Consider the following 55352-nt stretch of genomic DNA (forward strand, 5'->3'; position numbering starts at 1 on the left):
ACCGGTTATGCGCGGATATGTTTTGAATGAACAGGAACAACTGGCTCGTGAGGTCATAACGACTTTCATGTGCAACAACCGCTTAAACTGGAAGGAGCTGTCGCTGCACATTGGAATGCCTGTAGATGAAATAATGGATAGATTGGCTTTTGATCGTCATAAACTAGAAGAAATGGCCGATGACGGTTTAATTACCTATTCGCCTGAGGAAATATCCATTACGGAGTCCGGCACTTTATTTATAAGGAATGTGGCGGCTGTGTTTGATCCGTTAATGCGTGGCGGATCTGAGAAATCATTTTCAAAACCTGTCTGATCTGATAAAGAATGTGTATGGATACAAATGTGGATGTGATTGTTATTGGAGCCGGTATAACGGGACTGGTTACTACTTTCTTGTTGAAGGAGAAAGGGGTAAACGTTTTGCTGATTGAAAAAAATACCAGAGCGGGCGGACAACTGTGTACGGTGAATGATGACGGTTTTCTTTTTGAATCGGGACCTAACACAGGCGTGGTGGCCAATAAAGATGTACTCGATCTTTTCAACCAATTAGGAGATGAGTGTACGTTGCAAACCGCCAGAAAAGAGTCAAAAGTGCGATTGATATGGAAAAACGGACGGTTTTGTCCGCTACCTTCCGGATTGGCTGACGCGGTGACAACCTCCTTGTTTTCATGGCATGATAAGATGCGCATCTTATTTGAACCTTTTCGTCCGAAGGGAAATGATCCTTTCGAGAGTATTGCCTCGTTGACCCGCCGCAGGCTTGGAAAATCCTTTTTAAACTACGCAGTCGATCCTTTTATTTCCGGTATTTATGCCGGTGATCCCGAGACATTGGTCACCCGTTTTGCCATGCCTAAGTTGTACAACCTGGAACATCATTACGGAAGTTTTATTCGTGGGGCTATCAAACGGCATCCGGTGCTTGCGGAAGAAAGAAAGCAAGGAATATCCAAAGAAATATTCTCAGTGAAAGGAGGTTTTAAGAATCTGGTATCAACGCTGGAAACCCGAATTACCCCGAAACACCTCCGCTTAGGTGCCGGAAAGATACAAATTGAACCGGTTGAGAATGGTTGGAAAGTCGTTTTACCGGCTACCGGCGAATCTTATTTTACTCCACGACTGATTAGTACGGTACCCGCTTATGCTTTGCCGGAACTATTTCCCTTCATGGAAGAAAAGGAATTGCATCCGATAACGTCGCTGGTTTATGCTCCCGTAGTTCAGGTTGGCGTTGGGATGTACAATGGTAGTTTAATACCGCAGGCTTTCGGCGGACTGGTGCCTTCTTGCGAACATGAAAAGATATTAGGTGTTTTATTCAACTCATCGTGCTATGACGACCGGGCGCCTCTTGGTGCAGCCTCTCTTTCTTTTTTCATCGGAGGAATGAGACATCCTGAATGGGTGAACTTACCCGAAGAAGAGATGGTTGCTATAGTTACAGATGCGTTGCATCGCATGCTGGGATATCCGTTAGGTACGGCACCCGATAAAATACATATATTTCCGCATCCCAGAGCTATTCCGCAATACCAGGCTGATACGGAGCAGCGACTGAATACTGTATGTCAGTTGGAAAAGAAGTATGCCGGATTGGTTTTAGCCGGCAGTCTGCGTGACGGCATCGGTTTGGCCGACCGCATCAAACAGGCAACGCAGCTAGCCTCGCTATAGTTCAATAGCCATGATGTAATCATTCATATAATAACCGTTGCCAATGTGGAAGTCGCCTTCGCGTGCAATTTTCATCCCCATTCGCTCATAAAAGCCAACCGCTTTGTTGTTACGGTTTACATTCAGTTCCATTCTGCATGGTGCCGGATGCACCTTCTTTATGTATTTAATCGCTTCGTGGAAAAGATAGTTACCTGCATGTGCTTTCTGAAAAGCAGGAAGAACATATATTTTTTGCAGATGAAACAGATTTTCCTCCTCTTGCTGTACGGACAGGTATCCACAGGGCTCACATTCTTCATAAGCAATGAAGTATACATGTCCTTCTTCCATTTGTTTGCGAATGTTTTGCGGAGCGTACATCCAATCAAACATATACTCCAACTGTTCCTGAGAAAGTATGTCTTTGTAAGTGGCAGGGAAAACTTTGGCTGCTAACTGATTGATTAACAGGCAGTCGTCCGCTTGTGCTTGTCGTATAGTAAACATATCGTTGAACTTTATTCTTTGATGCGAAAATAAGCATAATTCTTCGAATCGAGACCTTAAATGACTGTTTTATGGTTAATTAAAGTGAAATTATAGTACTTTGTAATACAAGGTACTAATGCAATACATATATTTGCATTGTTTTAAAGAAAGAAGTATGAATGTAGACAATGTGAAATCGCAAATGCGAAAGGGAATGCTGGAATATTGCATTATGTTGCTGCTGCACAAGGAACAGTCGTATGCCTCGGATATTATACAAAGATTAAAAGAAGCGAGGCTGATTGTTGTGGAAGGAACTCTTTATCCTTTGCTGACTCGTTTAAAGAATGATGATTTGTTGAGCTATGAGTGGGTAGAGTCTACACAAGGACCTCCCCGTAAATATTATCAGATAACTGAAAAAGGAGAAGCTTTTTTGAGTGAACTCGAGGCATCGTGGAAGGAGTTAAACGAAACGGTGAATCATTTGGCAAATATATAATCAGATAAAACCCATAAAACAATGAAAAAAACATTGACTGTTAATTTAGGTGGAACCGTTTTTCATATTGACGAAGATGCCTACAGGTTGCTTGACAATTATTTGATGAATTTAAAGCACCACTTTCGCAAACAGGAAGGTGCGGAAGAGATTGTAAACGATATTGAGAATAGAATTTCCGAATTGTTTTCTGAGAAAATAAGCAAGGGACAACAGGTGATAACCTTAATAGATGCCGAAGAAGTGATACATCGTATGGGAAAGCCGGAAGATCTTTCCGACGAGGAACCTTCTAAGCAGGAGGGTTCTTCGGAACATGGCGGTTATCATCATGAAACCTATTCGCAGGAGTCGGGCTCACCTCGCCGACGCTTGTTCCGTAACCCCGACGACAAAGTGGTAGGTGGTGTATTGGGAGGTATAGCTGCTTATTTAAAGGTGAACGTGAGTGCTCTTCGTTTAATCGTTATTTTGCTTTTGATTTTTGGGGTTGGCACCTTAATTCCGGTTTACATTGTGTGCTGGATTGTGATTCCCGAAGCAACTACTGCTGCCGAGAAACTAAGTATGCGGGGCGAAGAGGTTAACATGGAGAATATAGGAAAGACGGTAACCGATGGTTTTGAGAAGATGGCCGATGGAGTCAATTCATACATCAAATCAGAAAAGCCTAAAGACTTTATGACAAGGTTGGTTGACGGAATGGTGCATTTGTTTAGTTTACTTTCAAAAGTCTTTCTGGTTATACTTGCCTTGATATTTAGTCCGGTATTGCTGGTACTCTCATTTGTATTTGTGGGGCTTATCATTGGAGCCATTGCTACTTTAGCCGGTGGCAGTGCCATTATTTATGAATTGCTTCCTTCTCTGGACTGGAATATGATTTCAGCATCTCCGTTAATTGTCATTGTAGCCAGTATTGCCGGAATTATATTGGTTGGAATACCATTGGCCAGTTTGCTTTACGGCATTTTGAGAGTTATATTCAACTGGCAGCCCATGATTCCCGGACTTAAAATAACGTTGCTGATTCTTTGGGTAGTGAGCTTGCTGACAATTATTCTTTGCTTCTCGCAGTCCAACTGGGTGTTCCCTTATTACCATGACATCTGGTATCTTACAGGTCTTTAATTAGTGTGTCTATTATTATAGTGTTTTTACTAGAAGAGCCGCTCTCCGGTAAGGGGGAGCGGCTCTTGCCATATATGAGAAAGATCAGTCTTTAAATGATGTATTGTGAACTGATTGATTCGTTGTTGAGCACGCGGCGAATGGTTTCGGCAAACATATCAGCAATGCTTAACTGTTTTACTTTCGTACTATTTTTGCAGTATGGAATACTGTCGGTGAAAACCATTTCTGTCAGCGCTGAATCTTGTACACGAGTAGAAGCTGGGTCGGACATTACACAATGGCTGGCAATGGCTCTTACTGATTGGGCTCCGGCTTCGAGCATGATGTTAGCTGCCTTGGTAATGGTACCTGCCGTATCAACAATATCGTCAATCAAGACAACATTCTTACCTTCCACATCACCAATAATCTGCATCGTAGCAACCTCATTGGCTTTTACGCGTGACTTGTTGCAAAGAACCAATGGTACTCCCAAGTATTTGGAGAATGTACTTGCTCTTTTTGAACCACCCACATCAGGTGTTGCAATAACAAGATTTTCAAGATTAAGTGATTGAATGTAGGGAAGAAAAACGGCTGAAGCGTAAAGGTGATCAACCGGAATGTTGAAGAAGCCCTGAATTTGATCGGCGTGTAAGTCCATAGTGATCAGGCGGTCAATGCCTGCAACCGATAACAGATCGGCCACTAATTTGGCACCTATGGAAACGCGTGGTTTGTCTTTTCTGTCCTGACGGGCCCAACCGAAGTAGGGAATAACTGCGACTACGTTTTTGGCTGAAGCTCTTTTGGCTGCGTCAATCATCAGCAATAACTCCATCAGGTTATCAGAGTTAGGATAGGTTGATTGTACCAGGAAGACATTGGACCCACGGATTGATTCCTCGTATGAAACTGCAAATTCACCGTCAGCAAAGTGGGTGATGTTCATATTTCCAAGGGTGCAACCAAGGCTAGCGCAGATTTTCTCTGCCAGGTATCTCGAGTTGGTTCCCGAGAAAACCATAAAAGGTGATTTTTCGCTCATTATTGTAATAGTTGAACCTATTGATTAATTTGCACGCAAAGGTATGAATTCTCCGTTCAATCTAAAAGACTTATTGTAGAAAAAATATTTTTTATTTCCGATGCGCTTTATTCTTTCAATCTGTTAAGTTGATAATAAAACTATAAAAAAGAACTGCTTTCTATAGAAAAAATAGTAGATTTGCTTTCCTGAATACTCATTTATACAGAATGAAACATCGTTTACCTCTTATACTCTTATGTGTGATTAGCGTGTCGTGCTTTTTCTCTTGTATGGGAACCGCACCGACAAAGGAAATAAGGTTGGTTGATTCTTTGAACCGGCAAGCTTATTTTTATCACTACAGAAACCTCGATTCTTTGTATAATGTGGCACAAAAAGCTTATCAGTCTGCTCAACTTTATCATTTAGGAAAGGCCGAGGCGTGTAACAACCTAGCTTTCTACTCTTTCATGAAAATGGATTTTGATAAGGCGGAACACTTGAATCAGGAGGTTTACGATTTAACAAAGAATGAGCTCGAATTGCTGATTGCAGACATTGGCCTGATGAAGATTTATCAGCGCACAGCCATGAATAAAGAGTTTTATGACTATCGAAATAGTGCGTTGAAACGCATGAAGCGCATTGATGAAGATAAGAACTTGTTTGTTGACCGACACGAGATAGCGCGCCTGAGGTATGCTTATTCCGAATTCTACATAGTATCGGCTATCTACTATTATTACCTTCAGCAGCAGCAAGAAGCCTATTACGCCATTAACCAGATTGATCCGCTGACAGATTTAGCGGGTGATAACAACCAGCTTTTATACTATCATTATATAAAAGGAGCAGCTTCTTTGTGTGATGGTGAAACAGCAGAGGTAAAACGCTTGCATGAGTTCGATGAACTATATACTTCCTGGCGACTGGCCGTGAAGGAAAAGAGCATTTATTTTGAAGCGAACGGCATTCAGGGTATGGCTAACCTGATGGCTAATCCGGATAATTACGAATTCTTAAAGAACAGACGTTTCCATGCGCTCAAGCAGTTGGGGCTACCTGTCGATTCATTGTTACCGTTGAAAATGGCGCAGATTTCTCTCGATAAGTTCCGACGTTACAATGACCTTTACCAAACCGCAGCTGCTTACGTTACCATAGGCCGTTTCCTGAATACGCATAACCGTTATCAGGAAGCGATTGATACCTTGTCGAAAGCACTGGATTGTGTAAATAAGCACCACGAACTTTATTATAACCGGCACCATCAATCGAATCAGATTGATAAGCTGGAGCCTTTTGTTGACAAGGATACGCTTTACACCGAGTTAAGTTGGCTAAGCAAGAAAAAAGTGAAGACTGTACCCGAATGGATATCGCGAATCAGGGAACAGTTGAGTGTGAGTTATGCCGGACTGGGAATGAAGATTCCTTCGGATTACAACCGCAATGTGTACCTGGATATATTGGAGTACACGCGGCAGGACAAACAGTTTGAAAGTCGTTACGCTTCTCTTGAAAAGGAATCGGCGCAGCTCAATGTGATTATGTTGTTGGTACTGGCGGGATTGTTTCTGGTGGTGGGTTTGTTTGCCATCTTTAATAGCCGTTCGCGGAACAGGAACCTGATGCATCTGGCCCGACTGAAGCTGACACTGGATATTTGCCAAAAAATAACGGCCTCCATCCCTTCCGATGTGACGGATGAAGATGATATTGTTGAAACCATATCGGAAGCCATTCTGCCCGATTTGCAGGAACTTTTGGGAGCAACATCTATTAAAGTACAACTGAAGGGAGAGGAGGAATCGGCCGAAGAGGAGGCCCATGAAGACCAGTCTCTCATCTGTTCAGCGTTTCCTTTGTATGTCCCCGATAAGGAAGAACCTATTGGAACCGTTACTATTACTACAAAGCAGAAACTCAGCAAGGATGAACTCGCTTTGGTTAGCGTCATCACTCCTTATATTGCCTGGACGTTGGACAACGGAATTACGTTTATTTCTTTGGGAGAAGAGCAACGTCAGTTGGAAAAACAGCGGTATGTTTACGAGCAACACATTGCAACCAATAAACGGCAAAACATGATTAAAAAATCGTGTCTGGCCATTGTCAACGGTATAACACCATACATTGACCGCATCATAAACGAGGTGCATAAACTAACGGAGAAAGGTTTCATGCACGATGCTGAAATTAAAAGAAGAAAGTACGAGTATGTGGATGAGCTGGTGACAACCATCAATGAGTACAATGATATTCTGGCGCTTTGGATCAAACTGAAGCAAGGAAGCCTGAGCTTAAACATTGAGAACTTTGAGCTTGATGAACTTTTCTCCATCGTGGCGAAGGGGCGTAAAACCTTTGAGATGAAAAAGCAACATTTTGAGGTGCTTCCTGCCCGTGTTACCGTGAAGGCAGATAAGGCGCTTACGCTTTTCATGATTAACACACTTACAGAGAATGCCCGAAAATATACACCTCAGGAAGGTAGCATACAAGTGTTTGCCACCATTACCGGAGAGTATGTGGAAATCTCTATAAAGGATAACGGCCGTGGACTTACGGAGGCCGATGTTCAGCGTATATTGGGCGAAAAGGTGTATGACTCTAAAGCCATAGGGATTGATAATGCCTCTTCGGATGTGGAAGAGTTAAAACAAAATAAAGGCAGTGGCTTCGGCCTGATGAACTGCAAAGGCATTATTGAAAAATACCGTAAGACCAATGACGTCTTTAAAGTATGCCTGTTTAGCGTTGAGAGTGAGCCGGGCAAAGGTAGCCGATTCTTTTTCCGCCTACCGTTGGGCATCCGAAAAATAGTGGGTGTTTTACTGCTGTTCCTGTCATCGTTTGCCTTTGTGGCATGCAGTCCCGATAAAGCTCCCGTGAACAAAGTAACTTCCAGGTACCGATTGGAGAGAAAAGTAGAGATTCCGGTACAGCAAGATTACGAGGAGCTGTTGAACGAAGCCTCTCTCTTTGCCGATACAGCTTATTATTGCAACGTCATTGAAGACTACAAACTGGCTTTACAATATGTTGACTCGGCCATGAACCGGTTGAACCGGCATTATGCCAAATACTCCCGTTTCCCACGCCGGTACATCAAGTTGTACGACACCAAATCGCCAGCTGAAATTGAGTGGTGGAATACCTATTTCGATAGTGACTTTCACGTGATACTCGATATTCGAAACGAAGCCTCCGTGTCTTTGCTGGCACTGAAGCGGTGGAACGAATACACCTATAACAATGCAGCCTACACAGCTTTGTATAAACTGTTGGGCGAAGACCAGTCGCTTGAAGAATATTGTCGTCAGCTAGAACGTTCAACAACCAATAAATACGTAGGTGTTATTCTCTGTTTGTTTTTGCTGGCCTCACTTCTCATCGGCTATTACATCATCTATGTGCGTAAGAGACTCATTAATCGTTTAAACCTGGAGCAAGTACTGGAGATTAACAAAACTGTTTTTGCTGCTTCCTTGTTGCGATCGCAAGAATCTTCGGAAGTGCTGCTTCGTGAGGAAGAAACCCTGAAGGAAATTCCGCAGCGCATTGTGGACGATGCTTTTAGTGCGGTGAATGAACTGATGACTGTCAACGGAATGGGCATTGCGGTATATAATGAAACGGCCCATCGGTTGGAATATGCAGCCAATCCCCGCGTTGAAGAGATTCCTGCCGTGGTGAACCGATGTTTTGAACAACAGGCTGCTTTGCAAGATGAGCAGATCCAGGCCTTGCCGTTAATTGTTGATGTAGGGGGTCAAAGGCAGTGCGTGGGGGTATTGACCTTGCTCATTCAGGAGCCTGAACGTCAAGAAGCCGATTTCGTATTGGTGGAACTCATCGCCCGATACGTGGCCATTGTCGTTTTCAATGCAGTCGTGAAGTTGGCCATGAGGTATCGCGACATTGAGTCGGCACACGAAGAAGCGCGCCGTGCTTCTTGGGAAGACAACCAATTGCACGTGCAAAACATGGTACTCGACAACTGCTTGTCGACCATTAAGCACGAAACCATTTATTACCCGAACAAAATAAAGCAGATCATAGATAAGCTGAACAGCCAGACACTGAATTCGGAAGAAGAAAAAGAAGGTATTGAGACCATTACCGAACTGATTGATTATTACAAAAGTATCTTCACTATTTTGAGTCAGTGTGCTTCCCGTCAGCTCGAAGAAGTAACGTTTCGGCGTACTACCATTACTGTGGAAGAACTCTTTCAGCATGCCGAGAAGTACTTCCGTAGACTTACGAAAAACCAATCAGTTAAGCTGAAATTGCATACCGAAGTTTTACACGCTCGCGTAACGGGTGACAAACATTTGCTGTGTTTCTTGCTCGAAAACCTCATTGATGAGGCTTTCTCAGTACCCGAAGATGGCATTCTGCACCTGAAAGCAGTGAGCGACGGTGATTACATCCGTTTTCTGTTTACAGACTCCAGAAGAGAAAAGACGGTGGAAGAACTGAATCAGCTATTCTATCCTAATCTTCTGCGCATGACCGCTGCCGGTAAGGGAGAACTGGTAGGAACGGAATACCTGGTGTGTAAACAAATAGTGCGTGATCACGATGAGTTTGCCATTCGCCGCGGTTGCCGCATTAATGCCGAACCGTGTGCGGAAGGCGGTTTTACCGTTTATTTCACGATTCCCGGAAAAATAATAAAGTAATTACATCCTAAATAAGACCCGAAAGATGGAAGAGAAAAAGTTTAAAGTGATTATAGTTGAAGATGTCAAACTGGAGTTAAAGGGCACGGAAGAGATCTTTCGCCACGAAATTCTGAATGCCGAAGTAATAGGCACAGCCATGACCGAGAACGAGTTTTGGCCTTTGATAGAGAAACAACAACCCGATATGGTGCTGCTCGACCTCGGACTGGGTGGATCGACCACCATTGGAGTCGACATTTGCCGCAACATCTGCAAACGTTACCCACAGGTTCGCGTGCTCATTTTTACCGGAGAGATACTGAATGAAAAATTGTGGGTGGATGTACTCGATGCAGGGGCCGACGGTATCATTCTTAAAACGGGCGAACTACTTACCAAGACAGACGTGCAAGCTGTTATGGACGGGAAGAAACTCGTTTTCAATTACCCCATACTTGAAAAGATAGTTGATCGTTTCCGGAAATCTGTTTTGAACGACGCTCGTCGTCAGGAGGCTGTCATCAGTTATGATATTGACGAATACGACGAACGCTTCCTCAGACATCTTGCATTGGGCTATACCAAGGAAATGATTGCTTCATTAAAAGGAATGCCCTTTGGTGTGAAGTCACTCGAAAAGCGCCAAAACGATTTGATCTCACGTCTGTTTACAGAAGGTGAAAGAGTAGGAGTGAATGCCACCCGATTAGTTGTTCGCGCTTTAGAACTTCGCATTCTCGATCTTGATAACTTGGAAGCCGATGAAGAGTAGGATTAAAATGCCGCATCCCGCCACAATGTTCTTTCTGATTACATTGGGCATCGTTTTTCTTTCGTGGATATCTGACATCTACGGACTCAGCGTGGTGCACCCGCAAACAAACGAGGTGATCCGCGTGCAGAGTCTGTTAAGTCCTGAAAGTTTGCGATGGATGCTGCGCAGCGTTATTCCCAACTTTACCGGATTTGCCCCTCTGGGCTTGGTTATCATTGCCCTGTTTGGCTTGGGAGTGGCACAACATTCAGGCTTCCTGTCGGCTTGCATCCGTTTGGGAATCCGCAAACACCGTCGCCCGCGCCGCATCATCCTTTGGGTTATCTTCCTGGGAATCCTGTCGAATGTGGTGGGCGATGCCGGTTACATCATTCTACTTCCCATTGCAGCAACCCTTTTTCATTCCGTGGGACTTCACCCGTTGGCGGGTATCATTACTGCTTATGTTTCGGTGGCATGCGGTTACAGCGCCAACTTCATGCTTAGCACGCTCGACCCGCTTGTTGCAGCGACCACACAAGATGCGGCGTTGACCGTTGCAGCGTATGGCGGACACGTGGGACCTTTGAGCAATTACTACTTTATGTCCGTTTCTACTTTATTTATTGCGGGCATTATTTATTACATCACCCAACGAAAATTACTCCCTGAATTGGGAGAGTATCAGGGCGAAGTTCCCGTAGAGAGCTATAAACTGCTGTCGCGCAAAGAGCGCAGAGCGCTGAATATCGCCTTTTTCATTGGTCTGCTGTACATATTGGTTATTCTTTTTGCCACCTTTTCTCCGTGGGGAATACTGCGAAGCGTCAATGGCGGGCTGATTCGTTCTCCTTTTATCATGGGCATTCTCTTCCTATTGTCTTTCGGTGCCGGACTGATGGGTATGGTTTACGGCTTTGCATCCGGTAAATATAAAACAGATTCCGATGTTATTCAAGGTCTGGGGCAGCCTATGCAGTTACTGGGTGTGTACCTCGTTATAGCATTCTTTGCCGCGCAGATGTTTGCTTGTCTGGAATACTCCCGTTTGGATAAATGCATCTCCATTCTCGGGGCCGATTTTCTTTTGTCGCTCAAAGTAGGCGGTTTTGGAGTTCTGCTTCTTTTCATTCTGTTTACGGCAGTGATTAATTTAATTATGGTGTCGGCCACCGCCAAGTGGACGTTCATGGCTTTCATCTTTGTTCCCGTGTTGCAACAGTTGGGTATTGCCCCCGAGTACACCCAGTGCGCTTTTCGTATAGGCGACAGTGCCACCAACGCCATCACACCTTTTCTTTTTTACATACCGTTGGTGCTTACATACATTCAGCATTACCAGCCTCAGGCAAATTTCGGATTGCTGCTTAAGCATACGTGGGCTTATTCGGTGAGTGTCCTTATTCTGTGGACTTTGTTATTTGTTTTTTGGTACGTAACTGGTTTACCCTTAGGATTATAGCCGTGTTAACGCGGAAAGAGATTAAAAAAAAGTGCAGAAAACGTTTTGAGATTCCACAAAAAGCACTACCTTTGCAACCGCAATTAAGGATGGTTCCGTAGCTCAGCTGGATAGAGCAACGCCCTTCTAAGGCGTGGGTCAAGCGTTCGAATCGCTTCGGAATCACTAGATAAAACCGCAAATAGCTGAATATCAGGCTTTTGCGGTTTTATTGTTTTAAAAATTGTCCCCGTTTTGTCCACTTACTTGTTTTCGTGGGGAATATTGCATCGTAATGCTTGCATCTTTGGCTAACCATAGAATTGTTTCCGTAGCCGCTTTCACCTTGAAAAAAGTATATTTTCTATTTTTCATAGCCTGATATAGTCCATACTCCATCTACGAATTCAGATTTATCTTTGCATGTTGGTAGTATCACTGTTATTAGGCTATTTTTGGTAATAACAAATCTTTTGGAAGATTTTGCGTAAGTACCGTTTCTTAATTGTATAAATAATAAATATTCATCCCCTGGCTTTGGTGTTCCGTATAATGAGGACAGTTCATGCCAATAAATCGAATGTACGGAATACCCTTCCTTTTCATTTAGCAATAACTCGCCTTTGTATTTTTTTCCATATTCAGATATTGGAATCATTAATTTATCTTCTCCATTGTATTTATAAAATAATACTGGTGTATAATCAATAGCTGAGCTATTGGGGCTGTCACTTTCAATATTGTATCCATTGACTTTGAATAAGTAAATATTGCCATTGGGGGTAGGAGTATCTTCGCTGGTTACTTTTACTTGAATAAATTTTAAATCATTGTCATTGTCTTCTTCATCACTACCCGATGAACATGATGTAAACATAAGGATTGATAGTGTTGCCATTAAAAATAAAATTTTTCTCATAATTATTTGATGTTTAGTTTGTTTTTTTTATTCATTATTTTCCATATTATTATTGTTTATATAGATTTCATGTATAAGTTGAATTTATAGTATCGAAAATTGTTGAATAAAACGAAGTATCCATTGTCTGTTTTTATATTATGTTTATTATTAATTATTTACATTTTTTTCTGAATATTTCAAAACATAGTTTATTATTCAATTACTATTTTAATGGTAAAATTGAAATGTTAAATGCGCGCTTCTTACTGGGGGGTAAAATATTCAATTGAACGTTCAGTAATAATATCAGCTTTATTATTTTTTGATTGAATTCTATAGTACCAGTTATCAAATGGATCATATTTGTATGTATATGTAATCTTTTCACCTTTTGATGTATTATTGGAACATATAAGATCTCCCTTTTCGTTGTATTCATAATTAATAATTTCAATAATTCCATTTTGGGTATTTTTCGTTTGAACTAACTTCCCGCTTTTAAATGTAAGCTCATTTATTGATAGTTGTTTTTCTGAATCAGAGAATTTTATTATATGCGTTCCATTATCTTTGTCTCCTCTATACTCGTGAATATATTCACTCTCTATTTTATTATGCTTATCATAATATGTAATAGATTGAATCAACCCTTTATTATAAATTGTAATGGATTTCCCGTCTGTAAACTGCCGAGTTATCTCTTTTAGTTTATTTCCGTCATATACATAAGAAGATACATTCCCATTTTTATCTATAACTGATTGTAAAATTCCATTAGAATAATTGTATTTATCACTTGAATAAATCTCAGACTCGACTATATAATCAGTCGTAACTATGTTATCTTTTTTCTTGTACATGTTACTGATTGCTGTTATACAATGATTCTTGTTTAAGTTGACAATGGAGAGGGTATCTGAGTCGCTTGAAAACCAAACAGTGTAAGTCTCATCTTCAATATCTCCATTTTTCCCCCATATAGTCATACGGTATGGAAAATTAAGATTGTTCTTGTAGTAATATTTAACTCTCTGCGTTACTTCACCTTTGTTTGCATCTGAATTATTAATTCTAATTTCGTCTATTTTTCTGTTAAGATTGTCGTATTTGTATAATACACAACGTTCATATTCTGATTTTGGAGTGAAAATAACTATATCTTTTATTCTATTTCCTTTTTCATCATATTCATATGTCTCATGGCGTTTATCTTTTCCTAAAAAACCTTTATATATATTTATCCATTCTTTTATTTTTCCATCCGCTGTATACTTGTACGAATCATCCCAGTATTTTTCTCTTTGTAATATTAGTCTTCCATTTTCATCGTATTCATTTTTAATAATATCTTTACTTCCATTTTTTATATCAATTTCTAAAATTTTATTACCTTTATTGTCATATTTGTATTCTGACCCATACTTTATTTGAGAATCATCATCATCATCAAAACTTATCCATTTAATACAATGTCCATCTTTATTATCTTCACTTTCATATTGCTTTTGGCATTTGGAAAAATAATAATATTTATGCTCCAATATATTACCTAGTGAATCATATTGTGAATACTCTGTACCAAATGCTTTAGGTCTCTCTTTCACAATATTTCCCTGTCCAAATTTATCGATAGCATTATAGTCTATTGATAAAATAGACTTCACATTTCCTTTAATGCCATTTACTTCTCGGTCTGATTGTTTGTTTCCATTTGAGCATGAGAAGAAAAATGTAGTGATGATACCAAATAGAAATAGATTAATCTTCATGATATTCAGTTTTATAAATGTTTAATTCTTTGTCAAAATATACATTCTCATTTATTTCTCCACCTCCACAATCATATTTATGATTTGTAATATAGAATACAATATCATTTTCAGCTATATTGCTTCCCATAATACTATCAACTTCTTGAATGTGATGGGTTATTTGATTAATGATAATCTGCTGATCTTTGATTTTACCATTTCTGCTATCAATTAATTTATTGTAACTTTCTATAATACTATTCATCGATGAATAAAGATAATATGGCATTTCTATCATTTTATTTTTACAGTCATCTTGGGCCTTCCTATATTCAGCTATGAGCGTCGAATCTTTTAATATATTTTTCTTTACATGTTCTATTTGGTAAGTAAGATTCTGAATAGTATCTTTTAAATCATAATAAAAAACTGTATCAATGATTTCAATATTAATAAATTTGTAGTTAGGACATTCTCTTTCTGCTGTTTTCGCTAATTTTTTCTTCATTTTGGATTCTAAAGAACATCCACAAAGAAAAAAGCAAAATACGCAAATAAATAAATGCTTTGTTTTCATAATATTTTTTAGAGGTTTATGAATATTTTATCTATTTTGCCGACAAGCACATTAATACTCTATACATTCCAAATATTTTGTTTGCAGGTATGTCGAATGGTTTAAATTTAGGATCGGGGTTTATGGAGTAGCAGGAAATAAAACCTTCTTTATTTGATTCATGTACTTCTTTTACCACAACTCCATTAGGAGTGTCTAATACATAGACCTTCCCCCAGTCAATAAATATATCAGGATTTATTTTTTTTATCAGGATACGAGATCCGGATGGATATTCAGGAGCCATGCTCTCTCCATAAACGGTTATAGCAAAATCTACATTCTCAATTGGAGATACAATCGCTTCACAGTTTTGGAGCATTACTCCTGGTTCTGTAAATCCAATTAAAGAACCTCCCATTGCAGACATTGGAAGAAGGTACGTAATATATCCTTCTTTTTTATTCTGCGTATTTATATTAAAATCACACCCTATCAATTCTGAGATATCAATTCCTGTAGCTTTAGATATTACAGATACTTCTTCAAGGCTTCTTTTTTGAAGATTATCATATCTTACTAAGTTTGTGGGCTTTATATTAAGTGCCTCAGCTACAACACTTTGTGCTATATTCTTTTCTTTTAATATTTCTCTAAGAGTTTTATTCATATCGAATTAACATTTATTATATATCAAATATGATAAGATATCAAAAATGATAGTACATTTGCATTATCAATCAATTAAGTAATGCAACAAAGGTAAGTAATGCTTATCTGAATTGCAATAGTATAAATCTATTATTTACACGATTATGAGCACGAATTTTAAAAATCAAATGAAAGAGGTTATGAATCTCGCTTGGCAAATGGTGAAAAGAAACGGTTTTTCAATGAGTGAAGCTTTAAAAACAGCTTGGGCGAATGTGAAGTTGAGAACTCAGATGAAAAGCAAAATTGTGAAATTCTATTTTCAGAAGGTAGACGGTAGTATAAGAGAAGCGTATGGCACACTTAATGAAAATATAATGCCTGCTACAAAAGGTGAGGATATGAGAAAGAAGAATGATACAGTTCAAGCCTACTACGATACAGAACGCTGCGAGTTTAGATGCTACAAGAAAGCTAACCTTTTAAAAATTGCCTTATGACACACTATGAATTAGAACAGGGACTAAATGCTCTTTACAGAGATTTAGAGAATGCCAATAACATGGACGAAGAAACTGCTTGTAGAGTCTACAATGTCGATTGCAAGGCTGAAATATTAGAGGTGATAAAAGAAGAGATTGAAACCTATGAAGCGATTCTTCAACCAAACGAAACGAGCGATGATGATATGGATTACAATGCTCTTTGTGAGGTTCAGGGCATAAGTAGATATGCTTAACTATACACCCCGTTGACGGATTGAACGCTAACTGTGAGCGAGACACAGGCGGGGTACTTTGGTTAGTTCTTTGACGTAATGATAAAGCTTGTTCGGTGTAATTCATAAGCCGTGAACGAGTGAACAAAAGATAACGCACATAAGCAAGTTGGGGCTTGCAAAATGTGCAATGTATAACAATTAATAGATGTGTAACCATAGTCTCTGAGGTGTAAGTAATGACGGATTAGGCGACCGACACGCACATCGACCTATATAGCCCGTGCCGAGCTTGTGATAAGAGTTCTGCTCTTCGATGAGAGCACGGGTACAAACAAATACATATTATTATGAAAGTAACGTCACTATTATCTATTTGGTGTATATCATTCGCTGCAATGGCTATCACCTGTATGAGTTTCAGTGTAGTCTTTTGGTTATCCTTTCTTGTCTTTATACTTACGTCCTTATATATAGGGAAAAATTCTGAGCGACTTGAAAGAGAATTAGAAGATGAATAAGATCCTACAAAAAGGTAGTCCTATAATCCGACACAAGGCACCTGCAATGTTCAGCGCTGATAGTAAGGAAAACCAGTCGGGTAGGTTCATTTTAAATGAGGGCATCTATTTAAGTACCCTCATTTTTTTGACTGATAAATTATAAACTAAAGATATATGATAAAAGAAGTAGAAATCAATGAAAGCTTTCAGCCTACTAGGGTTTTTGATGGGTTGGAAGTTGGGGATATGATTAAGATCCCGTATGATGAGGGGAGGCATGCCTCTTTAAGGTCTATTGCATCTCGAAAAAATAGAGATGAAAGGTTGATGAAAAATTTAAAGGGTAAGATGGATAGAATGTACTGTGTATCTAAGGAAGAGTTTCCAGGCTATACTACGATAATGAAAATAAAATAACCCTTGATTATACGATTATGGAACGGATATTAACTGAATTGACCCCTGAATGCGAAATAACTGCACGACTTTACGCACAGGGATATGAGAAAAAAGAGATTGCAAATCTGAAATGCAGGGCTGTAAGCACTGTAAATAATCAGCTGCAAAAAGTCTTTGAAACTCTACGGATTAGAAACGGCAGAGAATTGGCAACTATGATTTATGAACGAGTAACAGGGGTGAAAATGATGGATCTCTCTCCTGCAATGCGTGCAGTTGTTGCCTGCTGTTTATTATGTGTGTTTTCTCTCACATTCATGCACCAGCAAGATTTAAGAAGAGGAAGAAGAAATAATAATCGAACGGAGACAAGGTATGACTATAGAAGAAATATTGAATAGTGGTGCGAACATCACTTTAACAATCAAGTCAACTGATTTGAAAGAATTTGCCGACTGTCTGGTAAAGAGGACTGCCGGAACGATAAAAGAATCCTTTATCAAGCAGGATGAGGATTATCTTACAGTGCATGAAGCCAGCCAACTTCTTCATGTTGATAAGTCTACATTGTGGAGGTGGGCTAAAAATGGTTATCTATCTCCAGTAGAAATAGGAGGAAGAAGATTATACCGAAAAAGCGATGTAGATATGCTATTGAATAAAGAATAATAATAAATTATACGATTATGAGTTTAATTAGAAAAGCAAATGAATTAGAAATCCCAACCACTGTAAAGATGATGATCTACGGACAAGCTGGTATGGGTAAATCAACATTAGCATTAAGTGCGCCAAAACCTTTGTTATTGGACTTTGATAATGGCGTGAAGCGTGTTAATATGTCTCATCTGGACAACATTGATACTGTTCAGGTTAAGTCATGGAGCGACTTGCAACAAGTTTTACAGGAGAATTTATCGGGGTATCAGACAATTATTGTCGATACTGTAGGCAAGATGATGGATTTTATCATTGGTTATAAATGTGGGACACGTCAACCAAGTATAAGAGATTGGGGAGGTATCAATGCTGAGTTTTCGTGGTTAACAAGAACCTTATCTTCTTTAAATAAGAATGTGGTATTTGTAGCTCACAGAGATACCAGAAAAGAAGGTGATGATACAGTGTTTATTCCAGCCTTGCGTGAAAAGTCTTATAACTCTATTGTTACAGAGCTTGACCTTTTGGGGTATTTGGAGATGAAAAATGAGAATGGGGTGCAAAGAAGAACAATAACTTTTGATCCTACAAATCGAAATGATGGGAAAAATACCTGTAACCTGCCCGGTTTAATGGTAGTGCCTATAATCTTGGATAATCACGGCAAACCAACTGCTAAGAATGACTTCATATCTTCAAAGGTGATCACACCATATCTGACTATGTTGGCTGATAAGAAAGCCGAACAACAAAAGTATGATAATGTCATAGCTGAGATCAAAGAAAATATAGAGTATATAACCGATGCCAATTCTGCTAATGAATTTGCTTCACGAATAAATGAATTTGAGCATGTAGGCAGCTCGCTAGTAATGGCTCGTAATCTTTTTATGCAGAAGGTTAAGAACTTAGGGCTTGTCTATAACAGTGAATCTAAAACCTACAGTGATGCGGCAGCTTAATTATCGCTTTTATGCCACAATTCTAGATGCCTATTATGGTTATCTGAATAGTGACGTGATTTGGGAAAAATACTGGGGGTGGTCTGAAAACCCACCCCATACCCCCGATGAGTTTCATGAATTACAGTTTAAGAAACTGATTGATCGGATAAATAGGAAACCCTTTGATAACGAGAAAGCTGATAGAGGTACTTGCTTTAACGAACTAATTGACGCTTTGATAGAGAATAGGAAACCGAAGGATGTTGATGTGGAGAGAACACCGGATGGTAAATGCTATCAGGCTGTTTACAATAACCGAACATTTATTTTCCCTATTTCTCTTTGCAAAGAGTTCTCTAATTACTTCAAAGGTGCACTCACTCAACAAAGAGTAGAAGCAGTCTTACCAACTGCATTTGGTGATGTACTTGTTTACGGTTTTATTGATGAGCTAATGCCTGCTACTGTCCATGATATTAAAACAACAGGGAGTTATAGTGTAGGAAAATTTAAAGATCATTTTCAGCATTTGGTTTATCCTTATGCTCTTATGCAGAATGGGTCTGATGTACGGACTTTCGAGTACAATGTAGTTGAGTTTAATAAAGCTGGCTTTGTGGTTGATACATATACTGAAACCTATGTTTTTAATCCTGAACGTGATATACCTATTCTCACACGACATTGTGAAGAGCTTATTAAATTTTTGGAAGAAAACAGAGAACTAATCACTGATAAGAAAATCTTTAATTTACAAGACGATGAGTAGTTTATATGGAAGTATCTGCCTGAGTGAAATACCACGCGAGCAGATGAAGAAGGTATTATGTAAAGATGGCAAAGAACGCATCTTTTTAAATGTTTGGATAGGGGAGAGAAAAGAACCTGCCACATTCGGAAACAATACCTATACGCACTATGTGTCCTGTGCCCCAAAGAGAGAAGAAAGGGTAGAAGGTACCAACTATTTTTTAGGTGATTTACAAACCTATAATCCACAACCTAGTGCACCTACCATCGAACAGATAGCAAGTGCCCCAAGTGTGTCACCGGAAGATGATTTACCATTCTAATAACTTAAAAATAATCAATATGAACTTTTTAAAGACAATTGAAAATCAATCTGAAAGCCTTAAAAAGGAAGTCTCAGAAAAAGAGAATTTATCTTTCCTCACAGTAGCTAACGATGGAGAGCGTATTTTGTGTGAAGGTGCTGGAAATCCCAATAAGATAGCACGTTCGATATTGAGTGTATTGAAACACGATAGGTCACTACAACGAGCATTTCAAGAAGAAATAGAAGCTGATAATGATCGGAAAAGCGGAGTTAAAGTTGTGGTTGTTAAGGCGTGTAATACAGAAGATATAAAGAAAGCTATAGATGAGATTAAAGCCAGTCTATGATTTTCGATCTGAGAAATGAATATCAAATACCCAAGTTCAAAGAGTATGTAAATAAGCTTTTTAAAGAGAAAGCACTTGTAGAAGTTAAGAAGAAGTTACCAAACCGAACTTTAGCGCAAAATAGCTATTTGCATTTACTTCTAGGGTATTTCGGTAGTGAATACGGTTGCAGTCTGGATGAAGTCAAAATCGACTTTTATAAAAGGACTTGCAACCGTGATTTATTTGAGAGAAAGATGATTAATAAGAGTGGTAAAGAAGTAACCTATTTAAGAAGTTCAGCAGAACTGACAACAGGTGAAATGACACTTTCTATTGACCGCTTCCGTAATTGGAGTGCAGCAGAAGCAGGTATTTATTTACCCGCTGCAAGCGAACATCAAATGTTAGTCTACGCCCAACAGACAATTGAATACAATAAAGAATTTATTTAATAATTAGCTTATGGAAAAATTTTTAGGTCAAGAAATCTTGGAAAAAGATAGATGGCAATTTTTACAAGACAATGCTGATTCTATAGAGGAAATTGGGTACACACATCGTTTCACCCCTGAAGAGTTAGCACAGAAAAAGGAATCTTTAGCCGAAACTTCTATTCAGATCAATGATATTGAGGTCGAGAAGAAAGAGGTGATGGATGGATATAAGGAACAGCTTAAACCCCTGAATGAGATAAAGCAGACTCTTCTTGAAAATATCAAGAAAGGCTCTGAATATGTAGACCATGAGGAGTGTGCTAAAATCCTTTATCCGGAGGAGAAAATGGCAGGCTTTTATAATAGGCTTGGCGAATTGGTGTATTCGCGTCCAATCATGCCGCAGGAAATGCAGAAAACAATTTTTAGTATTAATCGTAAAACAGGAACAGAATCATGAGTGAGAACAGATTAAATGTAATTGTACCAAAAGACTATAATGGTGCGCCTATCGAAGTGATATTAAGAGAGGGTGAAGCCCCTGTAGCACTTGATCCGAAAGAACCCAATCCAGTTGATATTACCGGAACAATAGACAGCCCGTTGCGATGGTTGGAAAAGCGTGTTGATTTGATCGATCAGAAACAAGCTAATATTACTGTAGACCGTGATAATATGCAAATTAGCTTGGTTGACAGGGAAACGGACTTCTATAATAATGGCGTACGTGGAGTGTTGCAACTATCTAAAGAGATGAAAGAGTTCGGCATTAACACTGATAAGGTTTGGGATCCCATTAAACTATCGAAATTCATTAAGATGCACAGAGCTTTTTTCACTGATAAAACAGAAAACATGCAGCTCGTTTCCATTTTGAAGAATTTCAAAGCAAAAGTCAATCAGGACATTGAGAGGAGTAAAGAAGAGAATGGGAGCAGGGTAGACAATTATTCGCAAGTTGTTGATTCTAACCTGCCAAAGTCTTTCAAACTGTTTATCCCGCTTTTTAAAGGCTTTGCTTGTGAAGAGATAGAAGTCGAGATTTATGCAGATGTTGACGGACGTGATGTTTCTCTGTCTCTAGTCTCTGCCGGTGCTAATGAAGCGATTGAGGAATATAAAAACAGAGTCATTGATGAGCAGCTTGATGCTATCAGAGAGATTGCTTCTGACATTGTAATTATTGAAGTATAAAGGAGGTGTTTCCATTGAATTAGTTAGCAGTCCCGAAAACGAGAATTATAAAATGTAGAAGTATTACTTAGTATTCGGGACTGCAAACGGGCGGACATATTGAAATGCTCTGCACACATTCGGAAGTGTGTATGCCGGATCGTTATCGGTACCGTCCACGATATTTTACAGAATTCATATTGCTGACTACAATATGTTGGATGTAAATCGGTGAGGTGTTTTTCGGGTACTCTTTGGGACCACGGGCGTTCACTCAAAAAGAGCCTACCTTTCTCATTCTAGCGACTAGTCATCCGGATAATAGATAGGTAAAAACAAGACTTTCCTTTTATATGGTAAGATTCTATTCGACTAGTAACAGAAAAGGTAGTTCGATTCTACCAAGCCCCACAACCCTTGAGAATAGTGCGAAGCAATAGAACACAAGCCTTTGTTGTATACGGGTTACCGTCTAAAAGCACGGTTGACACGACTGAAAGAAGCCGAAAGATTGTAGAGGTGCTATTAAGTAGCACAGTGAAAATGTTGTTTTGCTCTCGATAATTTGGTCGGGGGCTTTTAATAGAAAATTATTAATCTGTAGATATTATGGAAATGGAAATAAAAATAAAAGTCCCCGAATATGAGAATATATTTGATGCGGAATTTTCGCTGTCAATAACTGCTATAAAAGTTAAAAATCGAGAAGCACTAAAGGTACTTCCCTACAAGAGTAAGCAATCCTTGATTGATTGTGTTCAACTCGAAATAAATGCTTGTTTAGACGATAAGATAAAACAGGCACCTTAATCAACGTATGTGTCGAGATAATGAATAAAAAAGTCAATTTTGGAAATTACTTTCTCGAAATCTTTTTTTGCAAAATCAACGCCTCCTGTAATAGCAGATGAAAATCTGAGCTTACTTAGATTTTCCAGTTCCTTGTTTAGAGGAAGACTACGGTCAAAAGAGAACACGAGGTGGACAAATTCTCTTATGATATCAGTGATTCCTGGGTAAGAATTGAAAGGGTCTTCAATATTAAATATTGCGCCTCTCTTTTGTATTTCTAACACATTATTTTTTATTGATTCTGCTTTCTCTTTATAAAAGGATTTATCTCGCATATATTTTAAAGTTTAAAATTAGACGGAACAAAGATATGAATAAAAGGGCATATCCAATACTTATTAAGACAAGTTTAAAATTAGACACTTTACTCTTTTTTCTCCGTTAGTTAGGGTGTGCCCTTAATTTATAAATAAATCATGATATGTCATATTACATGAAGCGAAAGAATAAAAAAGAAAAACCTCTGTTTGATAAGGCAGGGGTGAGAGTTAAGAAGAAGCCGGATTTAAAAGCAAAGCTCGACAAAGAGTTTTCCCTTTTTATCCGGCTTCGTGATTGTATGCCAAACGGCTATTTCCGCTGTATCTCATGTGGGCAAATAAAGCCTTTTGAACAGGCTGATTGTGGGCATTATATTAATAGACAGCACATGAATACTCGTTTTGATGAAATGAATTGCAATGCTCAATGTAGGCACTGTAACCGCTTTATGGAAGGCAACATTCAGAATTATCGCAAAGGATTGATTGCTAAATATGGCGAACAAAAAATCATTCTATTGGAAGCGAAGCAAAGCGTTACTAGAAGATATTCAGACTTTGAATATGAGCAATTAATTAAATATTACAAAGCACTTAGCAGAAAAATAAGAAAGGAGAAAGGAATATGAAAAGGAAGTATAAATGTTTAGACGGTAAGTTTCGTGAATATGAAGTAAAAGACTATGCCTGTAAAAAACGTAAGTGTTTTATTCCTTTTGAGGGAAACGGGCAAAGAATTTGTCGATTATATGAACTTGGGATGTGCCCTGAAAATACAAAGTAATGTTTAAGCTTCGAGATTATCAGCAGGCTGCATCCGATAAGGCTGTAGCTTTTTTTATGGATAGAAAGAAACAGAATAACGCTATCATGGTTTTGCCTACTGGATCGGGGAAAAGCCTCATTATAGCGGATATAGCTTCAAGGCTTGAAGGTCATACTTTAGTCTTTCAACCTTCAAAAGAGATACTTGAACAGAACTACAAAAAGTTATGCTCTTATGATATATTGGATTGTTCGATCTATTCAGCTTCATTCAACTCAAAAGAGATAAGTAGAATAACTTTTGCTACGATAGGGAGTGTACGATCTCATCCGGAACTATTTACTCATTTCAAGAATGTGATTATAGATGAGTGTCACCTTGTGAATCCTAAAGAGGGAATGTATATATCCTTCTTTGAGACAGTCAAATGCAAAGTATTAGGGCTTACAGCTACACCTTACCGATTGTCATCATCACAAGGATTTGGTTCAATGCTGAAGTTTATCACCCGTACCCGTCCTGCGATATTTAAAGAGGTTATTTACCAAGTTCAAATATCGACCTTGTTAGATATGGGATATTTGGCAAACCTCAATTATTATCCAATGAATCCTTTGGGCTGGAATGAGCTAAACCTAAAAGTAAACACAACGGGTGCCGATTATACTGACAGATCAGTAGTTCGGGAGTATGAGCGAATTGACTTTTATGGCTATTTGGTTCATGTTATTCAAAGGCTAATGAATCCTAAACAAGGAGGTAAGCGGAATGGTATTCTTGTCTTTACTCGATTTGTTAAGGAAGCTGAAAATTTGGTACGTAATATTCCAAATTGTGCCGTTGTGACTGGGGAGACTCCAAAGAAAGAAAGAGAAAGAATCTTAGAAGATTTTAAATCAGGTGTTATCAAGGTCGTTGCCAATGCAGGTGTTTTAATATGCGGTTTCGATTATCCTGAACTCGATACGGTAGTACTTGCGTCCCCTACAATGTCTTTAGCCCAATATTATCAAAAGGTTGGCCGTGCTATCCGTCCGCATTCATCAAAAGATTGTGGTTGGATAGTTGATCTATGCGGTAACGTCAAACGATTTGGAGAGGTTAAAGATTTAAAGCTTGTGGATCCTTCTAATCGTGGGTTGTGGCAAGTAGAGTCTAAAGGGCGGCAACTAACTAACGTATATTTCTAGTATAGACAATAAAGCGTATATAATATGGCAGGAAGACCAACCAAACAGGGGATTGACTATTTTCCTATAGATGTAGGCTTCTTTACTGATGTTAAAGTGCGAAAGATTTCACGAGCATGTGGCGCAAGTTCAACTTCTATACTTATTTGCCTGCTATGTAATATCTACAAAGATAATGGGTATTACATTTTGTGGGACGAAGATTTGCCTTTTGTTATAGCTGATACAGTCGGCGTTTCCGAGGGCGCAGTAAAGGAAGTCTTGCTAAAGGCATTACAGGTTGATTTCTTCTCAAAAGAGAAGTACGAGAAGCACAACATACTAACATCAAACGGAATACAGAAGAGGTTCTTTCTTGCTACTTACCAAAGAAAAGAAACTTCTATTATCAGTGATTATTTAATTGATTGCACAAATAATCTAATTAATTGCACAAATAATTCAATTAATCATGCTGATAATGAACAAAGTAAAGTAAATAGAAAGAATAGTAAATCTAAAGAAAACTCTACTAACGTAGAGCAAAAGAAAGCCGAACAAGGTAAAAAACTAGCCGCAGCTAAAGCTGCTACCCTCTCACGTAAAGAGAACTTTTATAAATCTTTGATTCCTTTCGTAGGAAGATATAGCAAAGAAATGATTCGTGCTTTTTTCGACTATTGGTCAGAGATGAATAAAAGTGAAACAAAGATGCGATATGAAAAACAGCCTACTTGGGAAGTCTCTAAAAGGCTGGCCACTTGGGCAAATAAAGAAGATTTCAATGGAAAGAATAAAAATGCTAATGCTTCCCGATCAGGTTCGTTCCATCCAACAAACGAAGAGGACGGAATTAACACCGATTCAACAGGAATTAAAGAACTCATTAACAGCGTCCGCATTGGTTGAAGGATGGAGTGGAGCCATTGCTCAAATAAATTCAGTTACTGATATACAGGTTATAGCAGCGAATGGGCAGATACCTAGTCTAGCCGATGTCTCAGTCGTTTTTGGCAATGATACGGTAGTGAAAATTATATCAGAGCATTTGATTAGCTTATGCAAGAATGCCGACACGGGGCTTACTACTTACCAATACGCAGACACTTCACTATTGATTGCCACGGAATACTACTACCTGAATCTCGCTGAATTATCTTATTTCTTCCGGGGTTGTAAGATCGGTAGATACGGGCAACTAGTATGGGGTAGTAACCTGAATGTTCAGCAGATGATGACAGCGATTAGGCGTTTTCTGGCGGAAAGAAGTGAAGCTCTTGAGAGGAAAGAGAAGAAACTTATCGAAGAGCGTAAAGAAAGGGGCTTTACGAAAATTGACACCGCTGCTCAGTCGATTGTTTCCGGCATTGATTCTGTGCGGGAAATGAATGAAAAAGCTAAAAGTGACTTTCAGACCTTCTGCCGGCTTTTTCCTCATATCCCTAAGGATTATTCTCCTCAGATATGGTGGGAGGCATGGAAGGGGGAAGAAGCTGCTTTGAAGTTGATTTATAAGGGTGAGTGCCCTTCTTTTAATAACGCAGAAAGGGATATCGGGAAATATCTATGTGAGTATAATATTCAAATCGAACGGAAGAAATGAAACTAACAATCTATTGGGTGACTAGAGATGCACTAAGTATCCGGCGTATAAGAGAAAAATTTAATCTGCCCTCTTACAGGTCTGTGAATGGTGAAACTCCTGTAGATATACGAGAGGAAGATCTTCCGCTACTGAGAGAAACAGAGAAAAGAGGGTTTATTCAGATAAGGAATAAGTAGTAGTAAGGGATCTAGATTATACTCTTAAATTCATGAGAAATATTCTAATAAAAGAAAGTCAAATATTCTAGTATAATTCTATTTTTGCAATCAATAAAAAATATTCTTATGTAGAAGTATATGTGGAGGTAATAAATGAAAAATAAGACAATATGGATTTGAATCAAGAAAACAGAGATAAAGATCAACCAAGGTCTTCTATACTTTATAAATACATTGATATTAACGGTGCAATCATGATGCTTTATTATAGCAATTTGCAGTTCACTAATGCGACTAAGCTCAATGACCCTTTTGATTGTCATCCTGCCTTAATAGACTTCACCAATGTTCCTCCTGAGAAATCTAAAGGATGGGGTAAAGAGCTTATTGAAGAGTTAGTGTCACATCGACATCAAAGATATCGAGAAAAGAACTGGGTATGCTGCTTGTCGAAAGCCTTTGATTCGTTATTAATGTGGAGTTATTACAATAATCATAAAGGGGTATGCATTGGTTTGAATATTGAGAAAGTTGTTGAATATCTTAATTCGTCACTTGGGATGATGGTTAGCAATTCTGGCCATGAGGTTCAATATTGTGACATTATTGAGAAGCCTGATTATTTCAAATCTCAAGCTGATCTGTTTTATTATCAAATGTGCACAAAAGGAAAAGCTTGGGAACATGAAAAAGAAGTTCGCATGTTTATTTATGATCCTTCACCTAGGTGTATGAGCTTGTTGCCTGACCAAAATGATGAGGATGGAGCAATAGATGAAAAAGAAGTAAGAGCTTTTCCTAAGATAGGAGGAGAATGTTTTGAATGTATATATCTTAGTGCTAATATCAAAGAACAAGACAAAGGCGAAATCATCACGTTAGCTAGAAAGTTAAATCCCGATATTAAGATATATCAAATGGAAATTAATCCAAATGCTTTTAGATTAGATACAAGACAATTATGATGGCTACTACATGATTCTGGGCGAAACATTCCGGCTGTACTATGCCTTTGCATTTACTGACCAACAAACGATAGATTTGTATTTTAAGGATAGCTTCGGATTATTTGCTTCAGCTTACGTTTTCATTCAATAATGATAATGACAGAGAAGAAGAATAAAACTCCTTAAAGGAATGTGTTGAGAAACACTTAACAATTTGTTATTGAGTGTTTCTTATTATTTATATTTGTCGAAAATATAGGGGATTAGCATTAAGGTGATGCACAGGTACTAACGTAGATTTTATAATAAATCTAAGTTACTGCCTGTGAGGCGGGTTCGATTCCTGCATCCCCAACTAAGATTAATAATATGATAACAAGAACCAATGCTTATAATACGCTCCAAGTTCAAGTTCAAGAAACTTTTGATTTTGCCGTTATGGTTTGCCATGCCGTCCCTGCTCTTAAACTACAAATGAATTTGTTGGATGAAAGAAAAATAACCAAATTACCTTCTCCTGATTATTACACTCCAAATACAACTTCTGAGTTGAGATTACAGGCTAATGGCTATAAAAGTAATTTGGCAACATATCTTTTTTTAAGTTCATTTGCTTTTTTTGAAAATTATTTCGGAGCAGTATTAGAAGAGATATTTCTATTTAATTCAGTAATACCTAACGATACCATTTTGAAGAATCGCTTAGATATAAACACAAATACAAAAGCTAAAAGAGTACTAAAAAAAGATTACGATAAAAGACATATTCAAAGGTATAAAAAATACTCCCATGAACTTAAAAATAACAATTATATAACGCCACAAGAATTAAAGACAATAATAGCTTTCAATAATTTATATAAAACAATTAAGGATTTGAAAGCTAATCAAATTCCTGATTTTTTAATTAATTATTTAAAAATAGACATAACGGAAGATGAAAAAAGTAATTTTAATACATATAGACAATTAAGAAATGATATAGCTCATGGTGATAAGCCAATAATTACATTGTCAAAAGTAACAGATTCAAATCATTTTTTACGAAGCTTAGCCGCCAAAATTGACGAATTTTTATTGGAACATTATGTTACTTTAAATAATTATATTTGCGAATAAATTCAATAATAACATGACGATGTAAATATAAAAAATACGTAGTTTAACAATATATTCACAAAAGTATTATGGCAATTTTAATAAGCGATATTGATGAGTTAAGAAAAAGGCTCTTGTATCTTGGACAACATTTCAATATAGACATATCTAATAACCTATCTATCTTAGAAGATGAAAATATAGGGACACTTGCTGAAGATATAAACGAAATAGAAATAGCTTTTCCTGATGAAATTGAATTAATATCATACTCTATTGCTGATTTTTGGAAGTATACCAATGATTTGGAAAGTATTATAAATCCCAATAAATCAACCGTAAAAACAAATTCTATATGTCAAAAAATTATCACATTAGATGAATTTAAATTTGAAAAGCTAAATGTATCTCAATATACTTTCCGAACGGAAAATTATTCTTTATCAATCATTGAACATCCATTCCTTATTGGTTTGATTGCCTCAAAAAAAGGTCTTTGTGATGATAATTATGGAATAACTCCATGCTCTTTATACTATGCTGTTGAATTAGAGTATTTGAATGAATTTCGACTTATTGAAGAAGAAGAAAATAGTATAATTTGTCGATTTCTATTTCATATATGTAGCCGCATTGGGTTATCTATAAAAATAGGTGAATTATTTGAATTTTCAGATGAATATTATGATTATGAAGAAGAGGACAGTGAAGAAGATAAAGTGCAAACTCTTCTTATAACAGAATGCGAGCTTCCTCAATATACTTTAGCTATGGATTATTATGTAGATGCTCTTTCTATACAGAACGAAGAGATAAAATATCTATATTTTTATAAAATAATTGAATTTTTTGCACCTATAGTGTCAAAAAAGAGATCATATGAATTATTGAATTTGAAATTAGATACTTTGTCTGTAAAAAAAAGAGATCATAAATATTTAGAATCGATATTTCAATTAACTAGAGATTATGATGTGTCTTTAAAAGATAAAGAATTAACGAACACGGTTTTATGTGAATGTGTTGATATTTTGGAAATTTTTGAATATTTACCAACCTCAATAAAGGAACGTCTTTCTAAGGTTATTAAATTTAGAAAAGATGAATATTTACATTTGAAAGGTGAGAAAATTTTAGATCTAAAAAAAGAATTAGGATTATATCTATATTCAACTAGAAATAGTATAGTTCATGCAAAATCTAATTACCAATCGACAGGGAATGAGTGCCTTTATGAAGATTTAGCTGAATTGAATATTTTTATGTCAAAGCTTTGCCATTGTTTAATTGTATGGAATGGTCGTCAAGCAAGAGAATACCAAGTATAATGTGTCAGACCTACTGAATTTGATAAACCATATACATTTAGTGTTGAAGTTTATTGGCAGATAATTACATTGTAGCTAGATTGTACGTTTTCATGATTGGCTTATTGGTTTCTTTGCTACTTTCTTTCTCGCATAGGCTCACGAAAGTAAGTAGCTGGGTGCGAGTTCCACTTGGTGTAGATTAATTACAGTTCCGCAAAATTATCAATATCACATCATAATATAACGACCTCCGACTAATGGGTGCAGAGGTCGTTTTTCTTTGCCGCTTCAATGGCTTGTGAAAGGATAAAAAAGGAGAGTACCTAAATACTCTCCTAGAAAATGGCAGTGACCTACTCTCCCACTGTTACGCAGTACCATCGGCGCTACAAGGCTTAACTTCTCTGTTCGGAATGGGAAGAGGTGGAGCCCTTGTGCCATAACCACCTTAATGGCGGTTTGTGCTTTAAAAAGTACTCTTTAATACCGTAAACTTCGGCTATTAGCTAAAGTAACTACCACATTGTTATAATAAATCCTCCCGTAACAATAGAATAAACTAAAGTCAAAAGGTTGATAATTGCAATGGATAAGCATAGAGTCTCAAACACAAACGACCCAATTTCACAAAAGTTAGATTGGGCATTTAATCGCCCAATCTATTTCTTTAAATATTTTAACATATCTAATGATTTAGATTGCCAGCAAAATTACTGGTAATGCAAAAATAATCATTTAAGAATTAGAATTATGATATATGGCAAAAATTTATGTAGCAAGTAGCTGGCGCAATCAATACCAGCAAGAAGTGATAAAAGTTCTCAAGAGTTTAGGACACGAAGTGTATGACTTTAGAAACCCTCCCGGACGAACGGGATTCCAATGGTCAAATGTCGATTCTAATTGGCTTCTCTGGATTACAAGATAATAAACCATCCTGTTGGTATTGATGGCTTTAACTCTGATTTTAATGCTATGCAATGGGCTGATATTTGCGTCATGGTATTGCCCTGTGGACGTAGTGCCAATACTGAAGCCAGTTGGATGGCTGGAGTAGGTAAAGGTGTATTTGTCTATTCTCTTGAAAAGCAGGAATCAGAGCTGATGTATAAAATATACGAAAGAATACTTTGTAATATTGATGAACTTAGAGAATAGTTTGCAAATTAATCTTATGATTTTAAAGATCAGAGGATGGATTGAAATTTACTTTCAAAAAAAATATTTAAAACTTTGGTGCTTTTCTTAAATACATATTCTTACTAGTTGTTTTTGTTTTCATAAAAAGGGTATAGAATGGGACTCCTTGCGAATTATAATACTTAAATAATAAATAAAAGCCATCTAATCCATTAGGGCGAAAATGTTTTAGGGGGTTAGGTATCTTTAGTCCAGGAATATATATTTTCGTTTCGTTCTCGATGGTATATTTAAATAATTCGTCAGGTTCTGTGGTGTGTGATGTAGATATTTCAAATGTTATTTCCTCGTTTTTCTCTAAATGTGTTTGTTCGTTAAAAAGATTATCATTATTTCTAATGTGATCAAATATAAGCGGTAACCTTTCATATGAAATCTCGATCATTGATATGTTTCTTGCTGTATATTCTGAATTGTTCTTAAGAATGCATTCATATCGCCAAGTTAATACATGCTTATGATTTTCTATAATACGTTGTGCTGGCAATTCTACACTGATTTTCAAGCTCAATTTAGGTCTGTTTATGCAGTATTTCCTAATAATAAAGATAATTGCAGTGACAAAAAGAGGAGATAAAATTGCAGTGATAATTATGTTCATCATATTTGATTGTATTTATATTGTAATTGATTATTTGATTACAAATGTAGTACTTCTTTTACTAATATCAAATATCAGTAACTTATTAGTTATCGAGTAGCTTACTGGAAAAGAGAATATTATAATTCTATAGCTATATTTATTAACTCTCTTCTTAGTTTACCGATATAACCACTGTAGTCTCTAATGGCAAATAGAAGGTCGTTGTTAATAAATATCCATTGCTCTTTATCATTATCATAGCTAGTGGCTAGTAATAACCTTTGTTGTATCCAGTATGCACCGCTCCTGCTATCTAGTTCTTGGGTGTAATCATATAATTCAGGGAAGTATGTTGCAATGATACTTTCTAGATGGTTCGTTTTATCTCTTATTTCCTGATAAAGTCGGTCATGTTCAATTTGTGTCATGTTTTTTTACTATCAGCAAAGCTTTGTGTTTGTGACACTGAATGTTCTAAGTTGTTAAGTAATTCAAAAGCCTTCAATATAATATTTCGTTTTTCACCTTTTTGTCGATATACTTCCTCTTCATGTAGTTTTATGAATTCTTTATGAAGCCTTTTATCTTCTATTTTGATATGATATTTATTATTGATGATTTGTGCTATAAGAGAGATGCATCCCCCTATAACAGTAGCTACAATTGTAGAATAAGAAATTTCCATGTTTTTTTTGCAAAAATAGGAATAATTTTTCTCTTTATATATTTAGTGAATAGAAATCAAGAAAATAGTAGGTAGATTATGAAGCAAATCATTGATATAGCATTGAAAGAGGCTTTTATTTAGCCTCATTTATATATGATTAATACTTAAAAATAATAAGTGATAAAATGAAATTAGATCAAAAATTACTAGCTGATTCAATGAAGTCAGCTTTGAAAGTAGAGTTCCTTGCAAATAGCGAGGAACTTTTTTTATATGCAGGTGCTATCTATTCTGCAATGGTATGGAGTAGGGGTATTGATGAAAAGAACAAGACTATCCAAGAAAGGGACAAGCCCGTAAAATAAAAAGGGAACCAAGCGCACGACCACTCAATTCCCCTTACACGATTATGATACAAATATACTATTTACTTTTAAATAAATCGTGTTATGGTGAAAGATTTTTCTACTATTTCGGAGCTAAAAACTATTCGTGAACAAAAGTCCAGACTTTCAGAACGTGAAAGTGAATTATCAATCCCTCTATTGGAAGATTTAGGGCTTATCCCAGAACTTTATAAATGGTTTGCAGATATACTTGCAGGTATGGATTTCCCACCCAGTTTAGAGAGCGTTGCACAGCGAAAGAAGTTCTTATTTATTATTCTCTTTCTATACTGCCCAAGTGTACTAGCAGGTGGTAGAATGCCCAACGGAGTGCGAAAGGTTTTAGAGGATGTTTTTTCTAACATTAGTCCAAGTCGAATATCGCACAATATCGAAGATGTTACCTTTTCATATCAAATATACAAGGACTTTCGTAAAGATGTTGACTATCTTTACACAGAAGTTGTAAATCGACTTAGAGTCAAAGAGCTAATCAAATGAACGTGTTGCCGTAGCATGAAAAAAGTCAGAGTTTAGTGCTCTGGCTTATTGATTGTTAATGGGGGAAGTAACGCCTCCAATATGCCAGTAGATAAAATCTTCAAGTGAGTTATTTCTGAAGGATATAATTTTTCATTGGGTATGCTAGGTTTTCGATACTGTATATCTTTGATGCATTTGTGTAAATTATTTATTTCAGTGATATAAATATATCGAGTTTTATAAGCTGAAATGAAATTGTATAATAAAGTTGCTGACTCTAGAATTGCTTCCTTAGTCTCAGGAGATATATCTTGGGTTGCAAGTCTCTGATTTAAATTGGATATATGGGTAATTAATTCTTTATCCAAAGAATAGCATAATTTTGCTATATATTTATATGATTCAAATTCCTTTTGAAGTTCAATTTTGTGTCGCTCAAGTGATTCATTATAACTCGCTTTTACAGATTCTACTTTATAGGTAATATCTTTGATATCTTCTTTTGTGGCAAGATTCTTTCCTTTTTCAGTGAAGTAAGAAACAATATATTGCATTAGTCCGGCAATTACGGCAAAAATTGTAAATTGTAACCAATAGGGCATGTTATTCTCCTTTCTCTATTTTAATTTTCTTTTTTCGTTCCAATTCTCCCTTTCTGATTATACAAATAGCATTCTCGTAAGGCTCTTCAGTTTTCTGCCAATAGTTCAATAATGACTGCCGAGCAATTCCAAGCTGTTCACTTGTGAATACCTCATATACGGCAGCCGGTGAAGCAAAATACTTGTGCTCTCCGGTCGCTTTAATTTCTACGTGTATAACTCTTCTTTTATCTTCCTTTTCCATAAATGCAAATATACTTTATAATTATTATATGTTACGCAAAATAATAATATTATTGTTTATTAACTACAGAAATAGTATTATAAGATACATTAAATACTATATTTGCGGTATCAAAATCAAACGAATTAATAATAAATTAAACATATACAATTATGAATACGTACGTAAAATATGTGCCAAATGTGTTCTTGGCAAAATGTGAAGAAAAGCATGAAAAGGGTGAAGTGATTGACGTAACAACAAAATACGGCAAAGAAAATGAGAGTATAGTCTTTAATCTCGTGTTTGAGAAAGATGGTTTTTACTACTACTCAATAGTTCGTGCAGACGGTTTTAACGTACAAGAGTGGGCAAAGCAAAGAGCAGAGCGCAGGCTTGAATGGGCGGCATCAGCTGAAAGAAAAAGTACTGAGTACTTTAATGCCTCAAACAAGCATGCTGATTTTCTTTCGTTGGGTGAACCTATTAAAATCGGGCACCATAGCGAAAGACGTCACAGAAGGATCATCGAAGAAGCTCATAATAACATGGGCAAATGCGTCGAGTTTAGTAACAAAGCAGAAGAACATGAGAGTAAAGCTGAATATTGGGCAAGAAGAGCTAACACAATAAATCTGTCTATGCCTGAAAGTATCGAATACTATGAACATAAATTAGAGGTTGCTAAAGAGCGGCATGAGGGGTTAAAATCAGGCAAATACCCACGTGAACACGCTTATTCTTTGACTTACGCTAAGAAAGACGTAAACGAAGCTCAAAAGAACTTCGATTTAGCTAAGAAATTATGGGGTGAATAATATTGCATTAATGTAATAATAACAATTCATGGCATATCAAAGTTGGTATGCCATGAAAATCATCTAAATAGCGAACAATTACTAAAAGGTGCGCAATGCATGCTTCTAAAATTAGCCTTTAGGCTTGGTGTTTAGTACCTTTGGGGTACTATCGCGGGTTAGAGAAAAAGACATCTCGCTTCTTTGACTTGGAAGAGATAAGTGGAGCGTTACCACTACCCGCAACTATTAAATTATAGACTGAATATCACGATTATGAAAATTTTGACCCTTTCAATAAAACAGAAGTTTTTTGATGAGATCTTAGCAGGCACCAAAAAGCAAGAGTTTAGAGAGATTAGACCTAATTCTCAATCTAAATATTGTGAGCTTGATGAAGACGGCTATGTGAAAGAGATTGAAGGTGTTTTGCTACCTCGCAAATATGATGCTATCAAATTCTTAACAGGCGAATATAAGGGCAAAAGGCCTTTTATTATCGTTGAGGTCAAAGACGCTAAAATAGAACTCTTTGAAGACGAGAATCATGAATTAGTAACCTACACCTATCAAGGTGAGCAGTATATAGCCGCTCAAGTGGTTTATGATTTAGGTGAGGTCTTAGAGAGACATTTAGATTGATTGTTTAATTTAAAATTGATTTGCTGAGTTAGAATTAAAGTAGGTACAAGCGCAACGTCAAATAAAGGCGTTGTTGGTCGCAGAAGTTTTACAGGTGGTAGCGGCCAGTTTATGAACCGTAGACAGAAATACGGTGAAGTTCGTAAGGGATTAGGCTTATCCGGAGGTTAGTGTCTATGCTAATCGAGGATACATATTGCAGCATTGACCGAATTCGTGAAAAGACGAGTTCGGCTTTGCTGTTTTTATCTTTTGGCAAGGATAGTCTTGTTCTACTAGATCTCATCTATCCGAAGTTTGATAGGGTTGTATGTGTCTTCATGTATTTTGTCCCCGAACTGGGGCATATTGAACGCTGGATAAAGTGGACGAAAGCAAAGTACCCGAAAATAGAGCTCGTCCAAATACCGCATTGGAATTTAACCTACATACTTAAATCAGGCATGTACTGTGTTCCTAATCCCAAAGTAAAGCTATTGAAGCTTGCTGATGTAGTTAAATCCATGAGATTGAAATACGGTATTGATTATGTCTTTTTAGGTATGAAGAAAGCTGATTCCATGAATAGACGTTTGATGTTGAACAGAATGGGTTTTCCGTATGAGAAGAGCGGACTAGTTTACTCTCTGGCTGACTGGACACAAAAGGATATTCTTGCTTATATGAAGCAAAAAGGACTACCTGAGCCTGTAAGGTATTCCAAGAATGCCAGCGGTGGGGTTGGCTTTAATCAAGAATGCTTTTTATGGTTAGAAAAGAACTACCCTGAAGATCTTGAGAAAATTTACGGGGTATTTCCTATGAGTAGAAGAATATTATTTGAACACTATAATGGAACTAAGTAAGTATATGACATCGGAATCGGTAGAGCTTAAACGCTCTATGATTCATCTGGCAGGGTATAATCCTCGTAAGATATCCGAAGAAGCGAAGAAAACTCTTAAACGAGGGATAAAGAAATTCGGGCTTGTAGGCGGTTTGGTAGTAAACAAGCGTACAGGTATGACACTTGTATCGGGGCACCAGCGTTTATCCGTTATGGATGAGCTGAATAAGTATCCGGATAATGATTATCTAATTCGTGTAGAGCTTATTGATGTTGACGAAAAGCGGGAAAAGGAGCTAAACATCTTAACGAATAATCCAAATGCTATGGGCTCATGGGATTATGACGCTTTACGTGAGCTTGTTCCCGATATAGATTGGAAAGATGCCGGACTGACAGATGTAGATTTGAATCTCATCGGCTGTGACTTCTTACTCCAGACAGAAGAGGAAAGTTCACTTGCTGATGCACTAAGTGATATGATGGCACCTGTTACCGAACAGAAAGAAGCCGAGAAAGCTGCTAAACAATTGGAAAAGGCGGAAAAGGTCGCTCATATGAAAGACGTTAAAGAACAGGTAAAACAGTCAGCACAAGAAAAAGCAAATGATATGGATGCTTATCTGATGTTATCCTTTTCTTCCTATGAAGAGAAAGCTGCTTTCTGTGAAAGGTTTGGATTTGACCCGAACGAGAAGTTTATAGTAGGTTCAGTATTTGATGAAATGATAGAAAGGATAGATTGATTATGGCAAGAAGTGAATCTAAAGGTACAGCAAAGAGCAATAAGGGAAGAAAGCCCAAATTTGATTACACAGGAGAAGAGTTTCTTTCCTCTGTGGAATCATTTGCAAAGAAAGGATTCACGGATAAAGAGATTGCTTATGCTTTGGGTATAGCTCCGCAAAGATTTTGTGAGAAGAAGAGTTTGCACCCGGAATTATGTGAAGTATTATCACGCGGGCGGGCGACAATTACCGCAGCGGTAAGGGCAAAGTTCCTTGCAATGGCTGTTGGAGGTATAAAGACAAAGAGCGTCACTAAGCGTAAACTGAAAGATATTAATGGGGATTATACGGGCGATGAAGAAATCCAAAGTGTAGAAAGTGAGCTGGCTCCAAGTCTTCAGGCTATGTCCGTCTGGTTATACCATCATGACGAAGAGTGGAGAAAGATTGAACGAAAGCAGGACGAAGATGATGATATCCCTACTGATCCAAAGAAAGGCGTTGATATTGATTCTTGGATTAAAGATCAGGTGAAAGGAGACGGAAAATGATTACCCCACAGGCAATTTACCATCCGTTATACATTGACAAGGAGAAGTTTATAATTCTTATTACCGGTGGTCGTGGATCGGGTAAGTCGTTCAATGCATCTACCTTTATCGAGCGTCTGACATTTGAAATGACTCCTGCTGAGAAAATAGTTCATCAGATTCTTTATACCCGTTACACAATGGTTTCAGCCGGAATATCTATTATTCCTGAAATGATGGAGAAAATAGACCTGGATGGAACAACGAAATATTTTAAGACTACCAAGACGGATATAGTCAACAGAATGACTAACAGCCGTATCATGTTCCGGGGTATCAAAACCTCATCAGGGAATCAGACGGCAAAGCTGAAATCCATTCAAGGTATAACGACCTTCGTCTGCGATGAAGCGGAGGAGTGGACTAATGAGGAGGAATTTGATAAGATTATGCTCTCCATTCGTAAGAAGGGTATTCAGAACCGGATTATCATCATAATGAACCCTTGTGATTCCAATCACTTCATCTATAAAAAATACATTGAGAAAACTCATAAACAGGTAGAAATTGACGGTGTTCAGGTTCAGATATCCACTCATCCAAACGTATTACACATTCACACCACTTATCTTGATAATATGGAGAATCTTTCTCCTGAGTTCTTGAAAGAGGTTCAGGATATGAAGGTGAGCAACCCCGAAAAGTACGCCCATGTGGTTATCGGTCGTTGGGCAGATGTTGCCGCGGGTGCTGTGTTCAAGAAGTGGGGTATTGTTGATGAGTTTCCACCTTATGCGAAAAAGGTTGCTATCGGACAAGACTTCGGTTATACGCATGATCCGTCAGCATCTATTCGTTGCGGCATTGTTGATAACGCCCTCTATTTGGATGAAGTTGACTATCGAACCGGATTATTGTCATCTGACATAATTAAAACACTTCGTCCGTGGGGATTGAAGGTGATAGCTGACAGTGCAGATCCTCGCTTAATTCAAGAAATCCACAATGGAGGAATAAAAATTTATCCTGTCGAAAAAGGAACAGGTTCAATCAATGCTGGTATTGACAAGATGCAGGGTATGGAGATATACATAACCAAACGCTCGTATAACTTACAGAGTGAGTTTAGAAAATATGTATGGGCAAAGGATAAGGACGGGAATTATATAAATGAACCGGAAGATCATGACAATCACTGCTTCGTAGGTGAAACAATGATAGAAACTTTATCGGGTAGAAAGCACATTGATTCCATCAAAGTTGGCGAGTATGTGCTTACATCAAACGGCTATCGGAAAGTAAGTAAATTCTTTGATAATGGATGCAAAAAGATATTGCATATTCGTCTGATTTTTAGTAACTTTATAGTAGAAGTAAAGGCAACACCTGAACATAAATTTAAAACTAAAAACGGATGGAAGCAATTAAAAGACTTGACGGAAACGGACGTACTCTATACGTGCAAATCTTTAATGGGAAAGAATATCGTTTATACAACGGAGAACGATATTTCTCTCGTGGAACGAAAAGACTTCACAGAGAAGTGTGGAAATACTTCAATGGAGATATACCAAAAGGATACCATGTCCACCACAAAGACGAAAACACATGGAATAATGAAATTAGCAACCTTGAGCTTATTGAGATGCACACCCATTTGCGGCTTCATGCGAAAGAACAAAATGAGAATGAAGAAATACTTTCACAACGTAGAAAGAACATGGCTAAAGCAAGTAAATATGCCGCAGAGTGGCATGGCTCAGAAGAAGGCAGGAAATGGCATAGCGAGCACGCTAAAAAACAATTTGCAAATGCAAAGCCAAAGGAGTTCGTCTGTGAATGGTGCGGAAAGACGTTTTCTGCAATGCCGAATGGAATTAACAGATTTTGTTCAAACAAGTGCAAGACTGCATACAGATACTACTCAGGAGTTGACAACGAAATACGGAAATGCAAATGGTGCGGTAGAGAATTTACTGCAAACAAATACAGTAGAACATGGTACTGTAGCAAAAGTTGCAGCGGAAAGTATTCTGCAAGCGTCAGAAATAAAAAAGATTGAGATAATAAGTCAGAATATAGCAAGTGTTTACGACTTGGAGGTTGAGGATATGCACGAGTTTTTTGCTAATGGAGTTCTTGTACATAATTGCATTGATGCTGCACGTTACTATGTATTGGGTGAGCTTTTAGGTAAGATTCAAAAGCCTAAAGATTTAACAGGAATATTCACACATTAAGATATTGGATTATGACATTAGAAGAAATATTAGCGTTGGAGGATATTGATAGAAAGATTCAGTACCTCAAGAAAGGGAGAAAGACCGAGCTTCCAGACAGGAGAAAATTATGGGAAGATTGGAATCCGGATCTACATGAGATAATGACTGATAAGAATAAATATCCTGATCGCAAAGTGCTCAAAGAAGAAGCGAAAAAAGAGTTTGATGAGAAGACAGGTAAAACCTACAATATTGAGGCTAAATACGAAACTGAACCTGTTAATCGTATTGTCATTCCTCTGGAGCAGGATATTGTGAACATACAAACAGCCTTCACAGTAGGTACTGAGCCATCAATGGATTGTACTCCTTCCGATGATGGTGAAAAGAATTTGTTCGCTGCTTTGAAGTCTGTCTTGCAGAAAAACAAAATCAAATACCAAAACAAAAAGATTGTTCGTGCCTGGTTGAGTGAACAGGAGGTGGCCGAGTATTGGTATGTGACCGATGATGATTCTTTTTGGGCTAAATTCTGGGCAAAGGTAAAGATAACTTTCGGGGGTAAGGTAAAGCCTACAAAGAAACTAAGAAGCGTTATATGGTCTCCGTTCAGAGGGGATAAGCTCTATCCGTTCTTTGATGATTATGGCGACTTTGTAGCAATGTCTCGCGAGTATAAAAAGAAAGATCTGGATGATAACGAGATAGATGTTTTTATGACAGTGACTAAGAATGCCGTTTACCAATGGGAGTTAAATAAAACGTGGAATATGTCTGAAGGCAAGACTTTTAAGCACGGTTTTACTAAGCTTCCTGTTATATACGCCTACCGGCCTGAGACATACTGCCACAAGATTAAGACATTTCGGGTAAGGTTGGAGAAACTTCTATCGAACTATGCCGACTGCATAGATTATCATTTTTTTCCGCTTTTGAAACTCATTGGCGATGTAAGTGGCTTTGCGGGCAAGGCAAAGGATAGAATGGTGAAGCTGGAGGGGCAAGGAGCTGATGCGCAATATCTCACATGGAATCAGGTTCCTGATACTGTAAAATTCGAAGCCGAGACTCTCACAAGTAATGCTTATGATATGACCAACACGCCGAGAATCTCCTTTGAAACAATGAAGGGTATTGGCGCGAAGTCGGGGACAGCCTTTAAGATGATGTTCATGGGCGCTCACATGTCAGTGGAGAATCATGCCGAGGTGATAGGGGACTTTATGCAAAGGCGCGTGAACTTCCTTGTGTCTGCTTTGGGAGCTATCAATCCTTATGAGTTTGATAAAGCCTCACAGACAATAGATATTGATGTGGATTTGGTACCGTATATGATTGATGATGTTAGCGATAAAGTTGATATAGCAGTAACAGCCGTTGAAGGTGGTGTCTGGTCACGGAGGGAAGGTATTATGTTTGCAGGTAATGCCGATCGCATTGATGAAGAACTTGCTCAAATTAAAGAAGAGCAAGATGAAAGACAAAGTAGTGAGGCACAGAAACAATATATGAATATGAAGAAGTAGACTATTTTTAAAATTTATTGCTATATATAAGTGATTTTTATGTGTTTATTTTTACTTTTGCTCTACAATCTGTAGATGTGAATTAAAGTTTGCGGAGGATGTGAAGAATTTAGCAGGGAAACTTTAAAAATTAGGTGGTATGAAAGATTTCTATATTTATAGTGTGTCAAGTGGTGCTTGTATGGCTTTTACGATAATGAGGGGTGAAAGTCGATTTGATATTTATGATATAAAAACTGGGCAATATATATCATTTGCTAATATTAGTGGAAATACGTTTTATGTGTATGATGTTGCAACAGGGTATTGTATCGAGAATGGACGAATTGACCGTGGTTCTAATATAATATGGTTCTATAATGGAGAAACAGGATCTTGTGATAAATTTGGGAGAATATCGCATTGATGAAGAGTTAAAGGAGATTGAAGAAGATTTGGCGAAGAATAAGAAAATCGGAGAAAAAGAACAAAAAATGGCTTCTTAGTCAGGAAAATTACGGGTTTTATAATTTTGTGATAAGATAAATAGGACATTTAGACGGTGATTCTTCGAAGTTGCCGCTATTTTTTTGCATTTAATTGTAATTATTGGAATTTAATTTTGAAAAATAGAATTTAGTTATTATCTTTGTCACATGAAAATTGAGTAAGCAATGAGAATATTTACAGAACAAGCTTTAAAAGAATATGCAGAGAATCACCCTGATTCAAAGGTGGCTTTGCAAGAATGGACTATGATTGTTAAGAAGAGTGAGTGGGCTTGTTTTGCTGATGTCAAGAAAACCTTTAATAGTGTTGACAATGTAGGTAATCAGCACTATGTTTTCAATATCAAAGGCAACAATTATCGCTTAGTAGTCGTTATAAAATTTACTGTAAAGTTTGTATATGTTCGTTTTATTGGTACTCATAAAGAATATGATAAAATAGATTGCGCTAATATTTAGAGCTTATGACAAAGATAGAAAATCAAGCCCAATATGAATGGGCAGTGAAAAGAGTAGAGGAGCTTCTTCCGTTAGTGAAAGATGATACTCCTTTGAATGATCCTAACAGCATAGAGTTAGATCTTCTTTCCAATCTTGTTGCTGATTACTCAGAGGAGCACTTTGCTATGGGAGAGCCTTCATTAGTGGATGTTCTCAAACTTAGAATGTTTGAAATGGATCTGAATCAGAAATCTCTATCTAAGTTGATTGGCGTTAGCCCTTCACGCCTTAGTGACTATATTTCTGGCAAATGTGAACCGACATTGAAAGTTGCTCGTGAGATTAGTCGAAAGTTGAATATTGATGCTAATATCGTGTTAGGGGTATGATAGATATTAAAGAACTAAGAATAGGGAACTATGTCTTATATAAAGACAAAAAAGTTCGAATTACTGGAATAGTATTGGGCTCTGATAATGCCAAAGACGCTTTTAAGGAAGACACTCTTTTAGGAGATAAAAATGAACGGTTAAATAGGAGTGATTGTTCCTCTATTCTTATTAAAGATGAATTGCTTAAATCATGCAATTTTCAAACAATAAGAGACAGAATAACCTTTCGAGTAGTTCCAAGAGTTGCGTATGAGCTCAAATACCAGCCCAAGGGAATAATGGATTATTGTTATTTGGTTATTGTTAAAGACAACAATGTCTTTAACCACGTTGTTCCTGCTGATAACGATAAGGACTGTTGTTTCATTCCAATAAACTCTCTTCATCAGCTTCAAAATTTATATTTTGATTTAGCTGGGAAAGAATTAGAAATTAAGTAATAGATGTATATATACTTTTTAGGCGTGATTCCACTCGGTTTCGCGCCTTTTTTCTTTAATAACGCACCTTTCCCTACTTGTTAGCTTTCCCACCTCTAAAAAATTCCCACAGAAATACACTATAAGTACTTTTATACCACTGAATTTCAATTTAACAATTTAATATTCATACGGTATGAAAGAAAAAATCTTAGCAGCATTGAAAACGAAATTTGTCGGTGTCGATGATGCTATTCTTGACCGGATAGCTACCAAGAAAGCTGAAGGTCTAACGGACGAAAGCCAAATACCTGCCATTGTAGAGGGAGTTAGTTTTTCGGACGTGTTGACAAGTTACGGCGATTTCCGTGCCGGGGATGCTACTTCCTCCTCAATCAGGAACTACGAGAAGAAGCATAACCTTAAAGACGGTAAGCCAATCGAGAATCCCAATCCTAATCCCAAGACAGAAGAAAAGAAAGATGATGTTCCCGCATGGGCACAGGCGTTGATTGACTCTAATAAGGCTCTCTCAACTGAACTTTCTACTTTAAAGCAAGAGAAGTTGCAGGCTACACGCCAAGAGCAGATTCTTGCAAAGGCAAAGGAGTATGGTATTCCCGAAAATTACGCTAAGAGATGTGCCATTAAAGAAGATGAGGACTTGGATACTTATTTCAAGGACTTAAAACAAGACTTTGCTAATGACGGATTCAAAGGCGCACAAGCTCCGGAAACCCCTGAGCAAAAATTAGAGAAAGAAAGTACCGAAATCGCCAATATGATTAATAAAGGTACTGAAGAGATTGTTGAACAAAACAAAAAGTAAAAATGAGTGCAGGATTTAAGTACGACTTAACCCCAGAACCATCGGTAGAGGAAAGATACGATGTAAGTACGGGTATTCGTCGTAGAGGGCCGTACAGGCTTGATACGACAAACCTGAACGTAGGGGATGTTCTTCCTTCATTTATTCCAATAGCTGCCGACTTGAACTACAAGACATGCAAGGTAGTGAGAAATGTGAAGGTAGTAGAAGCCTATACCTCGGGAGGCACGAGCCTTAAAATCAAAAAAGGTTCTTATGCTTATTCTGGTATGTTTTTAGGTAACGGTACTAAAGGTACCGCTGTTTCGGGAGTTGACAAGTCGAATTCCGATTATGATGTGTTGACCATATCAGACTTTGGTGCCAATATTGCCAAAAACGCTGTTCTTTTCGAGGCTAGTGCGGCTGGCGGAACGAGCCCTAAGAATGTGGCTAATTCTGCTCTGTATGAAAGCAGAAAAGTAGAGGGTGGTATCAATCTGGTTGCGTTGTTATCGGTTGCCCGTGAGATTGAACCCGATAAATTGGTCGTTCCTTTCTCCGATAAGGACAAAGTGAATTTGGGTAAAGATTTTCAATTTAACGAATAGGAGGATTAAGATATGGTGTTGACTATTGAAACTCTCTTTAATGATGCGAACGTTATCTCCGCTATCATTAGGCGTGTGACTCAAACGAGAAAAGACGCTATTTATTGGATGCAGTATCTTGACTTCCGTAGAACGACTACCCGTGTATTCAAGGACTACATAGGCTCTGTAACGGGTGTGATGGCCGGTTCTATCAATTCTCGTTATGGTGAGAAACCCATCCGCGAACGTCGGAACATCGGTTCTGGATATGGCGAGATTGCTTACTTGGGTGATCGCTACCAGATATCTATTGACCGTCTGTCTGATTTGCAGGATCTGATTGACAAGTACAACGTAGCTAAACCCGCTAACCAAAGCAGTGCTTTGAATGAGATTATCAATTTCATTTATGATGATTTCCGTCAGGTGATGCTGGCGGCTCACAAGCGTATGGACTTGGTCGTTGGTTCTTTGTTAATGACAGGAAAAGCAGTTGTCAAGAACAAGGATAAGCGAGATGATGCCAGTGCTCCGGATCTGTTGGAAATTGAACTTCCGTTTAAGTTCATCACTCCTACGGCTGAGGTGAAAACAAAGTTCATCACTTATTTGCAAGAACAGGTTAATTCATTGAAGGCAGACTACGGGACATTCTCTAAAATGGTTATGACCCGTGGAACATTCATTAAGAATATTGTTGGCTCGTCTGAATTTGGAGATCACTACAAACAAGTGTTAGGCTCTAATCAGATGTATCTGTCAACAGGCTTGCTAAACTCTGCTCTTGCATCTGAAGTGTTCACAGGTATCGGACTTCCGGCCATTGAAATAAAAGAGGATTACGTGAAAGATCAGACCGGCAAGAATCAAGCTGTATATGCTGACGGGCGTATTACCCTACTTCCACAAGATAAGATAGGTTACATGAGATTCCACACTCCTTACGAGGCTACAGATCCTGTACCGGGACGTACCTATACACAGGCAGACGGGAATATGCTTATCTCTCAGGTTAGGGATAACAACGGCCGTTATCTTGAATACACGGCTGAATGGATTCCTCAAATCAGTAATCCTACGGAGATTGTTAATTTCGACTTATCGGCTATTAATGCTATACAGGAGGGCTAAATATGAAAGTAAAAGTTATCGAAATTTTTCGTGATAAGTTCACCAAAGAACTGTATCAGATTGGTAAAGAGCTTGAAATAACTGACGAGAACCGTGTAAAGGACTTAGTGTCTCGTGGTCTAGTTGAAGCCCTTGAAGAGAAGAAAAAAGAAAGCAAAGAAACTCTTTCTCTCTTTGAACAGGAGTTTGAGAAAAAAGCAGTTGTTGATGCATTGAAAGTTATAGGTGAAAAAGCAACAATGAATATGAAAGAGGAAACTCTGATTGCAAATATTGTCGCTTTGGACGAAGAGAAAACGAAGGCGCTAAAAACAGCTTTGGGAATTGAAGCATGATAGTAAGTGACTACATAAAACAAAAGTTTCAGACCTTCGGCATTCAGTTGTCGGAGGCTGACCTTTTGGATATTTCTCTTGAAGTTAACGATGAAGTAACAGACGATAATAAGCTGAAAATCAGTGTGTCGATTGCGAAGTTTATTCCTTCTCTCTTACTCCGTGCACAGTCCATCTCAGAAAGCGGGTTTTCAATGTCTTGGAACATTCAGGGCGTTAAGGACTACTATTCATGGGCTTGCAAAGAGTACGGATTAAAGGATGAGTTAAGCAATAAACCTAAAGTAACATTCTTATGATTTTTGCCCCTCATATATTGCAAGTTAAAGTCATTACCAAACCCAAAAAGGATGAGTTTGGCAGACCTATTCCAAATACAGGTAGAGAAGATTGGAAAACGGTATGCGGATGTCGGTGTGATGATAACACTACGAAAGAGTTTACCTCTGATAATGGTTCTGTGTACAGGCCAAATTATCACGTTGTATGCGAGAAGAACGTTTCTCTGAAAGCGGGTGATGAAGTCAGGTGTATGGATGGCGAAGTGGTGAGGGCATGTGGGACGATTTACACTGTGAAATCTACAAATTATTTTAATTATTCAGAATTATGGATGTAGATTTTGACTTTTCAGATGTGGCTTCTTGGTTTGATGACGAGAAATCCCGTGTTCTTGCAAAAGAGCATGAGATAGCTAATGAATCAGTTCAATACGCTAAAGATAACGGTAGTTATCAAGATCGTACAGGCGTTCTAAGAGCATCCAATGAGGGAGAAGTTGACGAAGAGGGGATATTGCTGAAGAATGAAACAGAATATGCTTCATACGTGGAATCCAAAGAGTTTGATGTTTTAAGTGGTGCCGCTTTACATGCGGAAAAACGAGCTAAAGAAGAATTTGAATAGATGATAGTAAGTAGCGACATAGCGAACATCCTTTATCGTGATTGCAAGGCTTTCGGGATTGATAGAGTACCTGACGGAGAAACTCTTACAGGCGAGATTACGACCGAAAGAATTGTCATTTATGCCAAGAAGCAAGAAGCGGGTACTTATTGGAAGAAAGGTTTTGTAGAGGTGAACCTATGTGTGCCTGATTCAAGCAAGAATTCCGCTAATTTCAGTCGTTTGGGTGAACTTGAAAGACAAGCTCAAGAACTACTGGATGATGTGGTAAGCTCTTACGACAATACTACCTATCGCTATAAAATATCCTCTATTGGTCGAGAGAGAGATTCTAATTTAGAGTGTCATTATGTGAATGTAAGAATTTTGTTTGAAGTTTTAAATGTAAAATAATTATGAGTAAGAAGTTTATCGGAATTAAAAGGATATGGTATGCTAATCCTATAACAAGTATTGCTGGAGCTTCATTATCCGGCACCGAAATTAAGGCTTTATTAGCTAAAGAAACTACTAAAGAGGTGAAGAATTCCCATCAAGATACATGGGGATATACGGAAGACGATCCATCTGTTACGAATTATGTGAATGAGTTGACAGGCCATATCTATTATAAAGATATAACCCAAGCAGGAGCCGTGTCTATTGCTTTCACTCTTGGCGAATATGAATATACCGACAAGGCAGCCTTGCAAGGTGGTACGGCTACTGCAACAGGTTGGGACAGGGGAGACGTGCAGAATATCAACAAATGTATCATCGCCCAAACCAAGACCGGAAACTACATTGTGTTTCCGAATGCCTCAATTGTGGGCAAAGGGAACTTTGTAGAGAAGAATATCGGTTTAGGAGTAACAGCCGTTGCAATGGAAACTGGTGTTGCCAATTTAGCTGCCGAGGTATGGAGAGATCAAGCTGAAGTAGAAGCCGTAGAGGGGTAATATAAGGTAGAAAGGTTGTATAACGTAAAGGGTGGAGTGGGTGATGCCACCCCATCCTTTTTTAATTTAAAATCGTATGAATGAAGCTGCAAAATTAGTATCGGATAGCCTGACAGGCGAGTTTGTAACCATAAAGGTTAATGATAATATCTATACTGTATATCCTCCTTCTGTCAAGGTCCTATGTCGGGCTATATCTGAATTTTCAAAGATAGGTATGGATGGCGAATACAACAAAGTTACTGTATTGGCAGAAGTTCCTCAAAATAGCCCTCACATAATAAAAGGTCTTTCATGTATGATTGTGGGAGATGTTAAGAATTGGAGGTGGAAAGCTCATAAAGTGGGAAAACGGTTAGTAACGCTAAATATGTCAGAGCTTAATAAACTGAAAAATGAAGTCCTTTCTCTTGCCGGAGGGGATGATTTTTTCTCCATTGCCGCTTCTCTGAAATCAATGTCAAAGATAGCGGCAAAACCCAAGTTATAGGAAATGACACGCTTCTAGGTCAAATAGCCTCCTTTATGGAGAATCTTCATTTAACCTACAAAGAAGTCTTTGAACTTATCCCTTATAGAAACTTAATTATCATGCAGAAAGATAAACTTCATACTGTGAGTGGTGAGGTGATGGAAGAAGTGTCAGAAGATGAGTATTTCAAGAATAAATCAAAAAGTAGATAGATATGCCTAGTCTTTATTTCAGAATAGAAAGTGATTACGAAAAAGTAATAAGGCTTAGAGAGGAAATCTCTAGGCTGGAGAGTCAGATGAAGTCGATGGATGCCAATAAAGCGCCTGCGGCTGTGGCAACGTTAAACAGACAGATTAACGAGGCTCAATCACAACTCAAGGGAATGGTCAGCGAGGCTGCAAAAACGGCTGTAATGATGGATGGAGATTTTAAAAGTAAGATATATAAAGGCTCTCAAGCCGTTAATGATTTCACGCAAAAGATAATCAGCCAGAAAGCAGTAGTTAAGAATGTAGAGGCTGATGTAAGACGGCTTACTGATGCATATCGTTCCGTCCGTATGAATCCTTTGAAGGGGAACAATGCGCTAGGTGAACTAAACGCAGCTAAACGAGTACTCAACGAAGAGAGAGCGGCTCTATTCGACCTTACTCAGCAACAAGCTAATGCTAGATTGTCTGTAAGGAAACTAAAAGATGAATACGCATTATACAATACAGAAATAAAGGATAGCACATCCTCTACATTCTCACTAGGAAAAACATTGGGCATTATCGGTGGGGTAACAGCTCTTAAACAACTAGGCTCAAAAATACTAGATGTTCGCAGTCAGTTCCGTTCTGCAGAAGTATCACTAGAGACAATGGTAGGCGAAGAGCAAGCTAAAAAACTCTTATCTAAGAATAAACAGTATGCCAAAATATCTCCTTTGGAGTTCATGGATATACAATCCTCAACCGAGATGATGATAGGCTTTAATATTGAAGCTGAGAAGGTGCCTAGATATATAGAGGCTATCGGGGATATATCAAGGGGGAATAGCCAAAAATTCCAGTCTCTTTCTTTGGCCTTTAGTCAGATGTCGGCAGCGGGTAAGCTCATGGGGCAGGATCTAAATCAGATGATTAATGCCGGTTTCAACCCGCTACAATTTATAGCAGAGAAGACGGGCAAAACAATTGCACAACTCAAAGACGAGATGTCAAAAGGTGCTATTTCCGCAGAGATGGTACAACAAGCGTTTATTGATGCAACAAGCGCAGGAGGGAAGTTCTATGGCATGTCACAGAAGCAAAGTGAAGAGGTTGCCGGACAGATGTCTATCCTTTCAGATACAATCTCAAACAAATTGAATGAGATTGGAGAAAGCAATGAAGGTCTTATAAAAACAGGAATCAAGGGAGCTACTGCTCTGGTAGATAATTATGAAGAAATAGGCAAAGCTATAACTATCCTGATAACAACTTATGGCACGTATAAAACTGCTCTGGTGTTGAGTTCCTTATTGGAAGAGGGAGGTAGTAAGGCATTATGGGGTAAGATAGCAGCTACGAAGGCAGCTACAGTCGCACAGGCCACTTACAACAAGGTTTTATTAATGAATCCTTATGTGGCTGTTACGGCTGGCGTAGTGGCTCTAGGAATAGCTTTATATACATTGAGCGATTCCACAAGCGCACAAGAGAAGGAATACAAAAAACTGATAGACAGACAAGAAGAATATGATAAATATTTAGAGAATGAGAAAAAAAGGATAGATGATTTGCTATCCGTCTTACAGGATGAATTGGCTACTAGGGAGGCCAAACTTGAAGCGTTTAAAGAACTTCAAAAATTATCTCCATCTATCTTTGGCACATATAAGACAGAGAAACAGCTTGTAGACAACCTGACAGAAGCAAGGAAAAAAGAAAACGAGCAACTTCTTATAAGGCAAAAAATGATGACGTCTTATAATCAGATTAATGACATTAACAATTTGAAAAACCTTAAACGGTTACAAGAATTGGAGCGTGTTGGCGAAGCTGGCAGAACAAGACAAGGTTCTCAAGCTGAGTACCAATCGCTGTATCAACAATTCAATATAAAGCGAGATAAAGGGTTTCTGGAAACAGACGCAGATGTGATAAAGGGTAAAATCAATGCCATTTCATCCATAATTGGAGCGGAACAGGACAATATGCGCAAGTCTCAACAAATAGCGTTTACTCTGTCACTAGATAACATGACTAAAGAGTCAGCAAAGGCCTATCTAAAAATGTACGAAGGGTATCGGATAATATTAAGAAATTCAGGTAAGGAATGGCTTCAGATACAAGGTGAAGAGGCACCATTAACAGATAAAATATTAGTAAATAGGATCCAATCTCTTAATGATAAAATTATAAATATTGAAGAAAAATCAGCCAAAGATTATATCAATGAAGCTAAGTCTGCATGGGATAAGGCCAAAAAAAATGTAGAGGATATAAAAGCATCCGCTAAAACATATACATCGGCAGATCAGTATGAGAAAGAGCTTAAAAAGGCAGATGATGCAGAAAAGGCAGCAAAAGAGCGGTATGAAAAACTAGGCGGCAGTACTACTAAGAAAGAGACTGAATCCGAGAAACTAAGAAAAGAGACCGAAAAGTATAATATTCTCCTTACTAAGCAAGCCTTAGATGAAAAACGAAGAGCCGAAGACTTACAAATGTCGGTTGATGAAGCTCGTATTAAAGCAATGGATGAAGGCAGTGCAAAAGTCATTGCTCAAATGGAGTACAACTTCGAGAAAGAGATGCAGACCATTGACAGAGACAAAGAAGATGCTCTGAGAAAGAAGATAGATGATGCGCGCTCTGCTTTTGAAGCCAATCCTAAGAATAAAGGCAAAGTGTTTTCTTCATCTGGTATTTCGTTATCTGATGAAGAGAATGAGATGTACGACAGCCGTTATAAGTCAGCCATATTGAGTTTTGAAAAAGAGCAGGTTGCATTCAATCAGAAGTCCAGGGACTCATGGAATAACTACCTCAAAGAATGGGGTACAGTGATGGAGAAAAGGAAAGCTATCACTGAATCTTATTCTGATAAAATTGCTAAAGCGGAAACAGAGGGGGAAAAGGAATCTCTTAAAAAGCAGATGCAAGAAGAACTGTCTAATATAGACCTTAGCGAGTTGAAGCAGTCTATCAATTGGGAGGCTATATTCGGGAACTTATCTACTTTAACCAAAAAGCAACTTCAAGATGTAAAGAAGCAATTGGTTGCTTTTAAAAACAGTCCTGAATTCAAAAAAAATGAATCTCCAGAAAATGTGAAGATCATAGAAGAGGCTATTAATAACCTTAATACGGCTATTGCCGACAAAGGCGGTTTGTTTGGTGGAATTGAATCCTCATTAATGGAATACAAGAGGGCTGTAGACAATGTTACAGATGCGCAAAACAAGCTAGAGGAAGCTCTAAAGTCTGGCGATAATGCAGCAATTGAAAAGGCTAAAAAAGATCTTCAAAACGCCCAAAACTCGAAAGTTAACGCACAGAGTAATGTAACTAAATCCCAAAACAAAGCGATTGACAACATTACTGCTGTTACTAATGCAATAACACAGTTGGGAGAAGCCGATGTATCATTAACTAGTTTCGGTAACACAGTCGGGACGCTTGTAGATGCGCTAAGTGAATCAGGCAGTCAGGTAGGCGGAATCATTTCTGCTCTTATCGCTGTTATGGATCAGATAGGCCAAAAAGGATTGGGTAATTTCGTAGGGGATATATTTGACGCTAGTTGGCACTCAACAGGTGGAATTATAGATACCGTCGGAGAAATATTCGGAATAAAAGGAGCCGGAGGATTCTTCAAAGGCGCGGACTATTCCGGCTATAACGAGATGGTTGCTCAATATGATAGGTTGAACGATATATGGGATGAGCTTATTGATAGCAAGAAAGAGTATATCGAAATGTCATACGGTGAAGAAGCTGTAAAGGCGAGCAAAGAAGCCGAGTCCTTAATCAATAAAAGCATTGAAAGCTATCGTACTCTAGGTGTCGAAAGACTTAATTCAGGGGCTAGTACAGGTTCTCATAGTATCGGTATAAGGCAAAGGAAAAGAATGTCTTCATCTGATTGGGAAGAAGCACAAAAAGCATTAGGCTCTGCTTACGATAAAGCTACTGAGGGGAGAATGGTAGGGCTCTTCGGTTTATCAGTAGAACAACTGGAGAAACTAAAGTCAGAAGCTCCCACATTCTGGGCTAAACTAGATGATGATGTACGTGGGTATCTGAATAGTATTATTGAAGGTCAGGAACGTATTGAAGAGATACAGGAAACACTTAAAGAGTCCGTTACAGGTGTTTCTTTTGATTCCTTTTTTGATGGAATACTGGATTCACTGTACGATGTTGAAACTACATACAAAGATATAGCCGATGATATGTCGGACTACATGAGAAAATCTCTTATCAAGGCGTTTGTCGTTGAAAACTACAAAGATGATATAAGGAAGTGGTACGATATGTGGGCTAAGTCGCTTGAAGACGGTACAATTTCCTCAGATGAACAAAAAGCCCTTGATGATTTAAAGAGTAGTATTATAATCGGTGCCGTAGAATCAGCCAAACTGATAAACGATCAATTCGATACAGCTGCTTCATCTCAAGAAGCCACATCTAAAGGTTTCAACACGATGGATCAGGATACAGGAAATGAACTCAACGGCCGTTTTGCTGCTTTGCAGATTTCAGGTGAAGAAAGTAAAACTCAACTAGTACAACAAACGGTTTTACTTGCTTCTATTAATGAGAAAATGTCTCTACTCGATTACATGAAAGGTGAAGCAATTTTGTCTACTCCAAGTGTTCCTGATATTGCAGATCAGAACAGAGCTGTTATCTCAAATAGTTATCAGCCACAGATAAACATCAACTTTCCTACTGATAAGATAGATTCGTTAGCGTCTGATGTTTTTGCAATGAGAGGAATAATTGACGAGATGCGTACTTTGCAAGTTGAGCATATTCCGGATATTGCAGGTAATATTTCAAGAGTAGTGAGAAACTCACCTAAAATAAACGATAAATTAGACAATATAAATGATAACATTAAAAAAGCATTATAGTTATGAGAGGAGATCTAATAATAAATGGTAAAGATGCTTTCGATACATGGGGCGTTAATATGGGTGAAGGTTTTGTGAATAATATATTGACGCCTCCACCTGTAAAAGATTATATAGAGAATAAAAGCAGATTGGAAGATGGAAAGAGGGTTCTTCTGAATAATAAAAAATATGATGAAAGGGAATTCAACTTGATCTTTACAATAAGTGGTTCAAGTCCAAGTGATTACATATTAAAATTCAAAGCTTTCATGTCTGAAATGTCTTCTGGCTTGGTATCTATTAATATTCCCTCTATCGGAAATGAGATTTACCGCGTTTACTATAAGAATTCCACATCGTTTGCTTTTAGTCTTGATCATACTTTTTCTAAGATAGTCATGAAAGTTTGTGAACCCAATTCGGCAAACAGAGAATAAATAACGCACCTTTTCTACATTGTTCGCTTTGGAAGTCCATAGAAATTGGGCTTCCTTTTTTTATCTCCGAACTTTGGTGTGTTATGGTAGACATTAAAGACATACAAGGTAATATAATTCTTTCCACTCCAATAAATGAGGGTTCAAAGAGAAAGTTCACGCTGCAAAAAGAAGATTATGTAACGTTGAAATTCTCGTTGGATGATCCGATCTATTTTAAACTAGGCTATTGGGTTGATACAGACTTCGGGTTGTTTGAACTCGTAGATTTGTATAAGCCAAATTATAATCAGTCAACGGCAGCTTATGATTACGAGCTGAGACTAGACGCGTATTACTGGAAGTGGAAGAATAAGAAACTAAAATATTCCCCTGAAAACGCAGCTAAAGAGACTTCATTCAGTTTAACCGCAACACTGGATGTACATGCCGGGATAGTATTACGCAACCTGTCCGCACTCGGATATAAGTACAGAGGGGTAAACTTTACTTTCTCTATTGACTCCACGGTGGAGAACAAACCGTTTTTAATGACTTATGACAACATCAACATACTGGACGCCTGTTTCCAAATGGCGAATAGTGCAGGCTGTGAATGTTGGGTGACGGATAACATTATTCATTTCGGGAGATGTGAATTCGGGGATCCGGTAGATTTCGAGTTAGGTGTCAATGTTGATACCATGAAGAGGTCTGACAGTCAGACGGAATACTCTACAAGGATAATTGCGTTCGGTTCTACCAGAAATATCCCTACTAACTACAGGCCGACTGATGATAGTATGATTGTCGCAGGTGTAGTGCAGAAAAGGCTTATGCTTCCCGTTGGTACTTCTTATGTGGATGCTTACGAGAACATGGCAGAGGAAGAAGCGGTAGAAGATGTTGTAGTATTCGATGATATTTATCCCAGACGCGTAGGCACCATGTCGGGTGTTACAACTAAACAGTACACCGATAAGACAGAGAACGAAGACGGAACAACCACAAGTGAGGTTTGGAATGCATACCGGTTCAAAGACAGTATCAACTTCTCAAAAGACTATGTAATATCAGGGCAAGACCTGAAAATCAAATTTGAATCAGGACTTCTTAACGGTCTGGAATTCGGGGTAACATTCAACCCTGACGGTAAGCCCGAAAAGAAAGATAACGCTTGGAATCCTGAAGCACAGATTTGGGAGATAGTGAGAAACTCAGATTATGGAGTCAATCTTCCCAATGATACCCTGAAACCTGCAAACGGTGATACGTTTGTGTTGAGCGGTTTTGATACTGCATTCGTTTCTGACCAATACCTACCTGCTGCCGAACAGGAGCTTAAAGAAAGAACAGAGGCTTATGTCGCAAAGACAAAGATAGATCCGTCCACATACGACAATAAGATGATGTCAGGGGGCACTTTGTATGAAGCTGGCGATAGAGTGAATCTTATCAATCCTGGCTATTTTGAGAATGGACGCTTATCAAGGATTATAGGTTTTGAGTATAACCTTGATATTCCAACCGACAGCCCGATATATACAGTTGGCGAAACAGCTGCTTATTCCAGAATTGGGGATATTGAAGAGAA

Annotated in this window: 67 protein-coding genes, 2 tRNA genes, 1 rRNA gene and 3 pseudogenes (2 of these 73 running past the window's edge); 60 read left to right on the plus strand and 13 right to left on the minus strand. The window is 38.0% G+C overall.

Translation table 11 applies throughout. The features are described 5' to 3' along the window. Positions 1-316, plus strand: partial view of an oxygen-independent coproporphyrinogen III oxidase gene (gene hemN, locus ACKPCE_RS09985; RefSeq protein ID WP_319505055.1) — the 3' end only. The gene continues 1055 nt to the left of window position 1, outside the view; only the last 316 of its 1371 coding nucleotides appear in the window; its start codon lies off the left edge, out of view; the stop codon is at positions 314-316. A gap of 17 nt (positions 317-333) precedes the next feature. After that, complete coding sequence (hemG, locus tag ACKPCE_RS09990; RefSeq protein WP_319505056.1) at positions 334-1686, plus strand: protoporphyrinogen oxidase; 1353 nt, start codon at positions 334-336, stop codon at positions 1684-1686. Here hemG and ACKPCE_RS09995 read toward each other — a convergent pair. Next, positions 1681-2175 (minus strand): GNAT family N-acetyltransferase, encoded by a 495-nt coding sequence (locus ACKPCE_RS09995; protein ID WP_319505057.1) that lies wholly within the window; start codon positions 2173-2175, stop codon positions 1681-1683. The two genes, hemG and ACKPCE_RS09995, sit on opposite strands and share 6 nt — an antisense overlap. A 157-nt stretch (positions 2176-2332) precedes the next feature. Between ACKPCE_RS09995 and ACKPCE_RS10000 the strand changes: the two genes are divergently transcribed. Together ACKPCE_RS10000 and ACKPCE_RS10005 are read left to right on the plus strand one after the other, a co-directional pair. Then, positions 2333-2659, plus strand: coding sequence for a PadR family transcriptional regulator (locus ACKPCE_RS10000; RefSeq protein WP_024997424.1), 327 nt, complete (start codon positions 2333-2335; stop codon positions 2657-2659). Positions 2660-2680: 21 nt separating this feature from the next. Then, a complete protein-coding gene (locus ACKPCE_RS10005; protein WP_319505058.1) occupies positions 2681-3790 on the plus strand; it encodes a PspC domain-containing protein in 1110 nt (369 codons plus the stop codon). Between the two features lie 91 nt (positions 3791-3881). Here ACKPCE_RS10005 and ACKPCE_RS10010 read toward each other — a convergent pair whose 3' ends face one another. Continuing rightward, positions 3882-4820, minus strand: a complete 939-nt coding sequence (locus tag ACKPCE_RS10010; protein ID WP_276965126.1) for a ribose-phosphate pyrophosphokinase — start codon at positions 4818-4820, stop codon at positions 3882-3884. A gap of 209 nt (positions 4821-5029) precedes the next feature. On the opposite strand from ACKPCE_RS10010, the gene ACKPCE_RS10015 reads away from it, so the two are divergent. The 4 genes from ACKPCE_RS10015 to ACKPCE_RS10030 all read left to right on the plus strand — a co-directional run bounded on the left by ACKPCE_RS10015 (position 5030) and on the right by ACKPCE_RS10030 (position 11856). Beyond that, positions 5030-9493, plus strand: coding sequence for a DUF5113 domain-containing protein (locus ACKPCE_RS10015; protein WP_319505059.1), 4464 nt, complete (start codon positions 5030-5032; stop codon positions 9491-9493). Positions 9494-9518: 25 nt separating this feature from the next. Continuing rightward, the gene (locus tag ACKPCE_RS10020) at positions 9519-10247 is read left to right on the plus strand and encodes a DUF5932 domain-containing protein (protein WP_024997428.1); all 729 of its coding nucleotides are present in this window, start codon (positions 9519-9521) and stop codon (positions 10245-10247) included. Next, positions 10237-11691 (plus strand): AbgT family transporter, encoded by a 1455-nt coding sequence (locus ACKPCE_RS10025; protein WP_034782251.1) that lies wholly within the window; start codon positions 10237-10239, stop codon positions 11689-11691. The genes ACKPCE_RS10020 and ACKPCE_RS10025 overlap by 11 nt, the downstream gene beginning before the upstream one ends. Positions 11692-11782: 91 nt before the next feature. Then, a tRNA-Arg gene (locus ACKPCE_RS10030) sits at positions 11783-11856 on the plus strand. A 178-nt stretch (positions 11857-12034) separates the two neighbouring features. On the opposite strand, the gene ACKPCE_RS10035 is transcribed toward ACKPCE_RS10030, so the two are convergent. The 4 genes from ACKPCE_RS10035 to ACKPCE_RS10050 form a co-directional block, all read right to left on the minus strand. Beyond that, on the minus strand, positions 12035-12589 hold the full coding sequence (locus tag ACKPCE_RS10035; RefSeq protein WP_319505060.1) for a hypothetical protein: 555 nt from the start codon (positions 12587-12589) through the stop codon (positions 12035-12037). Positions 12590-12834: 245 nt separating this feature from the next. Then, positions 12835-14340 (minus strand): hypothetical protein, encoded by a 1506-nt coding sequence (locus ACKPCE_RS10040; protein WP_319505061.1) that lies wholly within the window; start codon positions 14338-14340, stop codon positions 12835-12837. Next, positions 14330-14899, minus strand: coding sequence for a hypothetical protein (locus tag ACKPCE_RS10045; protein WP_319505062.1), 570 nt, complete (start codon positions 14897-14899; stop codon positions 14330-14332). The genes ACKPCE_RS10040 and ACKPCE_RS10045 overlap by 11 nt, the downstream gene beginning before the upstream one ends. Positions 14900-14930: 31 nt before the next feature. Next, on the minus strand, positions 14931-15548 hold the full coding sequence (locus tag ACKPCE_RS10050; RefSeq protein WP_319505063.1) for a LexA family transcriptional regulator: 618 nt from the start codon (positions 15546-15548) through the stop codon (positions 14931-14933). A 145-nt stretch (positions 15549-15693) separates the two neighbouring features. Here ACKPCE_RS10050 and ACKPCE_RS10055 point away from each other — a divergent pair, with 145 nt between their 5' ends. From ACKPCE_RS10055 to ACKPCE_RS10115, 13 genes are all read left to right on the plus strand, one after another. Beyond that, complete coding sequence (locus ACKPCE_RS10055; RefSeq protein ID WP_319505064.1) at positions 15694-16029, plus strand: SH3 beta-barrel fold-containing protein; 336 nt, start codon at positions 15694-15696, stop codon at positions 16027-16029. After that, positions 16026-16268: a hypothetical protein gene (locus ACKPCE_RS10060; RefSeq protein WP_319505065.1), complete on the plus strand. Its 243-nt coding sequence runs from the start codon at positions 16026-16028 to the stop codon at positions 16266-16268. The genes ACKPCE_RS10055 and ACKPCE_RS10060 overlap by 4 nt, the downstream gene beginning before the upstream one ends. A gap of 656 nt (positions 16269-16924) precedes the next feature. Further along, on the plus strand, positions 16925-17167 hold the full coding sequence (locus tag ACKPCE_RS10065) for a hypothetical protein (protein ID WP_319505066.1): 243 nt from the start codon (positions 16925-16927) through the stop codon (positions 17165-17167). A gap of 17 nt (positions 17168-17184) precedes the next feature. After that, a complete protein-coding gene (locus ACKPCE_RS10070; RefSeq protein WP_319505067.1) occupies positions 17185-17550 on the plus strand; it encodes a helix-turn-helix domain-containing protein in 366 nt (121 codons plus the stop codon). Further along, entirely contained in the window at positions 17525-17818 is a 294-nt protein-coding gene (locus tag ACKPCE_RS10075; protein WP_319505068.1) for a helix-turn-helix domain-containing protein, read from the plus strand. Before ACKPCE_RS10070 ends, ACKPCE_RS10075 begins: the two co-directional genes overlap by 26 nt. A 17-nt stretch (positions 17819-17835) precedes the next feature. Then, positions 17836-18771, plus strand: coding sequence for an ATP-binding protein (locus ACKPCE_RS10080; RefSeq protein ID WP_319505069.1), 936 nt, complete (start codon positions 17836-17838; stop codon positions 18769-18771). Continuing rightward, entirely contained in the window at positions 18758-19522 is a 765-nt protein-coding gene (locus ACKPCE_RS10085; protein ID WP_319505070.1) for an HNH endonuclease, read from the plus strand. The genes ACKPCE_RS10080 and ACKPCE_RS10085 overlap by 14 nt, the downstream gene beginning before the upstream one ends. Continuing rightward, a complete protein-coding gene (locus tag ACKPCE_RS10090; protein ID WP_319505071.1) occupies positions 19515-19826 on the plus strand; it encodes a hypothetical protein in 312 nt (103 codons plus the stop codon). The genes ACKPCE_RS10085 and ACKPCE_RS10090 overlap by 8 nt, the downstream gene beginning before the upstream one ends. A gap of 19 nt (positions 19827-19845) precedes the next feature. After that, entirely contained in the window at positions 19846-20157 is a 312-nt protein-coding gene (locus ACKPCE_RS10095) for a hypothetical protein (RefSeq protein WP_319505072.1), read from the plus strand. Then, positions 20154-20591, plus strand: coding sequence for a NinB/YbcN family protein (locus tag ACKPCE_RS10100; protein ID WP_319505073.1), 438 nt, complete (start codon positions 20154-20156; stop codon positions 20589-20591). Before ACKPCE_RS10095 ends, ACKPCE_RS10100 begins: the two co-directional genes overlap by 4 nt. A 10-nt stretch (positions 20592-20601) precedes the next feature. Further along, on the plus strand, positions 20602-21033 hold the full coding sequence (locus ACKPCE_RS10105; protein WP_319505074.1) for a hypothetical protein: 432 nt from the start codon (positions 20602-20604) through the stop codon (positions 21031-21033). Then, a complete protein-coding gene (locus ACKPCE_RS10110) occupies positions 21030-21767 on the plus strand; it encodes a hypothetical protein (RefSeq protein ID WP_319505075.1) in 738 nt (245 codons plus the stop codon). The genes ACKPCE_RS10105 and ACKPCE_RS10110 overlap by 4 nt, the downstream gene beginning before the upstream one ends. Before the next feature lie 588 nt (positions 21768-22355). Next, positions 22356-22556, plus strand: coding sequence for a hypothetical protein (locus ACKPCE_RS10115; protein WP_319505076.1), 201 nt, complete (start codon positions 22356-22358; stop codon positions 22554-22556). Here ACKPCE_RS10115 and ACKPCE_RS10120 read toward each other — a convergent pair. Continuing rightward, positions 22553-22873, minus strand: a complete 321-nt coding sequence (locus tag ACKPCE_RS10120; RefSeq protein ID WP_319505077.1) for a hypothetical protein — start codon at positions 22871-22873, stop codon at positions 22553-22555. The two genes, ACKPCE_RS10115 and ACKPCE_RS10120, sit on opposite strands and share 4 nt — an antisense overlap. A gap of 146 nt (positions 22874-23019) precedes the next feature. On the opposite strand from ACKPCE_RS10120, the gene ACKPCE_RS10125 reads away from it, so the two are divergent. From ACKPCE_RS10125 to ACKPCE_RS10165, 9 genes and pseudogenes are all read left to right on the plus strand, one after another. Next, on the plus strand, positions 23020-23487 hold the full coding sequence (locus tag ACKPCE_RS10125) for a recombination protein NinG (protein WP_319505078.1): 468 nt from the start codon (positions 23020-23022) through the stop codon (positions 23485-23487). 154 nt (positions 23488-23641) lie between these two features. Continuing rightward, complete coding sequence (locus ACKPCE_RS10130; RefSeq protein WP_319505079.1) at positions 23642-24814, plus strand: DEAD/DEAH box helicase; 1173 nt, start codon at positions 23642-23644, stop codon at positions 24812-24814. Between the two features lie 24 nt (positions 24815-24838). Further along, on the plus strand, positions 24839-25702 hold the full coding sequence (locus ACKPCE_RS10135; RefSeq protein ID WP_319505080.1) for a DUF4373 domain-containing protein: 864 nt from the start codon (positions 24839-24841) through the stop codon (positions 25700-25702). 690 nt (positions 25703-26392) lie between these two features. After that, positions 26393-26575 (plus strand): hypothetical protein, encoded by a 183-nt coding sequence (locus ACKPCE_RS10140; protein WP_319505081.1) that lies wholly within the window; start codon positions 26393-26395, stop codon positions 26573-26575. A gap of 152 nt (positions 26576-26727) precedes the next feature. Then, entirely contained in the window at positions 26728-27522 is a 795-nt protein-coding gene (locus ACKPCE_RS10145) for a DUF2971 domain-containing protein (protein ID WP_319505082.1), read from the plus strand. A gap of 7 nt (positions 27523-27529) precedes the next feature. After that, positions 27530-27680 (plus strand): annotated as a pseudogene (locus ACKPCE_RS10150) (TraQ conjugal transfer family protein); the annotation flags it as partial. Positions 27681-27761: 81 nt separating this feature from the next. Further along, positions 27762-27859: transfer RNA gene (locus tag ACKPCE_RS10155), tRNA-OTHER, on the plus strand. A 14-nt stretch (positions 27860-27873) separates the two neighbouring features. Beyond that, the gene (locus ACKPCE_RS10160) at positions 27874-28623 is read left to right on the plus strand and encodes a HEPN domain-containing protein (protein ID WP_319505083.1); all 750 of its coding nucleotides are present in this window, start codon (positions 27874-27876) and stop codon (positions 28621-28623) included. Between the two features lie 68 nt (positions 28624-28691). Beyond that, entirely contained in the window at positions 28692-29930 is a 1239-nt protein-coding gene (locus tag ACKPCE_RS10165; RefSeq protein ID WP_319505084.1) for a hypothetical protein, read from the plus strand. A gap of 322 nt (positions 29931-30252) precedes the next feature. Here ACKPCE_RS10165 and rrf read toward each other — a convergent pair. Beyond that, positions 30253-30363 (minus strand): 5S ribosomal RNA (gene rrf / locus ACKPCE_RS10170). A gap of 452 nt (positions 30364-30815) precedes the next feature. Here rrf and ACKPCE_RS10175 point away from each other — a divergent pair. Beyond that, on the plus strand, positions 30816-31070 hold the full coding sequence (locus ACKPCE_RS10175) for a hypothetical protein (protein ID WP_319505085.1): 255 nt from the start codon (positions 30816-30818) through the stop codon (positions 31068-31070). 67 nt (positions 31071-31137) lie between these two features. Here ACKPCE_RS10175 and ACKPCE_RS10180 read toward each other — a convergent pair whose 3' ends face one another. The 3 genes from ACKPCE_RS10180 to ACKPCE_RS10190 all read right to left on the minus strand — a co-directional run bounded on the left by ACKPCE_RS10180 (position 31138) and on the right by ACKPCE_RS10190 (position 32380). Further along, on the minus strand, positions 31138-31716 hold the full coding sequence (locus tag ACKPCE_RS10180) for a hypothetical protein (protein ID WP_319505086.1): 579 nt from the start codon (positions 31714-31716) through the stop codon (positions 31138-31140). Positions 31717-31832: 116 nt separating this feature from the next. After that, complete coding sequence (locus ACKPCE_RS10185) at positions 31833-32123, minus strand: hypothetical protein (RefSeq protein ID WP_319505087.1); 291 nt, start codon at positions 32121-32123, stop codon at positions 31833-31835. Continuing rightward, positions 32120-32380 (minus strand): hypothetical protein, encoded by a 261-nt coding sequence (locus ACKPCE_RS10190; protein ID WP_319505088.1) that lies wholly within the window; start codon positions 32378-32380, stop codon positions 32120-32122. Before ACKPCE_RS10190 ends, ACKPCE_RS10185 begins: the two co-directional genes overlap by 4 nt. A gap of 167 nt (positions 32381-32547) precedes the next feature. On the opposite strand from ACKPCE_RS10190, the gene ACKPCE_RS10195 reads away from it, so the two are divergent. Together ACKPCE_RS10195 and ACKPCE_RS10200 are read left to right on the plus strand one after the other, a co-directional pair. After that, positions 32548-32727 (plus strand): hypothetical protein, encoded by a 180-nt coding sequence (locus ACKPCE_RS10195; RefSeq protein ID WP_319505089.1) that lies wholly within the window; start codon positions 32548-32550, stop codon positions 32725-32727. Positions 32728-32811: 84 nt separating this feature from the next. Then, positions 32812-33249 (plus strand): hypothetical protein, encoded by a 438-nt coding sequence (locus tag ACKPCE_RS10200; protein WP_319505090.1) that lies wholly within the window; start codon positions 32812-32814, stop codon positions 33247-33249. A gap of 32 nt (positions 33250-33281) precedes the next feature. Here ACKPCE_RS10200 and ACKPCE_RS10205 read toward each other — a convergent pair whose 3' ends face one another. Together ACKPCE_RS10205 and ACKPCE_RS10210 are read right to left on the minus strand one after the other, a co-directional pair. Beyond that, positions 33282-33833 carry a hypothetical protein gene (locus tag ACKPCE_RS10205; RefSeq protein WP_319505091.1) on the minus strand — a complete coding sequence of 184 codons (552 nt, stop codon included), beginning with the start codon at positions 33831-33833 and terminating at the stop codon, positions 33282-33284. Between the two features lies 1 nt (position 33834). Further along, positions 33835-34077: a hypothetical protein gene (locus ACKPCE_RS10210; protein ID WP_319505092.1), complete on the minus strand. Its 243-nt coding sequence runs from the start codon at positions 34075-34077 to the stop codon at positions 33835-33837. A 152-nt stretch (positions 34078-34229) separates the two neighbouring features. On the opposite strand from ACKPCE_RS10210, the gene ACKPCE_RS10215 reads away from it, so the two are divergent. The 27 genes and pseudogenes from ACKPCE_RS10215 to ACKPCE_RS10345 all read left to right on the plus strand — a co-directional run. Next, positions 34230-34874: a DUF3560 domain-containing protein gene (locus ACKPCE_RS10215; protein WP_319505093.1), complete on the plus strand. Its 645-nt coding sequence runs from the start codon at positions 34230-34232 to the stop codon at positions 34872-34874. A 255-nt stretch (positions 34875-35129) separates the two neighbouring features. Then, complete coding sequence (locus ACKPCE_RS10220) at positions 35130-35495, plus strand: ASCH domain-containing protein (RefSeq protein WP_319505094.1); 366 nt, start codon at positions 35130-35132, stop codon at positions 35493-35495. Between the two features lie 176 nt (positions 35496-35671). Continuing rightward, complete coding sequence (locus ACKPCE_RS10225; RefSeq protein ID WP_319505095.1) at positions 35672-36340, plus strand: phosphoadenosine phosphosulfate reductase domain-containing protein; 669 nt, start codon at positions 35672-35674, stop codon at positions 36338-36340. After that, positions 36327-37067 (plus strand): ParB N-terminal domain-containing protein, encoded by a 741-nt coding sequence (locus tag ACKPCE_RS10230; RefSeq protein WP_319505096.1) that lies wholly within the window; start codon positions 36327-36329, stop codon positions 37065-37067. Before ACKPCE_RS10225 ends, ACKPCE_RS10230 begins: the two co-directional genes overlap by 14 nt. 2 nt (positions 37068-37069) lie before the next feature. After that, positions 37070-37600 carry a hypothetical protein gene (locus ACKPCE_RS10235; RefSeq protein WP_319505097.1) on the plus strand — a complete coding sequence of 177 codons (531 nt, stop codon included), beginning with the start codon at positions 37070-37072 and terminating at the stop codon, positions 37598-37600. After that, a pseudogene (locus ACKPCE_RS10240) lies at positions 37597-38775 on the plus strand (PBSX family phage terminase large subunit); the annotation flags it as partial. The gene ACKPCE_RS10235 and the pseudogene ACKPCE_RS10240, both read left to right, overlap by 4 nt. A gap of 218 nt (positions 38776-38993) precedes the next feature. After that, positions 38994-39641, plus strand: coding sequence for an HNH endonuclease signature motif containing protein (locus tag ACKPCE_RS10245; protein ID WP_407655032.1), 648 nt, complete (start codon positions 38994-38996; stop codon positions 39639-39641). A gap of 16 nt (positions 39642-39657) precedes the next feature. Next, positions 39658-39726, plus strand: a pseudogene (locus ACKPCE_RS10250) (hypothetical protein); the annotation flags it as partial. 104 nt (positions 39727-39830) lie between these two features. Then, positions 39831-41327, plus strand: coding sequence for a phage portal protein (locus ACKPCE_RS10255; RefSeq protein WP_319505098.1), 1497 nt, complete (start codon positions 39831-39833; stop codon positions 41325-41327). A 359-nt stretch (positions 41328-41686) separates the two neighbouring features. After that, positions 41687-41812, plus strand: coding sequence for a hypothetical protein (locus ACKPCE_RS10260; protein WP_319505099.1), 126 nt, complete (start codon positions 41687-41689; stop codon positions 41810-41812). 168 nt (positions 41813-41980) lie between these two features. Next, a complete protein-coding gene (locus ACKPCE_RS10265; protein WP_308764921.1) occupies positions 41981-42274 on the plus strand; it encodes a type II toxin-antitoxin system HigB family toxin in 294 nt (97 codons plus the stop codon). Between the two features lie 5 nt (positions 42275-42279). Next, on the plus strand, positions 42280-42645 hold the full coding sequence (locus ACKPCE_RS10270) for a helix-turn-helix domain-containing protein (RefSeq protein ID WP_319505100.1): 366 nt from the start codon (positions 42280-42282) through the stop codon (positions 42643-42645). Beyond that, positions 42642-43088 (plus strand): hypothetical protein, encoded by a 447-nt coding sequence (locus tag ACKPCE_RS10275; protein WP_319505101.1) that lies wholly within the window; start codon positions 42642-42644, stop codon positions 43086-43088. Before ACKPCE_RS10270 ends, ACKPCE_RS10275 begins: the two co-directional genes overlap by 4 nt. A gap of 175 nt (positions 43089-43263) precedes the next feature. Next, on the plus strand, positions 43264-43896 hold the full coding sequence (locus ACKPCE_RS10280) for a hypothetical protein (protein ID WP_319505102.1): 633 nt from the start codon (positions 43264-43266) through the stop codon (positions 43894-43896). 2 nt (positions 43897-43898) lie between these two features. After that, a complete protein-coding gene (locus ACKPCE_RS10285) occupies positions 43899-44486 on the plus strand; it encodes a head fiber protein (protein ID WP_319505103.1) in 588 nt (195 codons plus the stop codon). A gap of 12 nt (positions 44487-44498) precedes the next feature. Further along, positions 44499-45599 (plus strand): hypothetical protein, encoded by a 1101-nt coding sequence (locus tag ACKPCE_RS10290; protein ID WP_319505104.1) that lies wholly within the window; start codon positions 44499-44501, stop codon positions 45597-45599. Between the two features lie 2 nt (positions 45600-45601). Next, positions 45602-45934: a hypothetical protein gene (locus tag ACKPCE_RS10295; RefSeq protein WP_319505105.1), complete on the plus strand. Its 333-nt coding sequence runs from the start codon at positions 45602-45604 to the stop codon at positions 45932-45934. Then, on the plus strand, positions 45931-46233 hold the full coding sequence (locus ACKPCE_RS10300) for a DUF6706 family protein (protein WP_319505106.1): 303 nt from the start codon (positions 45931-45933) through the stop codon (positions 46231-46233). The genes ACKPCE_RS10295 and ACKPCE_RS10300 overlap by 4 nt, the downstream gene beginning before the upstream one ends. Further along, positions 46230-46553, plus strand: coding sequence for a hypothetical protein (locus ACKPCE_RS10305; RefSeq protein ID WP_319505107.1), 324 nt, complete (start codon positions 46230-46232; stop codon positions 46551-46553). Before ACKPCE_RS10300 ends, ACKPCE_RS10305 begins: the two co-directional genes overlap by 4 nt. Continuing rightward, positions 46544-46840 carry a hypothetical protein gene (locus ACKPCE_RS10310; RefSeq protein ID WP_319505108.1) on the plus strand — a complete coding sequence of 99 codons (297 nt, stop codon included), beginning with the start codon at positions 46544-46546 and terminating at the stop codon, positions 46838-46840. Before ACKPCE_RS10305 ends, ACKPCE_RS10310 begins: the two co-directional genes overlap by 10 nt. Continuing rightward, positions 46841-47233: a hypothetical protein gene (locus tag ACKPCE_RS10315; RefSeq protein ID WP_319505109.1), complete on the plus strand. Its 393-nt coding sequence runs from the start codon at positions 46841-46843 to the stop codon at positions 47231-47233. Between the two features lie 2 nt (positions 47234-47235). Next, entirely contained in the window at positions 47236-47778 is a 543-nt protein-coding gene (locus tag ACKPCE_RS10320) for a hypothetical protein (RefSeq protein ID WP_319505110.1), read from the plus strand. 76 nt (positions 47779-47854) lie between these two features. After that, the gene (locus ACKPCE_RS10325; RefSeq protein WP_319505111.1) at positions 47855-48268 is read left to right on the plus strand and encodes a hypothetical protein; all 414 of its coding nucleotides are present in this window, start codon (positions 47855-47857) and stop codon (positions 48266-48268) included. 35 nt (positions 48269-48303) lie between these two features. Beyond that, a complete protein-coding gene (locus tag ACKPCE_RS10330; protein ID WP_319505112.1) occupies positions 48304-48462 on the plus strand; it encodes a hypothetical protein in 159 nt (52 codons plus the stop codon). A gap of 2 nt (positions 48463-48464) precedes the next feature. Beyond that, positions 48465-53360, plus strand: a complete 4896-nt coding sequence (locus ACKPCE_RS10335) for a tape measure protein (protein WP_319505113.1) — start codon at positions 48465-48467, stop codon at positions 53358-53360. A 2-nt stretch (positions 53361-53362) separates the two neighbouring features. Beyond that, positions 53363-53779 carry a hypothetical protein gene (locus ACKPCE_RS10340; RefSeq protein WP_319505114.1) on the plus strand — a complete coding sequence of 139 codons (417 nt, stop codon included), beginning with the start codon at positions 53363-53365 and terminating at the stop codon, positions 53777-53779. A gap of 83 nt (positions 53780-53862) precedes the next feature. Further along, positions 53863-55352, plus strand: partial view of a hypothetical protein gene (locus tag ACKPCE_RS10345; RefSeq protein ID WP_319505115.1) — the 5' end (the start) only. The gene runs 4003 nt beyond the window's last position; the window shows 1490 of its 5493 coding nt (coding positions 1-1490); its start codon is at positions 53863-53865; the stop codon falls past the right edge of the window.

The organism is Bacteroides graminisolvens (genome assembly GCF_963666085.1).
Taxonomy (GTDB): Bacteria; Bacteroidota; Bacteroidia; order Bacteroidales; family Bacteroidaceae; genus Bacteroides; species Bacteroides graminisolvens.

What these genes read in the sequence shown, in the direction of transcription:
- hemG (WP_319505056.1), top strand. Translation starts at nt 334, where the DNA reads ATGGATACAAATGTGGATGTGATTGTTATTGGAGCCGGTATAACGGGA.
- ACKPCE_RS09995 (WP_319505057.1), bottom strand. Translation starts at nt 2,175, where the DNA reads ATGTTTACTATACGACAAGCACAAGCGGACGACTGCCTGTTAATCAAT.
- ACKPCE_RS10000 (WP_024997424.1), top strand. Translation starts at nt 2,333, where the DNA reads ATGAATGTAGACAATGTGAAATCGCAAATGCGAAAGGGAATGCTGGAA.
- ACKPCE_RS10005 (WP_319505058.1), top strand. Translation starts at nt 2,681, where the DNA reads ATGAAAAAAACATTGACTGTTAATTTAGGTGGAACCGTTTTTCATATT.
- ACKPCE_RS10010 (WP_276965126.1), bottom strand. Translation starts at nt 4,820, where the DNA reads ATGAGCGAAAAATCACCTTTTATGGTTTTCTCGGGAACCAACTCGAGA.
- ACKPCE_RS10015 (WP_319505059.1), top strand. Translation starts at nt 5,030, where the DNA reads ATGAAACATCGTTTACCTCTTATACTCTTATGTGTGATTAGCGTGTCG.
- ACKPCE_RS10020 (WP_024997428.1), top strand. Translation starts at nt 9,519, where the DNA reads ATGGAAGAGAAAAAGTTTAAAGTGATTATAGTTGAAGATGTCAAACTG.
- ACKPCE_RS10025 (WP_034782251.1), top strand. Translation starts at nt 10,237, where the DNA reads ATGAAGAGTAGGATTAAAATGCCGCATCCCGCCACAATGTTCTTTCTG.
- ACKPCE_RS10035 (WP_319505060.1), bottom strand. Translation starts at nt 12,589, where the DNA reads ATGAGAAAAATTTTATTTTTAATGGCAACACTATCAATCCTTATGTTT.
- ACKPCE_RS10040 (WP_319505061.1), bottom strand. Translation starts at nt 14,340, where the DNA reads ATGAAGATTAATCTATTTCTATTTGGTATCATCACTACATTTTTCTTC.
- ACKPCE_RS10045 (WP_319505062.1), bottom strand. Translation starts at nt 14,899, where the DNA reads ATGAAAACAAAGCATTTATTTATTTGCGTATTTTGCTTTTTTCTTTGT.
- ACKPCE_RS10050 (WP_319505063.1), bottom strand. Translation starts at nt 15,548, where the DNA reads ATGAATAAAACTCTTAGAGAAATATTAAAAGAAAAGAATATAGCACAA.
- ACKPCE_RS10055 (WP_319505064.1), top strand. Translation starts at nt 15,694, where the DNA reads ATGAGCACGAATTTTAAAAATCAAATGAAAGAGGTTATGAATCTCGCT.
- ACKPCE_RS10060 (WP_319505065.1), top strand. Translation starts at nt 16,026, where the DNA reads ATGACACACTATGAATTAGAACAGGGACTAAATGCTCTTTACAGAGAT.
- ACKPCE_RS10065 (WP_319505066.1), top strand. Translation starts at nt 16,925, where the DNA reads ATGATAAAAGAAGTAGAAATCAATGAAAGCTTTCAGCCTACTAGGGTT.
- ACKPCE_RS10070 (WP_319505067.1), top strand. Translation starts at nt 17,185, where the DNA reads ATGGAACGGATATTAACTGAATTGACCCCTGAATGCGAAATAACTGCA.
- ACKPCE_RS10075 (WP_319505068.1), top strand. Translation starts at nt 17,525, where the DNA reads ATGACTATAGAAGAAATATTGAATAGTGGTGCGAACATCACTTTAACA.
- ACKPCE_RS10080 (WP_319505069.1), top strand. Translation starts at nt 17,836, where the DNA reads ATGAGTTTAATTAGAAAAGCAAATGAATTAGAAATCCCAACCACTGTA.
- ACKPCE_RS10085 (WP_319505070.1), top strand. Translation starts at nt 18,758, where the DNA reads ATGCGGCAGCTTAATTATCGCTTTTATGCCACAATTCTAGATGCCTAT.
- ACKPCE_RS10090 (WP_319505071.1), top strand. Translation starts at nt 19,515, where the DNA reads ATGAGTAGTTTATATGGAAGTATCTGCCTGAGTGAAATACCACGCGAG.
- ACKPCE_RS10095 (WP_319505072.1), top strand. Translation starts at nt 19,846, where the DNA reads ATGAACTTTTTAAAGACAATTGAAAATCAATCTGAAAGCCTTAAAAAG.
- ACKPCE_RS10100 (WP_319505073.1), top strand. Translation starts at nt 20,154, where the DNA reads ATGATTTTCGATCTGAGAAATGAATATCAAATACCCAAGTTCAAAGAG.
- ACKPCE_RS10105 (WP_319505074.1), top strand. Translation starts at nt 20,602, where the DNA reads ATGGAAAAATTTTTAGGTCAAGAAATCTTGGAAAAAGATAGATGGCAA.
- ACKPCE_RS10110 (WP_319505075.1), top strand. Translation starts at nt 21,030, where the DNA reads ATGAGTGAGAACAGATTAAATGTAATTGTACCAAAAGACTATAATGGT.
- ACKPCE_RS10115 (WP_319505076.1), top strand. Translation starts at nt 22,356, where the DNA reads ATGGAAATGGAAATAAAAATAAAAGTCCCCGAATATGAGAATATATTT.
- ACKPCE_RS10120 (WP_319505077.1), bottom strand. Translation starts at nt 22,873, where the DNA reads ATGCGAGATAAATCCTTTTATAAAGAGAAAGCAGAATCAATAAAAAAT.
- ACKPCE_RS10125 (WP_319505078.1), top strand. Translation starts at nt 23,020, where the DNA reads ATGTCATATTACATGAAGCGAAAGAATAAAAAAGAAAAACCTCTGTTT.
- ACKPCE_RS10130 (WP_319505079.1), top strand. Translation starts at nt 23,642, where the DNA reads ATGTTTAAGCTTCGAGATTATCAGCAGGCTGCATCCGATAAGGCTGTA.
- ACKPCE_RS10135 (WP_319505080.1), top strand. Translation starts at nt 24,839, where the DNA reads ATGGCAGGAAGACCAACCAAACAGGGGATTGACTATTTTCCTATAGAT.
- ACKPCE_RS10140 (WP_319505081.1), top strand. Translation starts at nt 26,393, where the DNA reads ATGAAACTAACAATCTATTGGGTGACTAGAGATGCACTAAGTATCCGG.
- ACKPCE_RS10145 (WP_319505082.1), top strand. Translation starts at nt 26,728, where the DNA reads ATGGATTTGAATCAAGAAAACAGAGATAAAGATCAACCAAGGTCTTCT.
- ACKPCE_RS10160 (WP_319505083.1), top strand. Translation starts at nt 27,874, where the DNA reads ATGATAACAAGAACCAATGCTTATAATACGCTCCAAGTTCAAGTTCAA.
- ACKPCE_RS10165 (WP_319505084.1), top strand. Translation starts at nt 28,692, where the DNA reads ATGGCAATTTTAATAAGCGATATTGATGAGTTAAGAAAAAGGCTCTTG.
- ACKPCE_RS10180 (WP_319505086.1), bottom strand. Translation starts at nt 31,716, where the DNA reads ATGATGAACATAATTATCACTGCAATTTTATCTCCTCTTTTTGTCACT.
- ACKPCE_RS10185 (WP_319505087.1), bottom strand. Translation starts at nt 32,123, where the DNA reads ATGACACAAATTGAACATGACCGACTTTATCAGGAAATAAGAGATAAA.
- ACKPCE_RS10190 (WP_319505088.1), bottom strand. Translation starts at nt 32,380, where the DNA reads ATGGAAATTTCTTATTCTACAATTGTAGCTACTGTTATAGGGGGATGC.
- ACKPCE_RS10195 (WP_319505089.1), top strand. Translation starts at nt 32,548, where the DNA reads ATGAAATTAGATCAAAAATTACTAGCTGATTCAATGAAGTCAGCTTTG.
- ACKPCE_RS10200 (WP_319505090.1), top strand. Translation starts at nt 32,812, where the DNA reads ATGGTGAAAGATTTTTCTACTATTTCGGAGCTAAAAACTATTCGTGAA.
- ACKPCE_RS10205 (WP_319505091.1), bottom strand. Translation starts at nt 33,833, where the DNA reads ATGCCCTATTGGTTACAATTTACAATTTTTGCCGTAATTGCCGGACTA.
- ACKPCE_RS10210 (WP_319505092.1), bottom strand. Translation starts at nt 34,077, where the DNA reads ATGGAAAAGGAAGATAAAAGAAGAGTTATACACGTAGAAATTAAAGCG.
- ACKPCE_RS10215 (WP_319505093.1), top strand. Translation starts at nt 34,230, where the DNA reads ATGAATACGTACGTAAAATATGTGCCAAATGTGTTCTTGGCAAAATGT.
- ACKPCE_RS10220 (WP_319505094.1), top strand. Translation starts at nt 35,130, where the DNA reads ATGAAAATTTTGACCCTTTCAATAAAACAGAAGTTTTTTGATGAGATC.
- ACKPCE_RS10225 (WP_319505095.1), top strand. Translation starts at nt 35,672, where the DNA reads ATGCTAATCGAGGATACATATTGCAGCATTGACCGAATTCGTGAAAAG.
- ACKPCE_RS10230 (WP_319505096.1), top strand. Translation starts at nt 36,327, where the DNA reads ATGGAACTAAGTAAGTATATGACATCGGAATCGGTAGAGCTTAAACGC.
- ACKPCE_RS10235 (WP_319505097.1), top strand. Translation starts at nt 37,070, where the DNA reads ATGGCAAGAAGTGAATCTAAAGGTACAGCAAAGAGCAATAAGGGAAGA.
- ACKPCE_RS10245 (WP_407655032.1), top strand. Translation starts at nt 38,994, where the DNA reads ATGGAAGCAATTAAAAGACTTGACGGAAACGGACGTACTCTATACGTG.
- ACKPCE_RS10255 (WP_319505098.1), top strand. Translation starts at nt 39,831, where the DNA reads ATGACATTAGAAGAAATATTAGCGTTGGAGGATATTGATAGAAAGATT.
- ACKPCE_RS10260 (WP_319505099.1), top strand. Translation starts at nt 41,687, where the DNA reads ATGGAGAAACAGGATCTTGTGATAAATTTGGGAGAATATCGCATTGAT.
- ACKPCE_RS10265 (WP_308764921.1), top strand. Translation starts at nt 41,981, where the DNA reads ATGAGAATATTTACAGAACAAGCTTTAAAAGAATATGCAGAGAATCAC.
- ACKPCE_RS10270 (WP_319505100.1), top strand. Translation starts at nt 42,280, where the DNA reads ATGACAAAGATAGAAAATCAAGCCCAATATGAATGGGCAGTGAAAAGA.
- ACKPCE_RS10275 (WP_319505101.1), top strand. Translation starts at nt 42,642, where the DNA reads ATGATAGATATTAAAGAACTAAGAATAGGGAACTATGTCTTATATAAA.
- ACKPCE_RS10280 (WP_319505102.1), top strand. Translation starts at nt 43,264, where the DNA reads ATGAAAGAAAAAATCTTAGCAGCATTGAAAACGAAATTTGTCGGTGTC.
- ACKPCE_RS10285 (WP_319505103.1), top strand. Translation starts at nt 43,899, where the DNA reads ATGAGTGCAGGATTTAAGTACGACTTAACCCCAGAACCATCGGTAGAG.
- ACKPCE_RS10290 (WP_319505104.1), top strand. Translation starts at nt 44,499, where the DNA reads ATGGTGTTGACTATTGAAACTCTCTTTAATGATGCGAACGTTATCTCC.
- ACKPCE_RS10295 (WP_319505105.1), top strand. Translation starts at nt 45,602, where the DNA reads ATGAAAGTAAAAGTTATCGAAATTTTTCGTGATAAGTTCACCAAAGAA.
- ACKPCE_RS10300 (WP_319505106.1), top strand. Translation starts at nt 45,931, where the DNA reads ATGATAGTAAGTGACTACATAAAACAAAAGTTTCAGACCTTCGGCATT.
- ACKPCE_RS10305 (WP_319505107.1), top strand. Translation starts at nt 46,230, where the DNA reads ATGATTTTTGCCCCTCATATATTGCAAGTTAAAGTCATTACCAAACCC.
- ACKPCE_RS10310 (WP_319505108.1), top strand. Translation starts at nt 46,544, where the DNA reads ATGGATGTAGATTTTGACTTTTCAGATGTGGCTTCTTGGTTTGATGAC.
- ACKPCE_RS10315 (WP_319505109.1), top strand. Translation starts at nt 46,841, where the DNA reads ATGATAGTAAGTAGCGACATAGCGAACATCCTTTATCGTGATTGCAAG.
- ACKPCE_RS10320 (WP_319505110.1), top strand. Translation starts at nt 47,236, where the DNA reads ATGAGTAAGAAGTTTATCGGAATTAAAAGGATATGGTATGCTAATCCT.
- ACKPCE_RS10325 (WP_319505111.1), top strand. Translation starts at nt 47,855, where the DNA reads ATGAATGAAGCTGCAAAATTAGTATCGGATAGCCTGACAGGCGAGTTT.
- ACKPCE_RS10330 (WP_319505112.1), top strand. Translation starts at nt 48,304, where the DNA reads ATGGAGAATCTTCATTTAACCTACAAAGAAGTCTTTGAACTTATCCCT.
- ACKPCE_RS10335 (WP_319505113.1), top strand. Translation starts at nt 48,465, where the DNA reads ATGCCTAGTCTTTATTTCAGAATAGAAAGTGATTACGAAAAAGTAATA.
- ACKPCE_RS10340 (WP_319505114.1), top strand. Translation starts at nt 53,363, where the DNA reads ATGAGAGGAGATCTAATAATAAATGGTAAAGATGCTTTCGATACATGG.